Genomic DNA, 54926 nt, shown 5'->3' on the forward strand with positions numbered 1-54926 from the left:
AAGTAATCGTAGCCGTTGCAGGCCCCTCGAGCCCAGTGACGGTCCGGCGAAAAGAACGCAGGCTGGGTATCTGGGTCAACACCGACAGCGTCTTGGTCGACCTTGCGCCCAGTTTTTATGCGGTTGCCACCAGCGCTCCGCTTACAGAAATCCTGTCAGATACAGAAGACCTGCGGTACAGGATCTCGATTGAACGGGCCATTCGATCAGTGGGTGCCGCGATGAATATCCGGGGCGCGCAGAATTTTGCCGAGGCCGTCGTTCGCATCCGTGAGGATGAGGGCCTGTATTCTATCCGCGAAAAAACGGTTGCGGTGGACGAGCAGACATTGTTCCGAACATCAATCGACATGCCAGCCGATTTGACCGAAGGCGCCTATTTCGCGCGCATATACCTGACCCGCGGCCGAGAAGTTGTTTCCCAGTTCGAGACCACAATCGACGTGCGGAAGGTCGGGCTGGAACGGTTCCTCTACAACATGTCCCGTCAGCAGCCGGTCTGGTACGGCCTGATGTCTTTGGTCATCGCCATCGCGGCGGGTTGGGGAGCGTCCACAGCCTTCCGACTATTGCGCGAGAACTAAAGCCCTATCCACGCCCGATATAGGGCATCGTAGTGGCCATGACAGTCATGAACTGGACGTTTGCCTCTGCAGGCAAAGACGCCATGTGCAGTACAGAACGTGCGGCATCGTCAACAGCCATCGTCGGGTCGGGCTGCTGCCCTCCCGCGATGGCGTTTTCAACCAGGTTTTGCACCATCTGTGTTCGCGCGTTGCCAATATCGATTTGACCACATGCGATACCAAAGGCGCGCCCGTCCAGTGATAGGCTGCGTGTCAGGCCTGTTATCGCGTGTTTCGTAGCGGTGTAATGGACCGAATTCGGACGCGGTACATGCGCGGCGATCGAACCGTTATTGATGATCCTTCCCCCTTGCGGGGCCTGATGCCGCATGATGCGAAAGGCTTCGCGCGCGCTCAGGAACATCCCGTTCAGGTTCACGCTGACGCTCTGGTACCAATCCTCCAACTGGATTTCGTCTATCGTGCCGCCGGGGGCAAAGATTCCGGCATTATTGAATAATACGTCAAGACGTCCCGTCTCATTCTGGAATGTCTCGAAAGCACCCGAAACAGCGGTGGGGTCGGTAACATCGGTCACCAAGGGGATCGCATTCTTGTGCCTTTCAGCCAATTTGCTCAGCACATCCGCGCTGCGCGCCAGCAGCCCAACCGCCCAGCCCTCGGCCAAAAACAGCTCGGCAGTTGCCCGTCCGATGCCTGAACTGGCGCCTGTAATGATGATGGATTTCATATCTCTTCGGCCTCCAGGGTCAGCGTCGCCGCCGGAGCCGCGCGCAAATCATCCACGCGCAGCGGATAAGTGGGCTTGGCCAGCCTGTTGCGCACCACCCAAATCAACCTTTCTTGCGCCCGCGTGATCGCAACATAAGCCAGACGTTTCCACAAAGGTTGCCCAGCCTCGGTTCGCCCCATCCGAGCAGCCGCATATACATCCGGAGCAAACACCTGTACCGTGTCCCACTGCGACCCCTGCGCCTTGTGAATGGTCACTGCAGCGCCATGCAAAAAGGTAGCCCCCATTCGCGCAGCAAATGGAATAAACGGTTCTTCCTCATCAGGCATTTCGATTTTGACAATCGACGCTGCGCTGACCTGCGGATCCTCGGCCCCCATCACATGCAGGCGCGAAAACCCCGGTTTTCGTCCTGGCCCCAGATAGATGACCTGAGCACCCTTGATTAGCCCGCGCGCCTCAAGATCCAGCCTTTTCTTGCGGTGCTTCAGCGGCAGTTCGATTCCATCGCAAATCAACGGCTCTCCCGCCAGAAGCTCGGTGTCGGGTGCAGCGTGAACATTGCGGAAGGCTTGAATCAAGCGAATTCGGGTGGCATTTCGCCAGACCAGAACCGGGCTGCGGGCCATCAGGTCAACTTCAACACGCTGCCCCCAAACAACTCGGTCATCCTGTCGGGCGGTCTGTTCGACGAGCCGTTCAAAATCCTCAAACCCCATCTGAGGGTCGGCCAGCGCATGCGCGAGGTCCAGGATCGGGTTGTCTGCCGTCTGCCGGTGGACCCTGTGCAATACCTGCTTTCGCGGCTCGGGCAGCGTCTCGAATACCATGCTGCCGGACTGATTGACCGGGGCGAGCTGCGCCGGATCGCCAAAAAGCAACAGGGTCGGAAAGATCTCTTTCAGGTCTTCGAACTGCCGGTCATCCAGCATTGAGGCCTCATCTACAAAGCCTATGTCCAGCGGCTCCTCCCGACGCTTCCAGCCGGTGATAAAGTCGGACCCACGAAGGCCTGCAGCGGCCAGCGCGCCGGGGATCGACTTGTTGTTCTGATAAAAAGCGGCCGCCCGGTCCAGGGCTTCGTCAGTCAACCCTTCAACCTCGGGGCGTTCATCGTTGCCCGCCAGCCATTCGGCAATGCGTTCATATTCCGGGTCATATACCGGCGTATAGAGGATGCGGTGGATCGTGGTCGCAGGCACACCCCGCAGGCGCAAAACACTGGCGGCCTTGTTCGTTGGCGCAAGAATGGCCAAGCTGCGTTTCTCGCGCGCTTTGCGGCTTTCGAAATCACCGGAAACAATCTGAAGACCCGCGTCAGCCAATGCTTTGTAAAGCTCTGCCAGCAGTAGCGTTTTCCCTGAACCCGCCTTGCCGATCACGGCCATCACCCCGGATTCGCCATTGCCGGGCATTTTCAGCAGGGCATCATCATCCAGGTCTACACCAGCAGATTTCAGCATCTCGGAAATGCTGTCATAGGCGGCGGCTTGATCGTCAGAAAAGGTTACTGTGGGTATAGACATGGCGCGACCCTACAGGGCCACGCCAGCTATCGCCAGATATGGAATTGGCTTTCAGACCCCGTCAGGCGGACAGGGCAAACCGGTGTTGCCGGACAGTGCCAAACGCGGCTTTGAACCACATCCTGGACAGCTCACGTGGGATGCCCGCCCGTTCAGCCACCCGATTGCAATCCTCGGGCGAATAGGGCCAGAGCCCAACCGAAATCTGATCACGCCCTTTCCCTTGTGACCCCAGAACGACTGGAGACGATCCGATCAGACGGTAGATCCGAATCATGCGCGCATCAAAGACGCCAGCAATATGGGTCAGCCCGAACCCTTCCATGATTTCGCCGCCACTCAGCATGATGGCACCGGCAGTATGGGCACTGGCCGTTCGTGACAGGCAGAACCGCGTCACCTCCCAGATCAGCGGGCTGTGGACAGGCTTACCTCCTGTCAGATGCCCAAACACCTCATTCACCATGACAGGTCCTGTCGTCGGCAAAACCCGCATCGACCCCCCATGGCTGCCATCCTCTTCTTCCCAGATGACATAGAGCGGATTCAGGTCATCATACTGATCCCGCTCTTCTCCTTTTTCGTCCACGTGAACATCCCAGCCCAGACGTGTTTTGAACTGATCCGCTCGATCCCGGAACATCCCTTGGGCCAAATTCGGAAACTTATGTAGTTCGTCGGCAAACAAATAGCGCAACATGACTTTCCCCTTGTCGTCCTGTGCAGGAACGAAGGGGGTACAAAGTCGTGGTTAATTTCCCGTTTTTGGCGCGCGCGCTTGTTAAACCACTATTAATCCACGGCTGAGTGCTGTTGCGATGGCATGGGTTGTGTTCTGCGCCCCAAGCTTGGCACGCGCACTTTCAATATAGACACGCAGCGTATGTTCCGAGATTGACAGTGAGTGCGCGACTTGTGCCCGGCTGTATCCAAGCGCCAGCAAGGTCATGGCATCCGTCTCACGAGGCGACAGGCCTCGGGTCGTATCCGGCTGCCTGTCGGTTTCGAACTCCAGAGCCTTTCGGTTAAAGTAATGCGCGATCAAAATCAGCTCGCGGCCATGGGCCTCGATGAAGGACTTCCATTTCTCATCATCACATGAGTGATTCACTGTGAATAAGGCAAACTGGCCGTTCGGCCCCCGGATGGGGATCGAATAACCCTGATTGCCAACCCCATGTTCAAGCGCATCCTGCAAAAAGGCTTTCGCCACTTTTCCAGACCAGTCCAGAAATTTCCAGTCAACCGGGTGGAACCGTTGGAAACACCCCAGGATCACTGGATCTATGCGGTGATAATTCCGCTCCCGGTATCGCTCGGCCCAAGCGTCCGGGTAAGTTGTATAGCCGTATTGATCCCCGGCACCATCAACCCAATGATAGATAAGATGTTCAACCTGCAGCCGGTCGCGCAATCGAACGGCTACATCGCCCAACTCGTCAAGCGTGTTGGTGCTTTCCAAGTCCTCTAGGACCTGACTCATGTCGAGTTGTGTTCCCATTCGCGGGCGCCTGTGCCTTATCTTGCATGGACGCAATCTCGGCCGCTGCGATCAACTTGGTATCATCAAGCTGCTCGGCAAGTGCGGTCAAACCGTTTTCAACAGCGAAGGCGTTGAGGTCCGACAAAACGTCCAGTATCCACTCATTATGCGCCATCTAAAGTCTCTCCGAAACGGTTAACGAAGGGTTAACACAACCATAACATGTGAGATGATTTTAAGCCTATTCACTGGTTTCTACTCCCCAAAACTAGCGGGTCACGATTCTGTAACCCACTGTAATTATTTCCTTATGCCTCGAAATAGATACACCCGCGCTCGCTCGATGCGATTCGCGGGTGCTAATATTCTATTTTTTTGGGGGGGCTCAGCCTTTTGCGTCTAGAACCTCTTCAAGCGTGCGCAAGCCCGTCTGCGGCGCCTGAACCAGAACCGACATGTTGCCTGGTTTATGCTCATTCCGCATCATCTTCATATGCGCGTCGGGCAATTCACCCCAGGCAAACACTTCGGACATGCAGGGATCCAGACGGCGTTCGACCATCAGTTGGTTCGCGGCAGCAGCCTGCTTGAGATGCGCAAAATGCGAACCTTGCAGACGTTTCTGATGCATCCACATATAGCGAACGTCGAAAGTCAGGTTATAGCCGGTGGTACCGGCGCAGATCACAACCATACCACCTTTTTTCACGACAAAGGTCGACACCGGAAATGTGCTTTCGCCGGGATGTTCAAACACCATGTCGACATTCTTGCCTTTGCCGGTGATTTCCCAGATCGCCTTGCCGAATTTGCGCGCCTCTTTGAACCAGTCCGCATATTCCGGTGTGTTTACTGTGGGCAACTGACCCCAGCAGTTAAAGTCTTTGCGATTCAGCACGCCCTTGGCGCCCAGACCCATGACAAAGTCACGCTTGCTTTCGTCCGAGATCACGCCGATTGCGTTGGCGCCTGCGGTATTGATCAGCTGGATCGCATAAGAGCCAAGGCCGCCCGAGGCACCCCAGACCAGAACGTTCTGGCCCGGCTTCAGGTCATGCGGCTCGTGCCCGAACAGCATCCGATACGCGGTCGCCAGCGTCAGAGTATAGCAAGCGCTTTCTTCCCAGGTCAGGTGCTTGGGGCGCGGCATCAACTGCTGGGCTTGAACATTGGTGAACTGTGCAAAAGACCCATCCGGCGTTTCATAACCCCAGATTCGCTGGCTGTCCGAATACATCGGATCGCCACCATTACAATGTTCGTCGTCGCCATCGTCCTGGTTGCAGTGAATGACAACCTCGTCGCCCACTTTCCAGCGCGTTACTTTCGAACCCACGGCCCATACGATCCCCGAAGCGTCAGAACCGGCGATATGATACGGGGCTTTGTGGCCGTCAAAGGGCGAGATCGGCTTGCCCAGGGATGCCCAGACGCCGTTATAGTTAACGCCCGCCGCCATCACCAGAACCAACACCTCGTGGCTGTCCAGTTCTGGTACGTCCACGACTTCCTGGACCATCGCAGTATCCGGTTCCCCGTGGCGTTCCTTACGGATTGCCCATGCATACATTTTCTTAGGCACAAACCCCATCGGAGGGATTTCACCCATTTCATAGAGGTCTTTTTCCGGCGCGTCGTAAGTTGCGATACCGCTGTCGGTGTCCAGAGCCATGTTGGCCTCCTTATTTCTCATTCCTGTTTGCCGCGATGCAGAAGCGCTTGCGTTGGATGATGAGATATTGGCCTGAAGGAAATAATGCAATAGATTTTGCATCATTTTTGTAATTTTATGACCCAGCGCCTGCAGAAACTTCTTTCGCTGCCGCAGCATCAGGCCAGCCGTCGCCAATCGGGGCTGAGGCTGCATAGTAGTCGAGCAGATCAACCCTTTGCCCGGATTGAGATATTTTCCCACCTTCTCGTTTCAGAATTCTGCGTTCGACCAGCTGATCCAAGGCAGCTGAAACCGCGGACTCATCCTGATCACCCAAAGTTCCGTCACGTTGCAAAAACCCGGTGATCAAGCTTTTAAGCTCGTCTTCGGGCATTTCTCCTTTGGTGCGAACCAGCCAGCACGCTGCAGGAACAGGCGCCTGCGGAATCGCTTCTTTGATCCGTTGCATGAGTTCGCGCGCGAGATCAGTCATCACATCGTCATGGGCGGTGCGGAATTCCTTCAATGAGATAGGGTGACCATATCGCACTCCAGCAAATCCAAACCGCTGGTAGCGACCGGTCAGACGCCTGCCTATCTGTTTCAACATCCACCCAGTTATAACCCCGATTCGGGCACGAAATTGCCTTTGATTGCCAAGTGCGGCCTTGGTCAGGATCGTATCTTCAAGAACCCGGTCATAGTTTAGCGCAACGGGAACAAACACCACATCCGCCCCATCCACCCTGGCACCATCGATTATGTATTTCAAAAGCCCCAGCTTGGGGCGTGCCATGGCCCCCGTCAGGCTCAGCCCGCCTTCAGGGAACATGGCCTGTGTAACACCGGCATCGGTGGCATGCCGGACATAGCAGGCCAATACCTGACGATAGAGTTCGCTGCCGGACTTGCGGCGAATAAAATAGGCCCCCATCGCACGAATCAACCGACTGAGCGGCCAAACACGCGCCCATTCGCCAACAGCATAAGACAAAGCCGATTGCTGGGCCGCCAGATAGGTGACCAGCACATAATCCATGTTGCTGCGGTGGTTCATCACAAAAACAACTGTCGCATTTGGATCAATATCTTTCAGGGCATCTTCATCCTGATAACTAAGCCGTACATCATAAAAGGCGTTGCTCAGAATCCGTGCCAACCGGATGGCGATACTGAAATAGGCAACGGCGGAAAAAGAAGGCACGATCTCGCGCGCATACCGCTGGGCCTGCTCAAAGGCGACCGCTTCGGGAATGCCTTCTTCACGTGCGTGCTGCTGCACGGCCTGCCCTACCTGAGGATCATAGATCAGACGTTGAATCATATCGTGGCGTCGGGCCAGCTTGAACGGCTGTATCGGGCGCTGCAGGCGCGTGTTCAGGCGTTTGACCGCGCGCTCCAACCTACGGCGAAAAAACCACCGCACTGACGGAAACAGAAAATGCGAGGCCAGTGTGACCGCGGCGAATACCAGGATCAACAAAAACAGCCAAAGCGGAAGTTCCACGGTCTGTGTCATAAATGCACCCTGCCACCAATCGCTGCATCCCACAATCGGCACAACCGGTAATGCCGCGGCGCAGCGAATTGACATGTCCCGAAAATTGCGCTTTAGAACCCATGAACGTAATTTTCTTGCCCACCCGCAATACGAGGCCCAGTTATGACGCAGACGCAGAAAGATCGCCCCTGGCTCATCCGAACCTATGCCGGTCATTCCACCGCCAAAGCGTCCAACGCGCTGTATCGCGGGAATCTGGCCAAGGGTCAGACGGGTCTGTCAGTGGCCTTCGATCTGCCGACGCAAACCGGCTATGACAGCGATCACACGCTGGCACGCGGCGAGGTTGGTAAAGTGGGTGTGCCGATCAGCCATCTGGGCGACATGCGGGTTTTGTTCGACCAGATCCCGTTGGAACAGATGAACACGTCGATGACGATAAACGCCACGGCTCCTTGGTTGCTGGCGCTCTATATTGCGGTTGCCGAGGAACAGGGCGCTGATGTCTCTAAACTGCAGGGCACGGTTCAGAACGATCTGATTAAGGAATACCTGAGCCGCGGAACGTATGTCTGCCCGCCGAAACCGTCGCTGAAGATGATCGCCGACGTGGCCGAGTATTGCTATACCAACGTGCCAAAATGGAACCCGATGAACGTCTGTTCCTATCACCTGCAAGAGGCTGGCGCGACGCCCGAGCAGGAACTGTCCTACGCCTTGGCAACAGCGATTGCAGTTCTGGATGAGTTGCGCCCACGGGTACCGGCCGAGGATTTTCCGGCGCTGTGTGGCCGGATTTCGTTCTTTGTGAACGCCGGCATACGATTTGTTACCGAAATGTGCAAAATGCGGGCTTTTGTCGACCTTTGGGATGAGATTTTGCAACAACGCTATGGCGTTGAGGATCCCAAATTCCGCCGCTTTCGCTATGGCGTTCAGGTAAACTCGCTGGGTCTGACCGAGCAGCAGCCTGAAAACAATGTCTACCGCATCTTGATTGAGATGCTGGCCGTAACACTGTCGAAAAGGGCCCGCGCCCGTGCGGTGCAATTGCCCGCCTGGAACGAGGCGCTGGGATTGCCGCGGCCCTGGGATCAGCAATGGTCGATGCGGATGCAGCAGATTCTGGCCTATGAGACCGACCTGTTGGAATATGGCGATCTGTTTGATGGCAACCCGGCTGTTGATGCCAAGGTTGAAGAGTTGAAAGAAGGCGCGCGTGCGGAGCTGGCAAACCTGGATTCGATGGGCGGCGCTGTCGCTTCGATCGAATACATGAAGTCACGCCTGGTGGATTCGAACGCAGAGCGCCTCAACCGGATCGAGCGCAACGAGACCATTGTGGTCGGCGTGAACAAATGGACCGAGGGCGAGCCCTCACCCCTGGAAACCGAAGACGGCGGCATCATGGTCGTTGATCCGGCAGTAGAGCAGGAACAGATCAACCGCCTGAACGAATGGCGCACCGAACGGGATGGCGCGGCAGTTGCAGCAGCGCTGGCCGCTTTGCGTGAGGCCGCACAATCCGGTGCGAATGTAATGGAGCCGTCAATCGTCGCCGCCAAGGCTGGCGTCACCACCGGCGAATGGGCCGAAGAGATGCGCAAAGTCTATGGCACATATCGCGGCCCGACCGGCGTTTCCGGCTCGGTCTCAAACAAAACCGAAGGGCTGGAGGACTTGCGCTCGGCCGTTGACGCGGTCAGCGACAAGCTTGGACGTCGCCTGAAATTCCTGGTCGGGAAACCCGGTCTGGACGGCCATTCAAATGGCGCTGAACAGATCGCCTTCCGCGCCCGCGATTGCGGCATGGACATCAGCTATGACGGCATCCGTCTGACACCCGAGGAAATTGTGGCCGCCGCAATCGAGGACAAAGCCCATGTGATCGGCCTGTCAATTCTGTCCGGCAGTCACATTCCGTTGGTTCAGGACGTTCTGAACCGTCTGCGCGAGGCGGGCCTGAACGATGTTCCTGTTGTTGTCGGTGGCATTATCCCAGATGACGATGCTGAAAAACTCAAAGCGATGGGTGTGGCCAAAATCTACACGCCAAAAAACTTCGAGTTGAATGCAATCATGGGCGACATAGTTTCCTTGGTTGATCCGCAAAACCTGGCCGCTGAATAACCGCCGATTTGCCACCCATTTTCCCCGTATCTATCGCCTTCGCAAAAGGGATAGATAATGGATACTTTTAGAACTACGGTGACTCTTCGGGGACATTGTAATTCGGTAACATCAGGGGAATGTAAATGGGAATGAATCTCGAAAAGATGACGCGCAATGAACTGTTGGAATTGCGTGCCAATGTAGATGTGGCGCTGAAAGCAGCCGAAAGACGTGATAGGAAAGAGGCTTTGAAAGCTGCTCAGAAAGCCGCAGCGGAATTTGGGTTTTCCCTTTCCGAACTTTCTGATGGGTCCTCGAAATCCCTTAAGATTTCGAAAACAAAAGCAAAATACCGAAATCCATCCAACCACGATCAAACCTGGTCGGGGCGCGGTCGCAAGCCGCATTGGGTACACGAAGCTTTGAAAGCCGGAGCGGATATTTCGGATATGGAAATCTGAATGGAATTGATAACGAAATGACGATTCATATAGGCGCCGAAAAAGGCGAAATCGCTGAAACAGTTCTTTTACCCGGTGATCCTTACCGGGCAGAATGGGCGGCAGAAACTTTTCTGGATAACGCCAAACTGGTGAATGACGTGCGTGGCATGTTGGGCTTCACCGGAACCTGGAAAGGTAATCCGGTCACGATTCAAGGCAGCGGTATGGGAATGCCCTCGCTGTCAATTTACGTGAATGAATTGATCCGCGATTTTGGCGCCAGAACTTTGATCCGTATTGGGTCATGTGGCGGGATGCAGGACAGTTTGAACATTCGTGATGTCATTTTGGCGATGACTTCGACCACGCTCAGCACGCCGTCTCGGGGGATCATGAAAGAGCTCAACTTTGCACCTTGCGCGGATTGGAGCCTGTTGCAGGCCGCCTTTGAGGCTGCGGCAAACAAAGGAACACCAACTCATGTTGGCGGGATTTATTCCTCGGATGTGTTCTACGATGAACGTCCCGATCTGAACGAACAGATGGTGCGTCACGGCATTCTGGGCGTCGAAATGGAAGCCGCCGAACTTTACATCCTGGCCGCGCGCCACAAGTGCCGGGCCCTTGCCGTGCTGACTGTTTCCGACCACTTGCTGACAGGAGAAGCTCTGCCATCGTCCGAACGTGAAAGCAGCTTTGGCGACATGGTTGAGATCGCACTTCAGGCGGCGTTTCCAAAGGCTTAGCAAACGGGTTGGGGCAGGGTCGACCCTGTCCCGCATCGGCTATCCACCGGTCGATCCCTTTAAACACTGCTTGGGACTTTCCGCCCCATCGGTCTGAGCACCGCAAAACGAGCAGACCCATTGCCCTTCTTTTCGGTGCTGGCGCCAGCGGCATTCACGTGTCAGTGACGAAGTGCGGGCGCGCCACAGAAAATAGGCGAATACGGCGGCAGCAAGAAGCAGAAGAATAACAGGCATTCTCCTGCTTTGCTGATCAGTCGGTTGTTTTCAAGCCCTGCAATCGCAGATCAGGCAGCATTTGCGTATTCGAACAGCTCTGGCATCCGCTCTGAAGTGGGGATTACCGTTTCTGGCGTATAATAGGCCCATGCCTGTTCCAGAAATTCCAGGGCTTCGGCGGCATCAGCGGAATTGGTTTTGGTTCTCATCGGAGTGATCCCATTGTGACATAATCACTCCTCCCTGAGCCGAACATAGGACAGGCTGCAGGCGTTCACACCACATATTCTTGCAAATGGGAATTGCACCTGCCGCAACACAGCAGGCACGTGGATCAAGTCCGCCTCACACCGTGCGTTCGACCATCAACTTTTTGATCTCGGCGATTGCCTTTGCAGGGTTCAGACCCTTCGGGCAGGTTTTGGCGCAGTTCATGATCGTGTGGCAACGATACAGCTTGAACGGATCTTCCAACTCATCCAGGCGCTCACCCGTTGCCTCATCTCGACTGTCAATGATCCAACGATATGCATGCAGCAGAGCCGCCGGGCCAAGATAGCGGTCGCCATTCCACCAATAACTTGGGCACGAGGTCGAGCAGCTGGCACACATCACACATTCATAAAGACCATCCAGCTTTTTGCGGTCTTCAATGGATTGCTTCCACTCTTTCGCAGGCCGGTTGGTCTTGGTTTCTAGCCAGGGCATGATGCTTGCGTGCTGGGCATAGAAATGGGTCAGGTCCGGAATCAGGTCCTTGACCACAGGCATATGGGGCAAAGGATAGATTTTCACATCGCCCTTGATCTCATCCATGCCATAGATGCAGGCCAGCGTGTTGATCCCGTCGATATTCATCGCACAGGACCCACAAATGCCCTCGCGACAAGACCGGCGGAAGGTCAAGGTTGGGTCGATCTCATTCTTGATCTTGATCAGCGCATCCAAAATCATCGGACCGCAGCTGTCCATATCGACGAAATAGGTATCCACCCGGGGATTTTGACCGTCGTCAGGATTCCAGCGATAGATCTGGAACTTGCGCACATTCGTCGCGCCCTCTGGCTTGGGCCATGTCTTTCCGGTGGTAATCCGAGAATTTTTTGGCAGGGTGAGTTGTACCATTTCCGACCTCGCTAAATTCCCGTGTATAGATACACGCTGCAAGTGCGAAAGCCAACCATTTAGCCTTGAAAACAGTCAATAAAGATGGGTGATTTCACCTTTACATTGAGCTTATGTGCGTGGAGTCTGCACCCGAGAAAGCAAAAGCTGAGTGCCGTATGCAGACACGAGTATTGAATATTCCCTACGGCACCAAAAACCCCTACCAAAACATGATGTACAGCGCATGCGAGCCAGAGTTTTCTCTAGCTGCAATGAAACAGCTGAACTTTGCAGAGATTGCGAAACCAGAGTTTCAGACCGAACACGGAATCCTGCATATCCAATGGGATGACAGGCTGTTTCCGATCAAGGATGGTGAAGATCCCGCGAACAACGCTCTGTTTCAAGATGCCGTGTCGGGACTTGAGCTGTATAAATCAAACGGTGGTCGCGTCATCTGGACCATTCACAATCGCGCCGCGCATTCAGCGCGTGAGGGCAACGATGGGTTTCACGCGGCGCGACGCAAGTTGGCAGAGCTGGTCGATATGATCCATGTCCATACCCCAAACGCGCGACAACATATGATCGCCCAATATGACGCGGAACCGAATAAGATTTGCCTGATCCCTCACCCAAGCTATCTAGGCGTTTATGAAAGCGCTGAAATCACGCTTGCGCGCCTGATGCAACCACGCGATCAGACCCATTTTTTGACCTTTGGCGCGATGCGCGGAAACCGCGAGTTGGACCGGCTTCATTTCGCCATCCGGAAGCTAACCAACAGGGGTTTCGACTTTCATATGTCAGTGGTAGGCCGAGTCTTCCGGCCCAGTCGGCGATTGGTACGACGGCTGGACGCCATTTCAAACGTAACCGTGATAGGCGAACGCGTAGAAGATGAGGCTATTCCGAGTGTTTTTTCCCAAGCTCACGCCTATGTTTTGCCATCTACACAAACCTTCACCTCTGGAACCGCAATGCTTGCCATGACCTTCGGCTTGCCAGTTGTCGCTCCGGACATTGAACCCCACCGGCAGACGACCCCGGAATCCTGTCATGATCTACTGTATCCGGCACAAAACCCTCGAGGACTGATCCGCATGATGATGAAGGTGATGGAAATGTCCGATTCAGAACTCGCTGAAAAACGTAGGGCGTGCTTCGAATTCGCTCAGGAACGCGCGCCAGAGCGGATCAGCCGCAAGTTGGCCGAAGCGCTTACGGTTCTAAGAAATGGATAATCTTTTCAGCGCCCGCATTTCTGCTTTGTACGATCTTCTGGATTTGAGCAGTTTTGTACGCATTGCCGATATTGGCGCCAATCCAATGCGCCATGACGCCCCTTACCGTGATTTGCTAAAGAACGACCTCTGCAATGTCGTCGGTTTTGAACCTCAGGAAGACACGATGAAAGAGGTCGTCCGCAATAAAGGTGCAAATGAAGAGTATTTCAACTTTGCAGTCGGAGACGGCAAACCGGCCTTGTTGAATATCTACAAGGGCTCGGGCTTGACATCCTTGCTGAAAATAAGGGAAAAAACACTTCTTTACCTACGTGGCCTACGCAATGCTGCAAGGCAAATTGGCAGTATGGAGATGCAAACCCAGCGGCTGGATGATATCGCAGGTTTGGGTCCAGTGGATTTTCTGAAAATTGACATTCAGGGTGCCGAACTTTCGGTGTTTACCTCGGCGGAAAACACGCTGAAAAATGTCGCCGCCATACAGACCGAAGTATCGTTTTTTCCATTGTACGAGAATCAGCCAGGTTTTGGCGAGGTTGACACATTTCTCAGAAAATTGGGGTTTTTGCCCCATAGTTTTGCGCATATCGAGAACAGGCTGGTCGTATCGAAATGGTCGGGAGTTCTTTCGGACTTTGAATCGACACAAATGCTGGACGGGGACATTATCTATCTCAGGGACTTGTCTGATCCTGCAGAGCTGAACAGCCAGATACTAAAGCGACTGGCAATTCTAACCGAAGGTGTTTTTGGGTTCACAGATGTCAGCCTGAAAATTCTCGACATATTGGCACAGCGTCAGGAAATCTCTGAAGCCGATGTGAATCAGTACATTGAAACATTCATCTCGCCATAGCCGATTGGCTAAGTACAGATATTACTGACCCATAGAATTTGAGCAGTCCGGTGGTTGGTCGCGGACTGCCCAATCACATCAGAAAGTCCGCGCCTTGGGCGCGATTTTCTTCAGACTGATTCCGCCTTCTGCTTCGGTGCTCAGCGGATCGACGATCACCGGGCGATAGCTGAGGTTCACTTTATTACCATCCACGCGGGACACCGTGTGAACGCGCCAGTTTTTGTCGTCGCGTTCGCTGAAATCCTCATGCGCATGGGCACCACGGCTTTCCTTACGCGCTTCGGCACCGACGATGGTGGCCAGCGCACTTGGCATCAGGTTGGTCAGTTCCAGCGTTTCCATCAGATCGCTGTTCCAGACCAACGAGCGGTCGGCGACTTTCAGGTCGTCCATCTTGGCGGCAATCGCCGTCATCTTTTCAACACCTTCGGCCATGGTTTTGGCGGTGCGGAATACGGCCGCGTCAGCCTGCATGGTCTTTTGCATCTCAAGCCGCAGATCGGCGGTCGGGATCGCTCCGCTGGCGTTACGGACGGTGTCAAAGCGATCAAAGGCTTTGTCGACCGACCCCTGGTTCAGAACCGGGTTGGCGCTATCGGCATCCACAACCTTGCCGGCCCGGATCGCCGCCGCGCGGCCAAAGACCACCAGATCGATCAGCGAGTTTGAGCCCAAACGGTTCGCCCCATGGACCGAGGCGCAGCCAGCCTCACCCACAGCCATCAGGCCCGGGACCACGGCGGTTGGGTCCTTGGCGGTAGGGTTCAGAACCTCACCCCAATAGTTGGTCGGGATACCGCCCATGTTGTAGTGCACGGTCGGCAGAACCGGGATCGGCTCTTTGGTCACGTCCACACCGGCAAAGATCTTGGCGCTTTCGGAAATACCCGGCAGACGCTCGGCCAAAGCCTCGGCAGGCAAGTGGCTAAGGTTCAGGTGGATGTGGTCGCCCTCTGCACCCACACCGCGCCCTTCGCGGATTTCCATAGTCATTGAGCGCGAGACATAGTCGCGCGGTGCCAGGTCTTTGTACTGAGGCGCATAGCGCTCCATGAACCGTTCGCCTTCGGAATTGGTCAGGTACCCGCCCTCACCCCGCGCCCCTTCGGTGATCAGACAGCCCGAGCCGTAGATGCCGGTCGGGTGAAATTGAACGAACTCCATATCCTGCAGCGCCAGACCCGCGCGGGCCACCATACCGCCACCGTCACCGGTGCAGGTATGGGCCGAAGTGGCGCTGAAATACGCCCGGCCATAGCCGCCGGTCGCCAGCACCACCATCTTGGCGTTGAAGACATGCATGGTGCCATCGTCCAGCTTCCAGCAGACGACACCCTGACACTGTCCGTCGTCGGACATGATCAGGTCGATGGCGAAATATTCGATGTAGAACTCAGCATTGTTTTTCAACGACTGACCATAGAGCGTGTGCAGGATTGCGTGGCCGGTCCGGTCAGCAGCGGCACAGGTCCGCTGAACCGCGGGGCCTTCACCAAATTCGGTGGTGTGGCCGCCAAAGGGACGCTGATAAATCTTGCCTTCCTCGGTCCGGCTGAAGGGCACACCGTAATGCTCTAGCTCATAGACCGCCTTGGGTGCCTCACGTGCGAGGTATTCCATCGCGTCGGTGTCGCCCAGCCAGTCCGAGCCCTTGACCGTGTCGTACATATGCCACTGCCAGTGGTCAGGACCCATATTCGACAGCGACGCCGCGATGCCGCCCTGCGCGGCAACCGTGTGTGAGCGGGTCGGGAACACCTTGGTCACGCATGCCGTACGCAGACCCTGTTCCGCCATACCCAGCGTTGCGCGAAGACCTGCACCACCTGCGCCTACGACAACGACGTCGTATTCGTGGGTTTCGTATTCATATGCTGCTGTCATTGTTCTTATTCCTTACCGCGCATCATCACAGGGCGAGTTTCACCAGGGCGAACAGCCCCGCAACCATCAGCGTGTAGCCAAACGCCCACATCGCAACCAGCGTCACTTTTTCGGCGACACCATGGATATAGTCTTCGATGGCCTCCTGCGCTTCGTACATCAGCTGCAACAGGGCAACGATCAGTGTCAGCGCGCATACGATCGCCGGGAAGGGGCGACTGAAATAAGCCAGAACCTCTTCGTAGGTTCCGCCCAGACCGGCACCAAATGTGAAGATGAAGAGAGGAATCAGAACAGTCAGGATCATGGCCCGGACCATTGTGTTCCAATGTGTTTGGGTTCCGGATTTGCCCGCTCCCAGACCCTCGGCGCGTTTACGGTCAGTCAGGTATCGCATCGAACGTCTCCTTAAACCACAAGAACGGTGATGATGGTCAGGATCGTGGCACCAACGAACATGCCCCATCCCAGCTTTTCAGATAGATCGACATCCAGGCAGTAGCCGAAATCCCAAAAGACATGACGCAACCGGCCCAATGTGTGGTACCACAAACCCCAGGCCGCTCCGGTCATGACAAGATCACCGAACCAGCTGCGCAGAAACCCGTCTATGCCTGCAAAGGCCGCCTCAGAGGTTGCCGCCGCCAACAGCCACCACACCACAAGTGCTGCGATTGCGAACACGGCCAATCCAGTCATCCGAACCATGATCGACGACAGAGACGTCATCTGTGGGCGGTAGATGCGGATATGCGGTGAGAGCGGGCGGTTGCCCCGATTTACATCGCTCATGGCGGCTCCTTTTCGGTTGGCTTCCGAAGGTTTTACTGGTTTTTGCGACACTGTCACGTGCTGCAGCTGCAAAAAAGCTCAGAATTCGCGCAAAATGACAGATTAAGCGATAAAGTGATCACACAAAATATTCTTGTGATCACAAATCAAATCAGACGAAACAGATGTTAGCGCCTGCAGCTCCGAATCCCTGCCACACTTATTTCAGACCGGCCGTTTGCTGGGTCACTTCCCGCAACAGTTTCTTTCGGATGCGGGCCGGATAATCCTCGAACCCGGCCGCCGAAACGACAAACGCTCCCTCACCTACAATGACGTTCTCAAAGAAATAGGCCGTCAAGTCGGGTTCGCTTTCCTCGATGGCGATGGCATTTACCGTGACACCTTTTCCACGCAACACATCGTGAATCTCGGACGGTTCAACACCTTCGTTGGAAACCCCATCACCCGAAATATCAATCAGGTGCCGTTTGCATTCGGTTACCTCGCTGAAACTGGACATTGTGGTCTCAAGCGCCTCACCGATTGCAGTCGAAAAATTGCGCCAGACTCTGGCATCCGCAGCCACCTGTCTGGCGAAGCTATCTATGGCTTCAAAGCTATCCATATGTGTCCAGGGGATCGTCACCTTCTGACGAGAGGCTCCGGTCCATTGGACCAGCATCAACCGCGCATTCCCGCGCACCAGCGCCTCGGAGACGATGGGGTCACGCAATCCAGCGGCCAGGCCGTCCATTTGTATGCGGTATTCGTTCGAATCCACCGATCCCGAGACATCAACGGCCAGAGCCAAAGCAAGATCACACGCCTCGGCGGTCGGGGCCAGAAAGAAACAGGCGACGAAAGAGCGAAGCAGAGACATGGTTGCAGCCTAGCACGAATATTGCAAGCTGCGTTCAAATGAATGTGGGGTCAGACTGGCATCAAAGCCCAGTAGTCGAGGTCCAACAGAACGTTGGGCAGATATCGGCCATCGTCATTTTTCAACTCGAATGGCTCTCCACCCTTCGTGGCGACCAGCCGCAACCGGACCGCCCCAACGCCGGGGATGCCAGTTTCGGCTTTGTCCAGCACCTCAGACCAGGCCTTAATGGTATCGCCTGAGAAGCAAGGGTTGGCATGGGCGCCACCGTTCAACCCGACGATCATCTGCGCATTTGCCAATCCATTGAACGACAGGGTCCGCGCCATCGAGATCACGTACCCGCCATAGATAAGACGGCCTTCGGGGCGGAAGGTCAGATCGAAATGAACCTTGGCAGTGTTCTGCCAAAGCCGCGTGGCCAGCATATGCTCGGCTTCTTCCACGGTGACGCCGTCCACATGATCAATCTTTTCACCAATCGCGTAATCGCCCCACCGATGCGCCTCACCGGCCTGAACAAATTCATAGGAGGAAAAGTTCAGCCCTTGTGGCACTACCAGATCCTGAGGCTCCAGCGCCTGTTTCAACTCGGGCACCACCGTGTCCGGGGCGGGCGCGTCAGGGTTCGATTTGCGCACCATCACCCAGCGGACATACTCAATAACCACCTCATCGCGCTGGTTCAGGCCACGGGTTCGCACCCACACAACACCGGTTTTTCCGTTCGAGTTCTGCTTGACCCCAATCACTTCGGATTCCGACCGCAGCGTATCGCCGGGATAAACCGGCTTCAACCAACGCCCCTCAGCATAGCCCAGATTGGCCACTGCATTCAGCGATACATCAGGGACAGTCTTGCCAAACACCACGTGAAACGCCGCCAGATCATCGATCGGGCTTTGCGGCAGGCCACAATTCCGGGCGAACTCATCCGAGGAATACAGAGCATGACGCGCCGGATAGAGCGCATGATACAACGCCCGTTCGCCATCGGTCACGGTGCGAGGCACCGCGTGGTGCAGCACTTGCCCTACAGAATAATCCTCGAAGAAACGGCCCGGATTGGTTTTTGCCATTATTGCTGTCCCAGTTTCATTTCAGGGGAATAGTCGGTCGCAACCTCTTTGGTCACGGCCTGCGCACAACGCATCACGTTGTTTGCAGTGTCAAAGGCATAGGACGGGTCGCCATACAGCTCCCACCCTTTTGCCAGCGCGTCCGACACTTTGTGACAGAAGGCTGCGGTGTCTTCCTCGGTCAGCAGACGATAGAGTGTTGCCATGTTGTCAAACCTTTATGAACCAAACGGCGACGGGCCGACCAACCCGTGAATATAGCCGATAATGCCCAGCAGAACGATCGACGCGACAAAGAACATCGCATCCTTGCCGTAAGTGCCCGGCTCGCCCGGTGTCCAGTCCGGCTCGGATTTGTTGATCACGATCACTTCGACCACCGCCCAGGCCAGCAAGCCGCCGAACAGGACGATTGAGGCCAGATCACCATTGACCAGCAAATGCGCAAAGGCCCAGAGCTTCATGCCGCCCAGCATCGGGTGACGCAGCTTGTTCAGCAGACGACCCTTTTGGCCTGCGGGGCTCATCATATAGATAGCGATCAGCACCAGCAGGTTGTTGACGTGGATCAGAAAGGTCGGCGGCGACCATATTGGGATGAAATCGGTCATGCGATAACCGAAGATCATCAACAGGATTGACGCCAGCAGCGCCAGCGCCACCGCGCCCGCACCGCCTTTGCCCATCGCCGCGCGCTGGTCCGGCATCACGCGTTTGAACAGATGTGCGGCCCACCAGAGCGCCACACCAAGAATCAGAAGAACAAAGCCCATGCTGGCTTACCCCGCTTGCAAAGCTGAAATCGCCTCTGCTTTTGCCAGAGTTTCACGGGCGGTTGCAACGTGCAGGTTTTCCACGATCTTGCCATCGACGACCGCGACGCCCTGCCCTTGTGCTTCGGTCTCTTCAAAGGCGGTGATCTGGCGGCGGGCCAGATCGATTTCCTCATCCGATGGGGCGAAGGCGTCGTTGGTGACATCGACCTGTGCGGGATGGATAAGGGTCTTGCCGTCAAAGCCCATATCGCGGCCCTGCGCGCATTCGGCCGCCAGGCCTTCGCTGTCCTTGAAGGCGTTATAGACGCCATCTACGATGATCAGCCCCTCGGCCTTCGCGGCTAACAGGCACAGGCCCAGCGACGTCTGCAACGGCAGGCGGTCTGGGCGGAACCGTGTCTGCAATTCCTTAGCCAGATCGTTGGTGCCCATGACGAAGCCCGCCATCTGCGGATGCGCGGCAATTTCGGCGGCGTTCAGCATCCCGCGCGGCGTCTCCATCATGGCCCATATCGGCAGCTCACCGGTTATTGCGGCCAACGCATCCACATCTGCGGCAGAATTCACTTTGGGCAGCAGAACCACATCCACGTCCATGTCCCGCACGGCTAGGGCATCGGCCCGGCCCCATTCGTTATCTAGGCCATTGATTCGTACGATCTTGACCCGCGCCCCATAACCGCCAGCAGCCAAGGCAGCCCCCAGCGTTTCGCGCGCGTTGTTTTTTTCCTCCGCCGCGACCGCATCTTCGAGGTCAAAAATAACCGCATCAACAGGCAGGTTGCGGGCCTTGTCCAACGCCCGGTCTTTGGAACCGGGAATGTACAATACGGAACGGTAGGGTCGCTGACGGGAGTCCATTGGCTTCGGCCTCTTGAAATAATGTTGCGCAGAATGGGGCATTTTCTGCAGGAAAGTTCAAGCGTAAATTTGCCGCACCGCAGCATTAACGACGCAACGTGCGTTCCTTTAACCGTATTTCGGTCTGCACCGGTCACCGTCTTGGCAGATCGCAATCAAAAGGGTTCACCGATGAGCAAGACGCTGTTCAATATGACAATGGGGCTGGGTATCATGGTTCTGGCCGCCCAGCAGGTGCAGGCTCAAAGCTGCGCCCCCCGCGACGAGGTCATAACTCGACTGGCCGAGACTTATGGCGAAACGCGTAAGAGCATTGGCATCGCCCGACAAGGTGCGGTGATGGAAGTCTTTGCCTCTGATCAAAGCGGAAGCTGGACTATTACGGTGACATTACCGGATGGAATGACCTGCCTTGTGGCTTCGGGCCAGTCCTACGAAGATATGGCCGAAGCACTGCCGCCCAATGTCTAGCTCAGGGCCTCCCAGATCAGTTTTGTTCCGGTCAGCATCAGCAAAACGTAGGCAATACCGAAGAACAGGCGTTCGGATATCATGAAATGCGCGCGCACACCTAGCCATGCACCAAGCACGGCAAATGGAGCCAGCAACAAGTCGGCCAGCGCAGTGTGCCATGTGAACAGACCCAGATAGGCATACGGAATGAATTTAGCGACATTGATGACCCAGAAGACCAGCACTGTGCTCGCCTGAAACTCGGTTTTAGACAGACGCTGCGAGATCAGATAGACGGCGGCGGGTGGGCCGCCCGCATGACTGACAAAGCTAGTGAATCCGGCGACCAACCCCGCAAGAATTCCCGCAAATGGCGGCAGGCGATTGGCAAAGCCGCGGATCCAGCCCTTTCTCTGGGCCACATGCCAGATCACGAACCCCACTGAAATCCCTCCGATCAGCAGGCGCAGAAGGTCGTCATTCGTGGCGCGATACAGCCAGGCGCCCACAGCCACACCCGGCACTGCCCCCACGATCAGCAGGCGTGAATCCGGCCAGCTCCAGCGTTTCCAATAGGGGCCCAGCGTAGCGACGTCGATTACCATCAGAATTGGCAACATCAGTGCAAGCGCCTGTCCCGGTGTCAGGATCAGTGCCAGAATCGATGACGCGGCAAACGCCACCCCCGAGCCGAACCCACCCTTCGAGATGCCGGCGAAGATCACAGCAGGGATCGCCACGGCAAAAAACATCAGGTCCATCTCGAACATGCGGCGTCCCGTAAATATGCATGAGTCACAGGCGGTTTAGCGCAATCGGTAGGAGACATGCAAACGGTATGCGGTGGCATGCCGCGCCGCAGAAGGCTTGCGCAGCGCCGGTTTTAGGACTAGCAAAACCGCGATTTCAATACCGACCGGAGATTTTCCAAATGGCCAGACCCAAGATCGCGCTGATCGGCGCAGGTCAGATCGGCGGCACGCTCGCCCACCTCGCAGCAATGAAGGAACTCGGTGACGTCGTGCTGTTCGACATCGCCGAGGGCACTCCGGAAGGCAAGGCGCTGGATATCGCAGAATCCGGCCCTTCCGAAGGGTTCGACGCCAAGCTAAAAGGCACCCAGTCCTATGAGGACATCGCAGGCGCCGACGTTTGCATCGTCACCGCAGGTGTCCCACGCAAGCCAGGCATGAGCCGTGATGACCTGCTGGGCATCAACCTGAAAGTCATGAAGTCGGTCGGTGAAGGCATCGCCGCCAACGCGCCCGATGCTTTTGTCATCTGCATCACCAACCCGCTGGACGCGATGGTCTGGGCTCTGCGTGAATTCTCGGGCATGCCGCACAACAAAGTCTGCGGCATGGCGGGCGTACTGGACTCGGGCCGTTTTGCCCACTTCTTGTCGGAAGAATTCAACGTGTCCATGCGCGACGTCACTGCCTTTGTTCTGGGTGGCCACGGCGACACCATGGTTCCTTCGGTTCGTTATTCTACCGTTGCGGGCATCCCGCTTCCCGATCTGGTCGAGATGGGCTGGACCACACAAGAGAAACTGGACGCAATCGTGCAGCGTACCCGAGACGGCGGGGCTGAAATCGTTGGCCTGCTGAAAACAGGTTCGGCTTTCTATGCGCCTGCCACATCGGCAATCGAAATGGCCGAAGCCTATCTGAAAGACCAGAAACGCGTCCTGCCCTGCGCCGCTTATTGCGACGGAGAGCTGGGTGTCGAAGGCATGTATGTCGGCGTCCCCACCGTGATCGGCGCAGGCGGTATCGAGCGTATCGTCAACATCAAGCTCAACGAAGAAGAGCAGGCCGGTTTCGACAATTCGGTCAACGCCGTGAAGGGCCTGATCGAAGCATGCAAAGGCATCGACAGCTCTCTGGCCTGATCCGTCTTATACGGTTAAACAGAACCCGGCTCACCCATGGTGGGCCGGGTCATTTTTTGGAAGATTGCCATGTCGTCTCAGGGATTTGTCATTGCCGCAAGCGGTAAGGATTACATCGAAACAGCGGTGGCAGCGGCTCGGTCGTTAAAGGTCGCCATGCCGGATGTACCGGTCGACCTGTTCACCGACCTCGAAAACATCCCGGGAACAGAAGTGTTTGACCAAATCCACATGCTGGACAAAAGCTGGTTCCGACCCAAGTTCGAAAGCCTTGTGCGGTCCCGGTTCGAAAAGACGGTCTATTTGGATGCCGATGTGCGCTGTCTGGCAGATATGTCGGATATCTTCACCGTCCTAGAGCAATTTGATATCGCGATGGTCCATGACCCTTTGCGCAACTCGGCCCATGCGCAACGTGTTTGGAAAACTCCGCTGCCCAACGCATTTCCCCATCTCAATGGCGGGCTGGTTGGAATTCGCACTTCGGACGCAGTGCTGGATTTCCTGCGAGATGTACAAGAGACTATCATCTCGGAAAACCTGACCTCAGATCAGGCGCTGATCCGCGAAAAGCTGTTTGCCAGCGCGTTGCGACTGGCAGTTCTGCCACCCGAGTACAACTTCCTCGATTATCGTCAGGCCGAGATGTTTGGTTTTCTGCACAGCGCCCCGCGCCTGCTGCATCACTACAAATTTCACAGCCGTCATGACAAGCGGCTGGACAGCGCTAGAACTGTCGCCGGTTTGGTAGGGCCCGATCTCGAACGTCATATCAACAGCCTTATCGAAGCCGACGCACAGCTCACGCCCGGCGCGTCGAAAAAGGTCCGACCACTGGCCGACAAAGGCTTGTTGGGCAAACTGCGCAAACTGGTGATGTCTGTGAAAAAGGGTATCGTCCGCCTCAGACGCGGATAGGTTAGCGCTAGCTTGAAAACGTCATATTCTATTGGGTGAATTTCCTGCCGAATCAACGCTCAATACCAGCTCAAGTTTTGTGATCACACCCTGAAAAGCTGTGATCACAAATAATGAAAATCTCCGTGAAAAACCTACTCAACATCAAAAAAGCCTTTAAACTTACCCCTTAGACACGCCTATATCGGTCAATCGTAGTCAGACGGGACAGTTTCGATGAACATTCACGAATATCAGGCCAAAGCGCTTCTTCGCAGCTATGGCGCCCCGGTTTCCGACGGTCGCGCGGTCCTGCGCGCCGAGGAAGCCAAAACCGCAGCCGGTGAACTGGATGGCCCATTGTGGGTTGTCAAAGCACAGATCCACGCGGGTGGCCGTGGCAAGGGCTCTTTCAAAGAGGCCGATGCCGGTGAAAAGGGCGGTGTCCGTCTGACCAAGTCGGTGGAAGAAGCCTCTGAAGAAGCAAAAAAGATGCTAGGCCGCACACTGGTCACGCATCAGACCGGTCCTGCGGGCAAACAGGTCAACCGCATCTATATCGAGGCCGGTTCCGGCATCGAACGCGAACTGTACCTGGCCCTGCTGGTAGACCGCCAGACCAGCCGCATCTCATTCGTCTGCTCGACCGAAGGCGGCATGGATATCGAAGAGGTGGCCGCAGCCACGCCTGAGAAAATCTTGTCCTTCTCGGTTGACCCAGCCACAGGCTATCAGCCCTATCATGGCCGCCGCATCGCCTTCTCGCTGGGCCTGGAGGGCGCGCAGGTCAAACAGTGCGTCAAACTGATGAGCCAGCTCTATGCCGCCTTCGTCGAGAAGGACATGGAAATGCTGGAGATTAACCCGCTGATCGTCTCCGACAGCGGCGACCTGAAAGTGTTGGACGCCAAAGTCAGCTTTGACGGCAACGCGATGTACCGCCACCCTGATATCGCCGAGCTGCGCGACACGACCGAAGAAGATTCCAAGGAACTGGAAGCCTCGAAATACGACCTGAACTACATCGCACTGGATGGTGAGATCGGCTGCATGGTCAACGGTGCCGGTCTGGCGATGGCGACGATGGACATCATCAAGCTCTATGGGGCTGAGCCTGCCAACTTCCTCGACGTCGGCGGCGGTGCGACCAAAGAGAAAGTCACCGAGGCGTTCAAGATCATCACCAGCGACCCGCAGGTCAAAGGCATTCTGGTCAACATCTTCGGCGGCATCATGCGCTGTGACGTCATTGCCGAGGGCGTGGTCGCCGCAGTGAAAGAGGTCGGCCTGCAGGTTCCGCTTGTTGTGCGTCTGGAAGGCACAAATGTTGAGAAAGGCAAAGAGATCATCAACACCTCGGGCCTGGACGTGATCGCGGCAGACAACCTGAAAGACGGTGCCGAGAAGATCGTGAAGGCGGTTAAGGGGTAAATTCGTGGGTCTTTTCAGTAAGCCACTGTTGTTTGCAGGCGCACTGCTTAGCTTGGCCGCCTGTCAAACAACAACTGAGAGCACGTCGCCGTCGAACCCGCCAGAAATCAAGCGGTCATCAAACGCGGGTCCAGGCGCCAATCCGGTCTCGGCCGGACAAGCTACGGCGTATTTCCGCGCGCTGTGTGGTCAGGCAGAATTGGGACGCAGTGCTTTGGAAGACGCAGCGGCGGCAAATGGATTTGTCCAGAACTCGAAAACAACGACATACTTTCATCAGAAACAAGATCTTTCGGTCAAACTGACCGATACTGCCTGCTCAATTGTGTTTGTGTCCAACGAAAATCCATCAACGGTCAATGGGACTTTTAACGCTTTGCAAAGCGACTTGGGTCCGATCAGCATCCGGGACGTGGGTGTACTCGGCGGCGAACACTACTTCAGCGCACGGATCAAAGTTTGAATGGGCGTGAGCCTACAACCAATACCTTAAGGGTCACCTGACCCATCAATGGTAAAAATAGGAGAACGCCAAATGGCAGTCCTCATCGACGAAAATACCAAAGTGATCTGTCAGGGCTTTACCGGCTCGCAGGGCACATTCCACTCTGAACAGGCCATTGCGTATGGCACCAAGATGGTCGGCGGCGTGACCCCCGGCAAAGGCGGGATGACACATCTTGACCTGCCCGTGTTCAACTCGGTCCACGAGGCCAAGCATGTGACCGAAGCCAACGCATCGGTGATCTATGTGCCGCCGCCCTTCGCGGCGGACTCGATCCTTGAGGCGATTGATGCCGAGATGGAAGTGATCGTCTGCATCACCGAAGGCATCCCGGTTCTGGACATGATGAAGGTGAAGCGCGCTCTAGAGGGCAGCAAGTCACGCCTGATCGGCCCGAACTGCCCCGGTGTGATCACGCCCGACGCCTGCAAGATCGGCATCATGCCCGGCCACATCCACAAGCGCGGCTCGGTCGGCGTTGTGTCACGTTCCGGTACGCTGACCTATGAGGCCGTCAAACAGACCACCGATGTGGGTCTGGGCCAATCCACCTGCGTCGGCATCGGCGGCGACCCGATCAAAGGGACCGAGCATATCGACGTGCTGGAATGGTTCCTGGCCGATGACGAGACCCACTCGATCATCATGATCGGTGAGATCGGTGGCTCGGCCGAAGAAGAAGCCGCGCAGTTCCTGGCGGATGAGGCCAAGAAGGGTCGCTCCAAGCCGACCGCCGGTTTCATCGCAGGCCGCACGGCCCCTCCGGGCCGCCGCATGGGCCACGCGGGCGCGATTGTCGCCGGTGGCAAGGGCGGTGCCGAGGACAAGATCGAAGCCATGCGCTCGGCCGGTATCGTCGTGGCCGAAAGCCCGGCGCAGCTGGGTGAGGCTGTGCTGGAAGCGATTGGGTGAGCTGTGACTCCCTGTTGCCCATATGAGCTGAGGGCGGCGCCCAACTGCGGGTGGGTGCGAAGCACCTGCCCGTCAATTCTTTGGTTTGCCTTCGGCAAAACGGGGTGGACGGACGCTGCCCGGCGATGCCGCTGGGCAGGACTCGTTGTAGCGGTCGCCTGCTTAGGTAACCTAGCCAGCGCCGACGCATCTAGTGAAGCACCGATGGATCAATTCATCGTTCGCGCCATTCCTGGCGTCACAGGTGGCTCGACAAAAACATTGGGCGATGACCGCATCTCATTTACTTATTTGAGCATTCGTGTCGACGATGAAGAGTTGCAAGCAGCTGCCGATTTTTGGTGCTCGCAATTTGAAGGATCCGCTAGACTTGTTTCCGATACTTCGGTCGGCAGCTCACTTCTGCTATTTGAACGCCGCCAGTCAGTTTTCGACTGCCCGGTCCAAAATTAGGGGCAAGGCATGAGCCAAACAACAACCATGACCTTCTCTGACGCCATCCGCACCTGTTTCGCCAAGTTCTTCACCTTCTCAGGGAGGGCCTCGAGGCCCGAATACTGGTTCTTTTTCCTGTTCATCCTGATCTGGAGCATTATTGCCGGGATCATAGACGCGCAGTTCTTCACGCAAGTCGCTGTGACTGAGACCGAGACGTCCAGATCCGTGTCCGTCACGTCTTCGCAGCCTGTGCAGGGCATTGTTGGTCTAATCGTGTTCTTCCCGCATCTGGCCGTCGCATGGCGGCGGATGCATGATACCGGGCGCAGCGGGCTGTATGCGCTACTGCCGATCCTGCTGTTCTTTGGCGCCGGGGCCGTGATGGTCTTTGGCATCGGCCTCGCCTCGCATTTTCAGCATGGCGGCAATCTGGACATCCTGTTCACCCGCGCCACTCTGTTGATCGTCATTCCGACGCTTCTGATCCTGTTTGTGTCGCCCCTCCTGGTCCTATGGTGGCTGACCCGCCCCAGCCAGCCAGGCACCAACCAATACGGTCCCAATCCTTCAGAGGTCCCTCAATGAACCTGCTGAGCGTAAACTCTCTACAAGCGGCCCCTGTGGCCAGAAAGGCCATCTGACATGGTTTTGGTTTGCCATGAGCACAAATTCATCTATCTCAAGACGACGAAGACCGCGGGAACCTCTACCGAGATAGCGCTTCAGCCTTTATGCGAAGAACCCGGTCTTCCGCGGCTTGAAAATGGGCAAATCCGCGTATCGAAATACGGTATTGTCGGTGCTCGTGGGAAAACTGCAGGTTTGGTCCGGCCAAAATGGCAGTTCTGGCGCAAATACGCATGGCGCAACCATATGCCTGCGAAACAGGTTCGAGCCAATCTTGGGTCAAAGACCTTTGATTCCTATACAAAGATCGCCAACGTACGAAATCCTTTCGATCGTGCTGTATCCGACTACCACTTTCGGAAACATCAGCAAGGATTGCCCTCGGAAGACCCGCAGACCGAAATTGCTCAGTTCAAAGAGTTCATCCGGTCAAAGGCCTGGGGCAATAACTGGAAGATAGTCTCGATCAACAACAAGCTGATCGTGGACAAGTTCGTCCGCAAGGAAAACCTGCAGTCAGATCTGAAAGAGATTTATCGCTCCTTTGGGCTGCCGGAAGACAGCTTTGAATTGCCGCACGAAAAGTCGATGGCCGAACGACGAAAAGGCATTCCAGTGCCCGATTATTTCGACGCAGATACGATAGACATCGTTCGACGAAGAATGACCTGGGTATTCGAGGCCGGAAACTACCCCGAAGATCCGCAAGACTAAATCCTACCAAATCCGAAATCGCATTTGAGGTCCTACAATGACCGAACATTCGCCCAACTCTGCCTTCCACGCCTCAAGCTTTATGCAGGGGCATAATGCCGAATATCTGGAGCAGCTCTACGCCCAGTATACCAAGAACCCCGGCGCGGTGGATGCCGCCTGGGCCGAGTTCTTCAAGGCCATGGGCGACGCCTCGCCTGATGTCCAGCGCGAGGCCGAGGGACCTTCGTGGGCGCGGTCCGACTGGCCGCCGATGCCGACGGATGATCTGACCGGTGCGTTGACTGGCGAATGGGCCGAGATCGACGCCAAGGCGGCGGGCAAGAAGATCAAGGAAAAAGCCGCCGACAAAGGTGTTGCCGTCAGCGAAGACCAGATTAAACGCGCAGTTTTGGACAGTCTGCGGGCGCTGATGCTGATCCGGGCCTATCGTATTCGGGGTCATCTGGCCGCCGATCTGGACCCGTTGGGCATGCGGGCTGCCAGCACGCATCCGGAATTGGACCCCAAGACTTATGGGTTTACCGATGCCGATATGGATCGCCCGATCTTTATCGACAACGTGCTGGGCCTGCAGATGGCCAGCATGCGCCAGATCGTCGAGATCGTGAAACGCACCTATTGCGGCACCTTCGCGCTGCAATACATGCATATTTCGAACCCGGAAGAGGCTGCCTGGCTGAAGGAACGGATCGAAGGCTATGGCAAGGAAATCGCGTTCACCAAAGAGGGCCGCAAGGCCATCCTGAACAAGATGGTCGAGGCCGAAGGGTTCGAAAAGTTCCTGCACGTGAAATACATGGGCACCAAGCGCTTTGGTCTGGACGGCGGCGAAGCATTGATCCCCGCGATGGAACAGATCATCAAACGCGGCGGGGCCCTAGGCCTAAGCGATATTGTCATCGGCATGCCACACCGCGGACGTCTGAACATTCTAGCGAATGTAATGGCCAAGCCATACCGCGCCATCTTTAACGAATTCCAGGGGGGCAGCTTCAAGCCTGAGGACGTGGATGGCTCGGGCGATGTAAAATACCACCTAGGCGCCTCAAGCGACCGCGAATTTGACGGCAACAGCGTACACCTGTCATTGACCGCTAACCCAAGCCACCTTGAGGCGGTGAACCCTGTTGTTCTGGGCAAGGTCCGCGCCAAGCAGGATCAGTTGAACGACACCGACCGGACCAGAGTCATGGCCATTCTACTGCATGGCGATGCGGCCTTTGCCGGTCAGGGTGTCGTTGCCGAAGGATTCGGCCTGTCCGGCCTGCGCGGTCACAGGACCGGCGGCACCATGCATATCGTGGTGAACAACCAGATCGGCTTTACAACCGCACCGCATTTCTCGCGCTCCAGCCCTTATCCCACGGATATCGCAATGATGGTTGAAGCCCCGATCTTCCACGTGAATGGCGACGACCCCGAGGCGGTGGTACACGCAGCCAAGGTTGCGACCGAGTTTCGCCAGAAGTTCCACAAGGACGTGGTTCTGGATATATTCTGCTATCGCCGGTTCGGGCATAACGAGGGCGACGAGCCCATGTTCACCAACCCGATCATGTACAAGAAGATCAAGACCCATAAGACCACGCTGTCACTATACACGGAACGGCTGGTCAAGGACGGGTTGATCCCCGAAGGCGAGATCGAAGATATGAAAGCCGCCTTCCAGGCCCATCTGAATGATGAGTTCGAAGCCGGCAAAGACTATAAGCCCAACAAGGCCGACTGGCTGGACGGGCGTTGGGCGCATCTGGATAAGAACAAAGACGAATATGTTCGCGGCGATACTGCGATTGCACCAGAAACCCTGGCCGAGGTTGGCGCATCGCTAACCCGGGCCCCCGAGGGATTTGCACTACATAAAACTGTCGGCCGCCTGCTGGACCACAAAAAGCAGATGTTCGAAACCGGCAAAGGCTTTGACTGGGCCACGGGTGAGGCGCTGGCCTTTGGGTCATTGCTGACCGAAGGCTATCCAGTTCGCCTGTCGGGACAGGACGCAACGCGCGGTACGTTCAGCCAGCGCCATTCCGGCTTTATCAATCAGGAAACTGAAGAGCGGTACTATCCACTGAACAACATCCGGGCTGGTCAATCACAATATGAGGTGATCGACTCGATGCTGTCGGAATACGCGGTTCTGGGCTTTGAATACGGCTTTTCCCTGGCTGAACCCAACGCTCTGACCCTGTGGGAGGCGCAATTCGGCGATTTCGCCAACGGTGCGCAGATCATGTTCGATCAGTTCATCAGCTCGGGCGAAAGCAAATGGCTGCGCATGTCCGGTCTGGTGACCCTGCTGCCGCACGGGTTCGAAGGGCAAGGGCCTGAACACTCGTCCTCGCGTCTGGAACGTTTTCTGCAGATGTGTGGTCAGGACAACTGGATCGTAGCCAACTGCACGACGCCTGCGAACTACTTCCACATCCTGCGCCGTCAGCTGCACAGAACCTTCCGCAAGCCGCTGATCCTGGTGACACCGAAATCGCTGTTGCGCCACAAGCTGGCGATCAGCACGGCCGAGGATTTCACCACCGGCTCCAGCTTCCACCGGGTGCTGTGGGACGACGCGCAAAAGGGTAACTCGGACACAACCCTGGTCAATGATGACAAAATCAAACGGGTCGTGATGTGTTCCGGCAAGGTCTATTTCGACCTGCTGGAAGAGCGTGACGCGCGCGGCATCGACGATGTCTATCTGATGCGGATCGAACAGTACTATCCGTTCCCCGCGCATTCGCTGATCAATGAACTGGAACGGTTCAAGGGAGCCGAAATCATCTGGTGTCAGGAAGAGCCCAAGAACCAGGGGGCGTGGTCCTTTATCGAACCCAATATCGAATGGGTCCTGACCCGGATCGGCGCCAAGAATACCCGCCCGGTCTATGTCGGCCGCGCCACCTCGGCCTCGCCTGCAACGGGTCTGGCCAGCCAACATAAAGCCCAACAAGAAGCGCTGGTGAACGAAGCGCTGAGCATTGAAGGAAAGTAATGATGTCCATTGAAGTTCGTGTTCCCACGCTGGGCGAATCCGTTACCGAAGCCACCGTTGCCACCTGGTTCAAGAAACCCGGTGATGCAGTCGCGGTCGATGAAATGCTGTGCGAGCTTGAAACCGACAAGGTCACGGTCGAGGTCCCCTCACCCGCCGCTGGCGTGATGGGTGAGGTTGTCGCCGCCGAAGGCGAAACCGTTGGTGTTGATGCCCTGCTGGCGACAATCGTCGCCGGAGAAGGTGCCGCCCCGGCCCCAGCCGCCGCACCTGCGCCTGCCGCAGCACCGGCAGCCTCGGGCGGCAGCGTTGATGTGATGGTGCCCACGCTGGGCGAATCCGTGACCGAAGCGACGGTCTCGACCTGGTTCAAACAGGTCGGCGACAGCGTCGCTCAGGACGAGATGCTGTGTGAGCTGGAAACCGACAAGGTCTCGGTCGAGGTTCCCGCCCCTGCGGCGGGTGTTCTGGCAGAAATCGTTGCCCCTGAAGGCGCAACTGTAGACGCCGCAGCCAAGCTGGCGGTGATCTCGGGTTCAGCAGCAGGGGCAGTAGCCGCTCCGGCAGCACCTGCGGCGGGCAGCAGCGATGGTGGTGGCAAAGACATAGCCAACGCGCCTTCGGCCGAAAAAGCCATGGCCCAGGCTGGCCTGTCCGCCGATCAGGTCACGGGAACCGGACGCGACGGACGTATCATGAAGGAAGATGTGGCCAAGGCAGTCGCCGCCCCGGCGGCCGCAGCGGCGGCACCTGCACCAGCGGCCCAAGCACCACGCGCACCCGTTGCCGCACAGGATGCCAGCCGCGAGGAACGCGTGCGCATGACCCGTCTGCGCCAGACCATCGCCAAGCGCCTGAAAGACAGCCAGAACACCGCCGCCATGCTGACCACCTATAACGAGGTGGACATGACAGAGGTGATGGCCCTGCGTAACCAGTACAAGGACCAGTTCGAGAAGAAGCACGGCGTCCGTCTGGGCTTTATGTCCTTCTTCACCAAGGCCTGCTGTCATGCACTGAAAGAAGTGCCCGAAGTGAATGCCGAGATTGATGGCACCGACATTGTCTATAAGAACTTTGTGCATATGGGTGTCGCCGCAGGCACGCCGACCGGTCTTGTTGTTCCGGTCATCCGTGATGCAGATTCGATGTCATTTGCCGCGATCGAAAAGGCAATCGCCGAAAAGGGCAGGCGCGCCCGTGACGGCAAGCTGAGCATGGAAGAGATGCAGGGCGGCACCTTCACCATTTCGAACGGCGGCGTCTATGGCTCGCTGATGTCCTCGCCGATTCTGAACCCGCCGCAGTCGGGTATTCTTGGTATGCACAAGATTCAGGACCGTCCGATGGCCATCAACGGTGAGGTCAAGATCCGCCCGATGATGTATCTGGCTCTGTCCTATGACCACCGGATCGTGGACGGCAAAGGTGCTGTGACCTTCCTAGTGCGCGTGAAAGAGGCACTGGAAGATCCACGCCGCTTGCTGATGGATCTATGACCATGGCAACTCATGTTCTCTGGCAGGCTGACGTTGCTGATTTTGATGTCTGGCTGAAAGTGTTTCGCGAAGACAAGCCAATGCGGGAGGCCGCGGGTATCCGCGACCTCCACATCTGGAAAGACCCCGATCAGCGTGATCATGCCGTTGCAATGTTTGAGGTGGTTGATCTTGAAAAGGCCCTGAGTTTCTTTGATTCCGAGGAATTGGCCATGCATCACGAACGTGGCGGGATCGCGCATATTCAGGTGAAGCTTCTGACGCCAGTTTAAACCGATTTATCGCATCCGTTCCTAGTGCGAGGAAACAAACTGAATGACCACGGAATTGACCGTCTTGTCGCTGGCAGCCCTTCTTTGGGTCGCTCAATTTGTCGCCTATTTGATCTCTGGCCACGGTAAGGTCGATGTGCTGCACGCGTTGGGACCTCGTGATACCCCGTTTGACAAACCTGCTGCAATGGGACGTCTGCACCGTGCACTTAGCAACCATTCCGAAGGGTTGGTTTTGTTCTCTATCGCATCTTTGGTCATTACGACCTCGGGGCAATCCAGCGCTTTTACTGCCGCCTGTAGTTGGGTCTACCTGATCGCACGCGCTTCCTATGTTCCGGCCTATGCATTTGGCTGGACACCATGGCGTACGGTGATCTGGATGATCGGGCTGCTGGCGACCACTGCAATGCTGTTGGCAGCTGTGTTTTGATTCGAGCTGCCGCATAGATTATTCAATGGGGGTGCATTGCGCGGACAAGCGCATCCGACCCCACCAAATACAAGGACCGGACAAATGGCAAACTATGACGTCATCGTAATCGGAGCAGGCCCCGGCGGCTATGTCTGCGCCATCCGCTGCGCGCAGCTGGGGTTGAAAACCGCCGTGGTCGAAGGGCGTGAGACGCTGGGCGGCACTTGCCTCAACGTGGGCTGCATTCCGTCCAAGGCGCTGTTGCATGCCAGCCATCAGCTGCACGAGGCCGAACATAACTTTGCCAAGATGGGCCTCAAGGGCAAAAGCCCTTCGGTCGATTGGAAGCAGATGCAGGCCTATAAGGACGAAGTCATTGACGGGAACACCAAGGGCATCGAATTCCTGTTCAAGAAGAACAAGATCGACTGGCTGAAAGGCTGGGGTTCAATCCCGGCCGCTGGGCAGGTCAAGGTGGGTGACGAGGTGCATGAAGCCAAGAACATCATCATCGCGTCCGGGTCCGAGCCATCCGCGCTGCCCGGTGTCGAAGTGGACGAAAAGGTTGTCGTGACCTCGACCGGTGCGTTGGCGCTGGGAAAAATCCCGAAAAAGATGGTCGTCATCGGCGCAGGTGTGATCGGGCTTGAACTAGGCTCGGTCTACAGCCGTCTGGGCGCCGAAGTGACAGTTATCGAATTCCTCAAGGAAATCACCCCGGGCATGGACCCTGAGGTTCAGAAAACCTTCCAGCGCATCCTCAAGAAACAGGGCCTGAACTTTGTCATGGGTGCTGCGGTGCAAAAGACCGAAGCCACCAAGACCAAGGCCAAGGTAACTTATAAGCTGCTGAAGGATGACAGCGAGCATGTGATTGACGCCGATACCGTCCTTGTCGCTACTGGGCGCAAACCGTTCTCGGATGGTTTGGGGCTGGACGCTTTGGGTGTTGAAATGACACCCCGCGGTCAGATCAAGGTAGGCGCCGATTGGCAGACCAACGTCCCCGGCATCTACGCCATCGGCGACGTGACCGAAGGCCCGATGCTGGCGCATAAGGCCGAAGACGAAGGCATGGCCGCTGCCGAACAGATTGCGGGCAAGCATGGGCATGTGAACTATGGCGTCATTCCGGGCGTGATCTACACCTGGCCCGAGGTCGCCAATGTCGGCGAGACCGAGGCGACGCTCAAGGAACAGGGCCGTGCCTATAAGGTCGGAAAGTTCATGTTCATGGGCAATGGCCGCGCCAAGGCGAACTTTGCCTCGGATGGTTTCGTCAAGATTCTGGCAGACAAGGAAACCGACCGCATTCTGGGCGCGCATATCATTGGCCCGGCTGCGGGTGATTTGATTCACGAGGTCTGCGTGGCGATGGAATTCGGCGCCTCGGCCGAAGATCTGGCGCTGACCTGTCACGCGCATCCGACATATTCCGAAGCGGTGCGTGAGGCGGCCCTGGCCTGCGGTGACGGGCCAATTCACAGCTAAAAAAGGACCCCGGTGACTAGGTCGCCGGGGTCAACCATGCATCGAGATAGACCCTCAACCGGTCGGTAAAACCGGTCGAGGCGTGCAAGGCGCAGAACTTAAGGGACATGGCCTGAATGGCAAAGGCCTGAACACCTTCGGCCAACAGCTCGGTCGGAATGTCCTGTCGGACATCCGCAGCGTCAAGCCACATCATCACCACACGAAAGTAGCGCTCAAAGCAATATGCGATCGGTCCGATATCGGCGATAGCCGTCGCCCCCGAATATCTTATCAACAAGTCAAAGACATACCGTTCGGATGTCATGAAGCTGTGAACCGGCTGCAGGGCGGTCATGATATCATTCACCGATTTGGGCGCTGTCCCAGCCTCGGCCTGATCGAGGCAGGCATTCAGCCGATCTGCGATCAGAAGCTCCATCAAGGCATCCTTGTCGCGAAAATGCGCGAAGAACGTCCCTTTGGCGACGCCAGCGCTCTGGACGACCTCTTCTACCCTCAGCGCCTCGTATCCGCTGTTTTCAATGAGCGCCTCGGCAGCCGCCAGAAGCCGGGCCCGAGTTTTGAGAGTTCGTTTCTGGGGTGGTTTTTGCATATGGTTTGCTCGCATGTTTTCTGACCATGGTCAAATTTTTATTGACCGCGGTCATTTTCTGATTCTATAAGTGACCATGGTCATTTTCAGGAGAGCCCCATGCAACCGAAGAAAATACTCGTCCTCGACGGACACCCCGCCGATAGCAGCCTGTCGCGGACCTTTGCTGAAACTTATGCCGACGCCGCCCGAGGCAAGGGACATGACGTACGTCTAGTCCATCTGAGTGAGATGCAGTTCGACTTTGATTTTGGCCAGGGCAATTATCACGATTTCAAACCGCTAGAACCGGTTCTTGAGCAGGTATTGCAAGATTTCGAATGGAGCGAGCATCTGGTCTTGACCACACCAATGTGGTGGGGCGGATTGCCCGCAAAACTCAAAGGTCTGATCGACCGGATGTTCATCCCCGGACGCACCTTTGACACGCGAAACACCACTAAGATTGGATTGCCCGCCCCGATGCTGAGCGGACGCACCGCGCGCGTCATTCTGACATCAGATACGCCGGGTTGGTTCATGCGCCTGATCTATCGCCAGGCCCTGATCCGCCAGGTACGCGATCAGATATTGGGATTTGTTGGCTTCAAGCCGACCCGGTTCACCTATTTTGCCGGGGCAAGTTATCCCAAACCGGGTCACGTGGACCGCTGGGTCAGCAAGATCGCCAAGATCGGAGCCGCCGCGGCTTGAGGGCGTTTGCGTCACTATGCCCAGCCGAAACCACCGCCAAGGCGTTGGCGGACACAGGCGATCAGCGGATCACGTCAGGCCGGCAACCACCTCAGATGCTCGCTATTTGACCGAATGGCGACTGGCGGCATCTGCATCGGGCGCTTGGTAAGACGATGGGCGCCGTTTCTTTTTCAGAATACGCCACGCATCTCTGAACGGCAGGAAATAGAGCTTCATGCAGGTGTCCATCTCGTGACCCTTGTCCTTCTCGGTCACGCCGAATTTCACGTCCCTGTTATCCTCGGGCATGATGTAGGTGCCGAACAACACATCCCAGAACGGAAACATGAAGGCGAAGTTTTTGTCCAGATGGTCCGGGTGGCAACTGTGATGCACGTGGTGATGCGCAGGCGAGGGAAAAACTTTCGACCACACACCCGGCCAACGCAACCAGATATGGGAATGTCGCAGATTATAGCCTCCGACATTGAACAAGAACATCAGCACCGGCACGCCCAGCAATGCCGGCATGTTCGGCTGGTACCCTAACAGTCGAAACGCAAACCCGGTTACTGCGCCGGCACCAAACCCAATCGCAACATTGTAGAGGATATTGTCTATCGGATGTTCGCGAAAATTCGACAACGGGTGCATCACCTCGGCGCTGTGATGAACTTTGTGAAATTGCCACAACAGCGGGACCTTATGCTGCAGGTAATGGGCTGCGTAGCCGATGAAATCCATAATCAGGAATAGAATGAGCATGTAGGTGAAGGTAGCCAAAGCCCCCAACCAGCCAACCAAGGGCTCTGCCCGGGGTGAGTAATTGGGGTCAAGCCCACCGCTTGCCCATTGATAGGACAAGGCGGCTGATCCGGCCAGCAGACCCAATATCAGGAAATGCCCGATCAGTTTGTGGAAAAAGAAATAGCGGATATCGAGCCATGCAGAAGGATGGTTCCAGACCTTGCGGGGAAACAGGAACCCCAGAAAGCTGCTCTCTCCGTCTACATGTGACGCGTTTCTGCGCTTCACGGCATAGATGGCGAAGGCAATCAGCAGAGAACTGCCGACATAGACATAGAAAATCCGGTTCGTGGGATCCAAAGGAGACGTAAACACATAGCGGGCGTGGTTCAGGAAAGAATCCCAAACTGAACTAAGCTGCTCCATTGACGGCTCCTGTATTCTGTATTTGCCTCACGGTTATCTACTTACTTACCCGTGTGACGATTCTTTGACCAAACCTTGATAAGTAAACAGGCTACCACATCGTTTTTGCGGCGCGTTGCCCCCAGGCCTCATCATATTGCGTGCCACCTTCCTCGCCGTCTGACGCTTCGGCCAGGATTTCACCCATTGTCGGCAATATGGCGGCTTCGTCCCCGCTGCTCCAAGTCCGCGCACGCATCAGCGCACGGGCACACTGAGTGTAGACCTCTGTAATGTCGATGACGATCACGGTGGCCGGAAGCCTGCCTTGTTTTTCGAACCGGGTTCGAAGGTCTTGGTCCGCTGTCAGTCGGGCCGACCCGTTGACGCGCACAACATTGTTCGACCCTGGGACCATGAACATCAAGGACACACGCGGATCGCGCACGATATTGCGCAAGCTGTCCAGCCGGTTGTTTCCGCGCCAGTCGGGCATCGCCAATGTCTTTGGATCCAGTTCCAGAATCACCGGACCATCATCGCCACGTGGGCTGCCATCGACCCCTTCGGGCCCAACCGTACTGAGTACGCATAGCCGCGAAGCCATGACCCATTGCCGGTACAGAGGCGTCAACCGGTGCGCTACTTTACGCAATGATGGGGCGCCCGGTGCGCTGTAATGTCCCTGGAGCGTTTCGATATCGTCAATGAACTGCATCAGGATCAAACCCCACTTCTGTCATCAAAGCGTTCGAGCGCGTCTCGATCACATCTTCCAATCGGTCCAGAAAGCGCGCACGTTCGACGCCGGGTTCGATCGGATCAAGGAAGTCGACGATCGCAAGGCCGGGTTTGCGCATCACGCCGCTTCGGGGCCAGAACACTCCGGCATTTGTTGCAACAGGTACGCAAGGGATTCCCAAGCCTTCGTACAGGACGGCAGTTCCAACCTTATACGGTTTGTGAACGCCTGGCGCGACACGGGTGCCCTGCGGATAGATCACCAACTGGCCAGGTTCTGTAAATTCCTTCGCCACATCCTGGACCATCTTGGCCACAGCGGCGCCCTTCTTGCCGCGATTGACCGGGATGCACCCTAGGCGGCTTGCGTAAAGCCCAATGACTGGCGTCCACAGCAATTCGCGCTTCATAATGAACTTGCCATGAGGAATCGCGCTAAAGATCATGATGATATCGAGGAAAGACTGGTGTTTGGCCCCGATGACCACCTCGTCCACTGGCACAGTCCCGCGAATTTCGCATCGAATACCAACCATCCAACGCGCCAGCCACATGGTTGTGCGCGCATAGGTCTTGCATGCATGCAGCGCTCCGCGCTTTGCAAACATGGCGTAAGGAGCAAACACGAGGCCAAGGACCAGCATCCACATGTAGATCACGATCATGAAGACCAGTGAGCGGATCCATTGAATTGGAGTGGCCATTACGAAAGCTCCTTCAATTTGCGGTTTGCCGCAGTCCATGTGGCTAGAAAGGCCACCGCAGCACCCAGTACCGGGATGAGGGCTGGCAACAGCCACCCTGCCCCCTGAAAACCCAGGCCCGTCAGAAAGCCGCCCTCGTCCGACGATGCCTCGGGCAGCAACAACACACCTGTCATTCCGAACAGCACACCAACCATCGCGCCAAAAAATGCGCGGTAGGTGAAGCGGCGAACAAACGCATTGGCAATAAATCGATCCCGGGCCCCGACAAGACGCAGCACCTCGATAATCTGCGCGTTGGCTGCCAGCGACGCATTGGCCGCCAATGTGATCATGGCGGCGGTCGCTCCGCCAATCAGAAGGATTGAGACCCAGCCAAGCCTCCGGAGCGAGCGGGCCGCATCAACCAAAGGTTCGCGCCAGCGCGAGTGGTCGTCCAGAATGGCTCCGGGCACCTCGGCCCCAAGACGCAGGCGCAATCCTGCTGCATCCAGACCTGGCTCACCTTCGACAATTTCGATCAACTGCGGCACGGGCAGCGTGTCCAGTGGCAAATCCGGGCCAAACCAGGGCGACAACAGCGCAATCTGCTCCTCGATGGTCAACGCCCGGGCAGAGGCGACACCGGGTGTTTGCGACAACACCGTCAGCGCGGTTTCAGTCTGGGCGGCCATCTGGTCGGCCGGGGCATTGATCCGCACCGTGGCAGCGCCGGCAAGTTCGCTTGCCCAGCGGTCTGCCACTCGCCCCGACGCCAATGACAGAGCCAGCGCGAACACCGCAAGAAAGCCCATCGCACCGGACACGAACAGTGTGAGATGTGCAGTATAGCCAGTGGGCGGAACAACTCGATCGGCACGACCATCACGTTTCAACAGGTTGCGGAAGGTTTCCATGTTCATAGATCCGCCCCCGCCAGTTGAATTTGGCGCTGCGAGATGCGCAAAACACGCGCCTGCACCTGGCTTTTCGCCGCACGGATCAGGCTAAGATCATGGGTCGCAATCAAGACTGTCTTGCCCATCTTGTTCAATTCGACCAGCAGGCGCAAAAGGCGCTGAGACATTTCCCAATCCACATTGCCCGTCGGCTCATCGGCCAGCACGACATCCGGCGACAGCATCACCGCACGGGCCAGCGCCGCACGCTGGCGTTCACCGCCTGACAGCTCTGGTGGCAGCGCGTCAAGACGCGCACCCAGCCCGACCCAGTTTAACAGATCTGACAGATCTGTTTGCTCGGCAATTTCCGCCTTACCGGATACCATCAACGGCAAAGCGACATTCTCGGCTAAAGTCATGTGATCCAGAAACCGGCAATCCTGATGCACCACACCTATCCGGCGGCGCATCAGGGCCATCTGATCGCGGTTAAGGCGGGCGATATCCTGATCGAACACGCTCAGCCTTCCCGATGTGGGCAGCAATGCGCCATAGCAGAGCTTTAACAGGGTTGTTTTGCCAGCACCGGACGGCCCGGTCAGGAAATGAAACGACCCCGGTTGAAGCTTAAGCGATACGTCGCTCAGCAATTCACCTCCACCATAGGTGTAGCTGACATGGTCCAGCTCGATCACGGGGGCCCCCAATTTTTGTGCCGCTCTTCTTGCCCCAGCGCGGTTCAGGTTTCAATGCCCGTACCGGGTCCAAATGGTGACACTTGGCCCGCGAAACCGAAAACGCGCTTTGCTGTTTGGTTCTAACGGAATATCATTCTTAAAAAAACTATTATCAGGCCAACCCCCGGCCCGGAGGCAGCATGCGTCTTACTTGTCCCAACTGCAGTGCCCAATACGAGGTGCCAGACGAGGTCATTCCAGAGGAAGGCCGCGATGTTCAGTGTTCGAATTGCGAGAAAACGTGGTTCCAAGCCAAACATCCGGCGGATCCAACCGTTGAGCAACCTGCAGATGAAACGACTGCCGAGGATAAGGCTGTTCCACCGGCGGAGCCAGAAACCGCCGACCAGACCGAGCCCGAGCCCGAAACCCCACCAAAGGATGGTGCGCCGGTCAGCAATGTGGATCCTTCGGTCGCCGATATTCTGAAGGAGGAAGCCGCACGCGAAGCCGAATTGCGGGCCCAGGAAGGCAGCAGCCTTGAAAGCCAGCCTGATCTTGCTCTTGATCCACCTTCCGAGCCGGAACCAGACCCCGAACAGGCGGTCAAGGAACTGACAGCTACAGAAACCGCTAAAGATTCCGGGCAAGGTGACACCCTGCCCGATGTCGAGACGATCAATTCCGGATTCCGCGGCGACGCCTCTGCAGATGCGCCCGAGGTATCAGCGCCTGCGCCCCGCAAATCCGGTGGCTTTCTGCGTGGGTTCGCTCTGATCTTGATACTTGGTGTGATCCTGTTCCTGATCTACGGCAATGCTCCGCAAATCAGTGAGGCTGTTCCTCAGGCGGATGCAGTTCTCAAACCTTATGTGTCTTTGGTGGATCAAGCCCGGCTTTGGCTGGATACCCAGGCTGGCGCTTCTCAGAACTGATCAGAACCGTTCAAGCAGGCGCTTGAGATATTCCAATTCAATCTCGGGACGTTCAGATTCACCGGTCCGGCGGCGAATTTCGTCCAGCAACTCGCGGGCACGGCGATAGACGTCCTCACCCTGCAGCAGGCTCTCATCGGTTGACATCGACCCGTTTGCCCCAGGGTTGCGGCCAAGTGGATCGCGGTTGTTGGCCTGCATATCGCCTTCCTGGCTGCCTTGACCTGGTTGATTCTGCTGGTTCTGGGCCAAGGCCTCACCTAACGAGCGCATCCCTTCCCGCAGCGCATCCATCGCTTCGGACTGGTTGTCGATAGCATCAGCCAGCTCGTCATTCCGCAGAGCCTGCTCAGCCTCATTCATGGCGCGGCCAGCGCGCCCAAGCGCATCACGGGCGGCTTCGCCTTCCGGGGTACCGGCACCGGGCAGGTTTTGTTGCTGGCGGCCCAGCTCATCGCGCAGGGCCTGTTGACGATCGGCCAGCGAACCCTGACCCTGCTGACCTTCATCAGCCTGGTCCGCACCCTGCCCCTGTCCGCCCTGGCCTTCGTGGCTCTGACCACGGCCCTGACCGCCATTGCGGCCCTGATTGCCCTGGTTTTCACCAGTCTGCGCACCGGGATTGAACTGCTCTTGCAGATCGCGGAAAGCCTGATCGCTCAGCCCCTGTTGATCGCGCAATGTCTCTGCCAAACCCTCCATCGCCTGTTGGCCTTCGGATTGCTGACCTTGACCCTGACCTTGCGTGACGCGCATGTTCTCCATCATCTGCTGGAATTCCTCCAGCGCCTGCTGCGCCTCGGCCATACGGCCCTGCTCCATCAGATCCTGAATTCGATCCATCATCCGTTGCAGATCATCCTGCGTCATCTGCAAGGATTCTCCGTCTTGCCCCTGCTGACCTTCTTCACCGTTCTGCTCTGCCAACCGCTGTAACTGTTGCAGGTAGTCCTGGGTGGCCTCGCGCAGCTCTTGCATCAGCTCAGCGATCTCTTCGTCGCTTGCCCCGTTCTGCATCGCCTCCGTCAGGCGCTCCTGCGCCCGGCGCATCCGCTCAAGAGCGTCGGCAAGCGTACCGTCCTCGATCAATACGGCCAGCTTCCATAGTGAGGCCGCGATTTCTTCCTGCTGCGTCGGCTTCAACCCGTATTCGGTAAATGTCTCAAGCCGCCGAAGTGTCACCCGCAGGCGTAAATAGGCCGTATCCGAGCGGAACAGGTCCTCGGGCAGATACGATACCGCCCGCAGAATCTGAGATACCCGTTTCGCGTTGTCCCGTGACCACAGCAGATCGCGCCGCTGTTCAACGATTGCAGCCGCCAGCGGATCAAAGAACCGACGCGCCGGAAGCGCTGTTGTATAGGGTTCAGACTGCCCTTGCTGATCGGCAGCATCACGCGCCATCAAAGTGATCTTTACTGGCAGATGCGCCCAGGGATGTTGTGAGAAATCCTCGATCAGATTCTCGGTGAAATCGGCCCGGTCGCCTGTAATGGGCATCGGTAACTCAACCTCGATCACCTCACGCGGTTCTGGAATCGCCATCAGACCATAGCGCCGATCAACTGCATCCAGATCCAGTTCGATCAGGGCAGAGCCTGCTATCACACCGTAATCATCTTTGGCCGCAAAGGGCAATTTCATCTGGCCGCCCGCTTCGGATCTGGCAACGTCCGACACGGTGATCTGCGGAGACGTATCTGCGATCACTTCCAACGCCCAATCGCGCCCGGAAGGCCCGTCTATCGTCATTCGGCCCGAACGTTCGACGACAAATTCCTGTTCAGGGTCGGTGACCGCTTCCGTGCCCAGCGGTGTCGAGGTTTCGGTCAAGCTGTGCGCACCGACCTCGCCGTAGAATCGCAATGTGATGCGGCTGCCTTGCGGGACCGAAAGTGCCGGGTCGGATTGATCTGCCAGATAAAGCGTTGGCAAGCCGGTATAGCGTGGCGGCTCGACCCAGCCTTCCCAACTTGGTCCCTGCCCGGCAACAGCTGCACCCGGTGTCATCTCTGTCACGGATCCTATGCGCCAAAATGAGCCGAAAAGCACAGCAATCACCAGCGCCAGCAAAGCTATGAACCGCAGAGCATAAGGGTCGCGGTCGGCCAGTCGGAGATCGGGCTTTACCGGCGCAGCCTGTGCGGCACGTTCCGCCATACGCGCCTGATGAGCCCGCCACAGGGCCACAGAATCAGCATCCATCGCGCCGATGGCCTGTTCATCCATCAGAGCCTGGATAGGACGCCCTGGCAGGGTCTCATCCATCCGGATCAACGCTTCGTTTCGTGTTGGGATACGGAACCGCCGCACGCCGTGGATCAGTGCAACCAACAGCCCAATCAACGCCGCCGACCCCGCGACCCAAACGGTTTCCACCCCGACATGGTCCTGCAGTCCGAGCATCAGCGCGGCCAACAGCGCCATGGAAATTGAGAAAAACGGCCAGAAAGACCGCCAAACCTGCTCGCTTAGCATCCCCACCTGCGTTAGCAGCAAAGACAATCTGGGGATCGGCAAGGTTTCTCTTGCGGTCAAGTCGGGCCTCCGTTCACCGGCCCGCGCGTCTATTGCGTCAGAGCCACTCGGGTATGGTATCGCGGTTTATGATTTCGTCAAAGCTCGGACGTTCACGAATTACGGCAAATTGATCTCCGTGCACCAGAACTTCGGGTATCAGGGGCCGCGTGTTGTATTCGCTGGACATGACCGCGCCATAGGCCCCTGCGCTGCGAAAGGCGACCAGATCACCAGCACCCAGTAGCGGCATCTGCCGTTGCTTGGCAAATGTATCGCCGCTTTCGCAAACCGGACCGACGATATCATAAGGTTGCTGTTCCGTGCCCGGCACGGGTTCGATCACCGGTACGATATCGTGATAGGCTTCGTACATGGCCGGGCGGATCAGGTCGTTCATGGCACCGTCGAGGATCAGGAAATCCCGGCCCTCGCCGGATTTCACATAGATCACTTTGCTGACCATCAAACCAGCATTACCGGCAATCAGGCGGCCCGGCTCTATTTCGATTTCGCATCCCAGATGACCCAGAGTGTCTTTGATCAGCGCACCGTATTCCAAAGGCAGCGGCGGCGCTTCGTTTGAGCGCGCATAAGGAATGCCCAGCCCCCCGCCCAGATCGAGGCGGCGAATATTGTGGCCCTCACTGCGCAGCGTCTCAGTCAGCTCAGCAACCTTCTGATAGGCCAGTGCAAAAGGCTCCAGCTCGGTCAGTTGCGAGCCGATATGGACGTCGATGCCAATGACCTCCAGCCCGGGCAGGCTGGCAGCCTGGGCATAGACTTCTGACGCACGGGCGATCGGAATGCCGAATTTATTCTCGGATTTTCCGGTGGCAATTTTGGCGTGGGTCTTGGCGTCCACATCCGGATTTACTCTAACGGTGATCGGAGCAACGACGCCCAAATCAAGCGCAACGGCGTTGATCACCTCCATCTCGGGTTCGGATTCCACGTTGAACTGACGAATGCCACCGGTCAGAGCAGTGCGAATTTCTTCGGCTGTTTTGCCAACGCCCGAAAACACGATCTTATCGCCGGGCACTCCGGCAGCTTTGGCCCGCAGGTATTCCCCACCCGAAACAACGTCCATCCCCGCGCCTGCCTCGGCCAGCGTCTTCAGGATCGCCTGATTGCTGGCGGCCTTCATCGCATAACATACGAGGTGGTCGGTCCCGTCCAACGCCTCATCGAACAGCTGGAAATGACGCAGCAGCGTCGCCGTCGAATAGACGTAAAAGGGTGTCCCAACCGCAGCTGCGATTTCGGAGATCGGGACATCCTCGGCGTAAAGCGCGCCGTCGCGGTAAAGAAAGTGATCCATAAAGACGCGCTTAGACCAGAATGCCCCGGCGGATCAATGGATTCTACGCAAACAGGGGTGTCGCGTCATTCAATATGCGAAACGCCGACCCGCCCATAACCGGATATCGAAATTCCAGATCCGCCGGATTGGGGTTCGGGATCGGGTCGCGGTTTATAGGATGGGTCGCAAGCCGCAAGAATGGCGAGGCCAAAGAACAGGCCTAAAATCTTCATATTCATTTCTTTTTCCAAGGTTTACGGCCAAGCGCCATTGATCGGTATGAAATGGGAACTGAGTGCTGAAACTGCAACTCGGGAAACACTACCGCCCGAGAAAAACGCTCAGGGGGCCGCGTTGCAGGCCAACGCCGCCCCCGACATAGGCGCCGCTGGTACCGACGCCGATATTGGCGCTCATCGTTGGTTGGATCGGTTCACCATCCGCACCGCATCCGGCTAGGGTTACCCCGGCCAGAATCAACAGAACCGCAGTCAGAATTCGCATTACACCAACGCCTTCCATCGCTTGACCTGAGCCCGCACCTGATCCGGTGCCGTGCCGCCGTAAGACTGGCGCGAGTTTACCGAATTTTGCACCGTAAGGACAGAAAAGACGTCATCGGTGATCTGCGCATGCACTGTTTGCATATCCGCAAGCGTCAGGTCCGGCAGATCGCAGCCCTTGCTCTCGGCCATCGCAACCAGCGATCCGGTGACGTGATGGGCATCGCGGAACGGCAGGCCCAGAACGCGCACCAGCCAGTCGGCCAGATCAGTCGCGGTCGAAAAACCCGACCCTGCAGCCGCAGCCAGGCTTTCGCGGTTGGCGGTCATATCCTTGACCATGCCTTCCATCGCTGCCAGCGCCAGCATCCAGTTATCGGCAGCGTCAAAAACCTGTTCCTTGTCTTCCTGCATGTCCTTGGAATAGGCCAGCGGCAAGCCCTTCATCACCATCATCAGCGCGGTGTTGGCGCCATAAATGCGCCCGACCTTGGCACGGATCAGTTCTGCCGCATCCGGGTTCTTCTTTTGCGGCATGATAGACGAGCCAGTCGAAAAACGGTCAGACAGGGTGACAAAGCGGAACTGGGCAGAAGACCAGATCACCAGTTCTTCGGCAAAGCGCGACAGGTGCATTGCGCAGATCGAAGCAGTTGACAGGAATTCCAGCGCAAAATCGCGGTCACTGACGGCGTCCAGCGAATTGGCAGCGGGACGGTCAAAGCCCAGCGCCTCGGCGGTCATGACCCGATCAATAGGGAACGAGGTTCCAGCCAGCGCGGCAGCCCCCAGTGGGGATTCGTTCATCCGCGCGCGGGCATCGCGGACGCGCGACAGATCACGCCCGAACATTTCGACATAAGCCATCATGTGATGACCCCAGGTCACAGGCTGGGCGGTTTGCAGATGCGTAAAGCCCGGCATGACCCAGTCCGCCCCGGCCTCTGCCTGCGCCAAAAGCGCGCGGATTAGGGCCAGCAGACCGGCATCGGCGGCATCGAACTGATCACGCACCCACAATTTGAAATCGGTCGCCACCTGATCATTGCGCGACCGGCCTGTGTGCAAACGGCCCGCAGGTTCGCCAATGATCTCTTTCAGGCGCGCCTCGACATTCATGTGGATGTCTTCCAGCGCGGTCGAGAACTGAAACGCGCCGTTCTGGATTTCTGACAATACGGTGAGCAGCCCTTCCCGAATGGCCTCAGCATCACTATCAGTTATAACGCCCGTGGCAGCCAACATGGCGGCATGGGCGCGCGAGCCTGCAATGTCCTGGGCTGCCATCCGCTGATCGAACCCGATCGAGGCATTGATTGCCTCCATGATCGCGTCTGGACCGGCGGCAAAGCGGCCGCCCCACATCTGGTTCGAAGATTGATCGGTCATGTAAGAAAACCCGGAGTTGATATGCGCCTATTTCGTCTGATCCCCCTTTATATGGCCCTTGCGCTAGGTGCAAACGCGGCTTTGGCCACAGATGCGGAAACTCTGGGTCCGCTGCGCGAAGGCACCCTGAAGCGGTTGATCCTGCACAAAGAGCCCAAACCGCACACCTTGGTCGAATTTCAGTTGGAAGATGATGGTGGCACCGCAACGCTTGCGGATTATCAGGGCAAATACGTTCTGCTGAACTTTTGGGCCACATGGTGCGCACCGTGCCGAAAGGAAATGCCTCAGATCGCCGAGTTGCAGGCGGAATTCGGGGGTGAAAAATTCGAAGTCCTGACATTGGCCACCGGGCGCAACTCACCCGCGGGGATCAAGAAGTTTTTCGAGGAAAACAACATCGAGAACCTGCCGCGCCATCAAGATCCGGGCTCGGCCGTGGCACGTGAGTTCGGTGTCATTGCCCTGCCAATCACGGTCATTCTTGACCCCGATGGCAATGAAGTCGCCCGCCTGATCGGGGATGCCGAGTGGAATTCAGACAGTGCCAAGGCGATCATTGCGGCACTGGTCGCGGAAGAAAGCTAAGGTCGTTTTCCTGAAGTCCTGAATTTATGATAGCCTCCCCGTTGTTGTAACGAGGAGGCTTTCTTTATGAAAAACCTATTCACTCTGGCCACTGCTGCCTGTCTGGTTTTGGGCTCGGCATTGATTGCCGAGGCCAAAGACATCAAGAAAAAGCAAGATTTTCAGAATGCTGTCGCTGGTAAAAAACTGGTAGATGGAGGCACTTGGGTGCTTATTTCACCCGACGGGAAGATTTCCGGACAAACCAGCGACAAGGTCAAATTCTCGGGCGCGTGGATCTGGAACAAACGTTTTTGGTGCCGAACGCTTGTTGTTGGCGGAAATCAGATCCCGCAGGATTGCCAGAAAGTAACGATTGAAGGGAACCAGGTGACCTTTACCCGCAACAAGGGCAAGGGTGATTCCGGGGGGACCTATACGATTTCCAACTGACCTCTTTGCACGGGTACCGTGATCCCCAACCGGTGCTTCAGGTCGAATTTCAGCTTACGCGACGCCACCTTTGACAGCCAAGCCTCCGCTTTGCAGTTTGTGGGTCAGGAGGAAGTCATGCCGCTGGAGATATTGTTAGTTCTGGTCATCGGGGGGATAGGCGGAATTACTATTCTGCTGCATCTGGCTGGCCGTTCGCGGCAGTTTGCCCTGACACTTGATCTGGCGCGCGCGCAATGGTCGCGCCATTTCCCAGATGACGTGATCGCAGATGTAACCGTAGCGCATGACCAACGTTCCGCGCTGATCCGAACCACAACCGGTTCGGGCCTTTTGTGGTCGTTCGGCGCGGATACCGTGGCCCGCCACCTGCAGGATTATGACTGGATCGAGCATCCGGACGGATTCGAAGTTCAGTTTCATGATTTCGGAACCCCCTCAACCCGCATCCACCTCGATGACATCGAACGCGCCCACTGGCGACACCTGATGGAGCCCGCATGACCGACCAGATTTCCTTTCCCGATGCCGTGCAATGGGCAGTCCCGTTCTTTATTGCCGCAATTCTGGCCGAGTTCGTCTGGATCGCTTTCAAAGGCCGGGGCGGGCGCTATGAAACGCGGGATGCGGTCACCTCGCTGATCATGGGCGCGGGCAATATTGCCTCGGGGTTTCTGCTCGGTTTCATCGCCTACGGGTTCTTTATGTGGTTGTGGCAGATTACTCCGCTGAACCTGGGCACCTCGATCCCGGTGATTGTCCTGTGCTTTTTGCTGGACGATTTGCGTTACTATTGGGTGCATCGGTTCGGGCATCGCATCCGTTGGGTCTGGGCCAGCCATGTGAACCATCATAGCTCTCAGCATTACAACCTGACCACAGCGTTGCGTCAGACCTGGACTTATACATTCACCTTCATGATGGTCGTGCGCGCGCCGCTGATCCTGCTGGGGTTTCATCCGGCAATGGTTCTGTTTGTCGGCGGTCTGAACCTGATCTATCAGTTCTGGATTCACACCGAGGCCATCGGCAAGATGCCCCGCTGGTTCGAGGCGGTTATGAACACCCCCAGCCACCACCGCGCCCATCATGGCCGCAACGCGCGCTATCTGGATTGCAACTATGCTGGCGTGTTCATCATCTGGGACAAGATGTTCGGCACCTTTGTGCCAGAGCAGGTCGATGACAAGGTCGACTATGGGTTGGTTCACAATATCGGAACCTTCAACCCGTTGCGCGTCGCTTTTCACGAATGGGTCGGAATCTGGCAGGATGCCACGCAATCGGGGCTAACTTTGCGCCAGCGGTTGGCCTATTGCTTTGCCCCACCCGGTTACAGCCATGACGGCAGCCGGGATAGCTCGGAGCAGATCAAAGCCAAGCATATCTCGCGCAACCCCAGGGATCGAGGGACGCCTGGATTTGAGCATTTTGAGACCGAAACGCACAAATCCGAAGCAAAACAAGCTTGAATCCGCCGGTCATGTGCTGATTTTGTTGAAAATTAGCTTAGCCTGCACATATCCAAACGATGTGCATTACGAGTGACCGGAGATTATCATGACCCGTTGGACAACATTTTCCACAGTTTTAGGACTGATAGGCCTGCTTGTCGCAATGCTGACAGCGCTGGCCGCCGGGACCGCAACGCTGATCGCGTTTGGACTGGCCATGATGGTGCTGGGTTTTACGGGTGCAGTTATTGGTGCCGCGAGATCTCTGGGACGTGTTCTGGACGCAGCCCGCTGACATTTTCATTTCCATTAACCGCAGATTCACATCTTTGCCCTGAAATTGGATCCTGACCGACGACGGTAGGGAAGCGATTTCGATCATGCGGGACAGGAAACTGGCAGATTTACCCGAAGGATCAGACAGCCCGTTAAACGCGGCTGTGCTGTCGCGCGACAACTCAACGATCCAGATGGCTACGGATGCTGTCAAACACAAACAGTGCAAACTGGCCTTTCAACCGGTCATGCAGGCTAACGCGCCACATGGTATCGCCTTCTACGAGGGCTTCATCCGGGTGCTGGACGAAACCGGTCGTGTCATCCCGGCACGCGAGTTTATGCCTCAGCTTGAAAACACCCCGATTGGCCGCGAATTGGACTGCATCGCGCTTGAAATGGGCCTGCGCACATTGGCACGCACCCCGGACATCCGCATGTCGATCAATATGTCCGCACGGTCGATCGGATATGGACGTTGGTCGCGTGTTCTTGACCGGTTCATGAAAAAAGATGCCAGTATCGGTGAAAGGCTGATCCTTGAAATTTCCGAAAGTTCGGCCATGACCGTGCCGGAACTCGTGGTCGATTTCATGGACCGGTTGCAACCACGTGGCGTTGCATTTGCGCTGGATGATTTTGGGGCCAGCAATTTCTGCTTCCGCCATTTCCGCGAGTTTCTTTTTGATGCCGCCAAGATTGATGGCCAGTTCATCCGCGGCATCAGTGAAAACCCGGATAATCAGGCGCTGGTTCGTGCCCTGATCGCAGTTGCAAGGGAATTTGAGATTCTGGTCACGGCCGAATCGGTCGAAACCAAGGCGGATGCTGAGTTTTTGGCGGCCAATGGCGTCGATTGTCTGCAAGGATTTCTGTTCGGCGCACCTACGGTTTCTGCGCCCTGGAAAACGGAAAACGAACAGAAATCGGCGGGTTAACCCCAAAAAACTAGGGACCTTGGGTCCTGAGACAAGCTGCCCGTTGCTGCAAATGCAGCATTGCGCTATTGCAGTGATACTTGAGCGGGGGATTACGGGGCGCTCTTGTTGCGGGGGGAACCTCTCGACCTGCGCCGTCAGACATTCCGCCGGACCATGACGGTAAAGGACTGATCATAATGACCAATGTAGTTATCGCATCCGCCGCACGTACAGGCGTCGGCAGCTTTGGTGGTTCGTTTGCGAACACCGCAGCCCATGATTTGGGCACAGCCGTTCTTGAAGCCGTTGTAGAACGCGCCGGAATCGAAAAAGGCGAAGTCAGCGAGACAATTTTGGGTCAGGTTCTGACCGCAGCCCAGGGTCAGAACCCGGCGCGTCAGGCACATATCAACGCCGGTCTGCCGCAAGAAAGCGCGGCCTGGGGCATCAACCAGGTCTGCGGATCCGGCCTGCGCGCCGTGGCACTGGGCGCACAGCATATCCAACTGGGCGATGCTGATATCGTCGCTGCCGGCGGACAAGAGAACATGACCCTGTCGCCCCATGCCGCCGCTCTGCGCGCCGGACAAAAGATGGGCGACATGAAGTATATCGACACAATGATCCGCGATGGACTGTGGGATGCGTTCAACGGGTATCACATGGGTCAAACCGCCGAAAACGTTGCTGAAAAGTGGCAGATCAGCCGCGATATGCAGGATGAATTCGCCGTCGCAAGTCAGAACAAGGCCGAAGCTGCGCAGAAGGCAGGCAAATTCGCCGATGAGATCACCCCCTTTACCATCAAGACCCGCAAGGGTGACATCGTGATGGACAAGGACGAATACATCCGCCACGGCGCAACCATGGAAGCCATGGCCAAACTGCGCCCGGCTTTTGCTAAGGACGGATCGGTCACCGCCGCCAATGCCTCGGGCCTGAACGACGGCGCGGCTGCGACCCTGCTGATGTCGGCGGCAAATGCCGAAAAGCGCGGGATTGAGCCTCTGGCGCGGATTGCATCTTATGCTACAGCTGGTCTGGACCCGTCGATTATGGGCGTCGGCCCGATCTATGCCTCGCGCAAGGCGCTGGAAAAGGCGGGCTGGTCGGTTGACGATCTGGATCTGATCGAAGCCAACGAAGCCTTTGCAGCACAAGCTTGTGCAGTGAACAAAGACATGGGCTGGGACCCGTCCATCGTGAACGTCAATGGCGGCGCCATTGCCATCGGTCACCCGATCGGCGCCTCGGGCTGCCGCGTTCTGAACACTCTGTTGTTCGAAATGAAGCGGCGGGACGCGAAAAAAGGTCTGGCGACTCTGTGCATCGGTGGCGGCATGGGCGTCGCCCTATGTGTCGAGCGCGACTGATCTAACAATGCCTTCTCGGCCCACTCTTATTTCGGCCCTTGTGATTTGCTTTGCAGGGGCCGTAGACGCACAGAACCGTCAACCGCTTTCGACCAGCCTGACGGAGTGCAGCGTCATCTTTACAGAGCTGGCCGAGCTGAGAGCACGCCGGAACAAGGACCAAACAACCACAGACGCCGCGCTTGCCAGCGCGGCGTTATTCGTTGTGGAAGCTCGTGATCAGGCCGCAATGGAAGGCATTAAGAACCCCTACAAACACATCCAGTCCGCGCAGGTTCGATTGTCCGAGACATGGCACGTTCGCTTTGGCAATTTGGCTCTGCTGAAGGAAAATAGGGACTGGATCGACTATTGCCGTGCATTGGGTAAAGATCGTGGCCTCACACTACCCTGAGGCGAAACCAAAAACCCCAGCGCTGCGGCAACTTGCCTGCGCAATATTGTTGCGCTGGCTGGTTCGGAATAGTAACAGCATTACCAAGACGACATAAATTGGAGGATTCCTAAATGGCACGAACAGCACTCGTCACCGGCGGTTCCCGCGGCATTGGCGCAGCAATTTCCAAGGCGCTTAAGGCCGAAGGGTACAATGTTGCAGCCACCTACGCGGGGAACGACGAAGCCGCCGCGAATTTCACCGACGAGACCGGAATCGCCACCTACAAATGGAACGTTGCGGATTATGACGAATCCAAAGCGGGCATCGAAAAGGTCGAAGCCGAGATTGGCCCGATCGACATCGTTGTTGCCAATGCCGGCATCACCAAGGACGCCCCATTCCACAAAATGACACCCGAGCAGTGGCATCAGGTGATCGACACCAACCTGACCGGCGTATTCAACACCGTTCACCCGGTTTGGCCTGGCATGCGTGAGCGCAAGTTTGGCCGTGTCATCGTCATCAGCTCGATCAACGGTCAAAAGGGTCAGTTCGCTCAGGTGAACTATGCCGCCACCAAGGCGGGCGATCTGGGAATCGTGAAGTCGCTGGCGCAGGAAGGCGCGCGCGCGGGCATCACCGCCAACGCTATCTGCCCTGGCTATATCGCAACCGAAATGGTCATGGCTGTCCCCGAGAAGGTTCGTGATTCCATTATCAGCCAGATTCCGGCGGGCCGACTGGGCGAACCGGAAGAGATCGCACGCTGCGTTGCTTTCCTGGCCTCTGAAGACTCGCAATTCATCAACGGATCGACTATCTCGGCCAATGGTGCTCAGTTCTTCGCCTAAGTTGGCTGTCAAAATGCAAGCGGGCCGGTTCTAAGCAGAACCGGCCCTTCTTTTATCCCGTAAGACCGCGCGCGCTGCGATCAGCGGGAACCGAAAATCCACTTCAACACATTCAGAACCGCTTTGCCCCGCGCCTCATGCGCGCGCAGAATCGCCGATTGTGCAGCTGGATTTGTTGTCATCTCAATCATGGCAGCCTCTCAGTTCAAAACAGTTTTCCTTGACTTATGAGCAATATGAACTCTAGTTGGCAAAGCCGCAAACGAGCTTTTTTGAACATTCAGTTAAGAATTTCTATACTATGAGCGACTACCTGCCGCCCTTGACCGCTTTGCGTGCCTTTGATGCCGCCGCCCGGCACATGTCTTTTGCCAAAGCCGCGGCAGAGCTGCATGTAACGCCTGCGGCCCTGTCCTTTCAGATCAAATCCCTTGAGGAGCATTTGGGCCGCCCTCTGTTTCACCGCCTGAACCGCGCGGTGGAGCTGACAGAGGCTGGGCGCACCCTGGCCCCGGGCGCCGCGGATGGATTTGCCACGTTACAAGCCGCATGGCGCGCCGTGAGCAGACAGGGTGACGACACTAGCCTGACCGTCACAGCGGGCCCTGCCCTGACGGCCAAATGGCTGGCGCCCCGCCTGTACGAATTTGCCCGCGCACATCCCGAAATAGATCTGAAATTCTCGGCCACGTTACGCATCATCGACCTTGAACGGGATGATGTGGATGTGGCCATCCGATTTGGCGAAGGTGCGGATAAGGGGCTGTATTCCGTGCCAGTGCGCCGGGAATGGCTGACGCCGGTCATGACGCCCGAGCTCGCCCGCCAGTTCACCACGCCGGAAAGCCTGCGGGATGCACCGTTGATCCATGACGCCTCGATCCGCTTTCTGACCCCACCCAGTGATTGGCCCGCCTGGTTCAGGGCCGTGGGCATCGCACATACCCCGACCCATGGTGCCGAGTTTTCGAACGCCGATCACGCAATTGACGCGGCTGTTGCGGGCGTTGGCGTCGCGCTTGGCCGCCGGGCCATGATCCTGAAAGATCTGACCGAAGGCACGCTGGTCGCACCTTTCAAGACCGCCATCGAAACAAAGGGGCGCTTTCGCTTCCTGTGCCTCTCGGGGGCCGAGAACCGCCCTCAGATTGCGGCGTTTCGGGATTGGTTTCTGGCCGAGATTGAAAAGACCGCACATATATCCGATGAGTTCGACATCATTCCAGTCGAGGACCTGTCAGCCGCATGACCCGAAACCGCGCCACTACTATCGGTTTTGTCGCCGTTTTACTCTGGTCCCTTCTGGCCCTGTTCACCGTCGGCTCAGCCCCCGTTCCTGCGCTTTTGCTGAATACGATCTGTTTCTCGATCGGGGGGACGCTGGGGCTGATCTGGACCTGGGCCAATGGCGGGCTGGGGCAGCTGCGGACTGTGCGTTGGACCACCTATCTGTTTGGCACCATCGGGTTGTTTGGCTATCACGCACTCTACTTCTCGGCCCTGCGCATGGCCCCTGCAGCCGAGGCCGGGCTGATTGCCTATCTCTGGCCCCTGTTGATTGTGC

Annotated in this window: 62 protein-coding genes (2 of these 62 cut by a window edge); 33 read left to right on the forward strand and 29 right to left on the reverse strand. The window is 56.8% G+C overall.

Translation table 11 applies throughout. The annotated features are described in order from the left end of the window. Positions 1 to 584 carry the 3' portion of a TIGR02186 family protein gene (locus AC2FJV_RS01115; RefSeq protein ID WP_496712137.1) on the forward strand. It extends 184 nt beyond the left edge of the window, so 584 of the gene's 768 nt are visible here — the last part of the coding sequence; the start codon falls outside the window, past its left edge; the stop codon is at positions 582 to 584. A 4-nt stretch (positions 585 to 588) separates the two neighbouring features. Here the strand turns inward: AC2FJV_RS01115 and AC2FJV_RS01120 are convergent, their stop codons facing one another. The 6 genes from AC2FJV_RS01120 to AC2FJV_RS01145 all read right to left on the reverse strand — a co-directional run bounded on the left by AC2FJV_RS01120 (position 589) and on the right by AC2FJV_RS01145 (position 7502). Beyond that, on the reverse strand, positions 589 to 1317 hold the full coding sequence (locus tag AC2FJV_RS01120) for an SDR family oxidoreductase (RefSeq protein WP_142635527.1): 729 nt from the start codon (positions 1315 to 1317) through the stop codon (positions 589 to 591). Next, complete coding sequence (locus AC2FJV_RS01125; RefSeq protein WP_496712139.1) at positions 1314 to 2846, reverse strand: ATP-dependent DNA helicase; 1533 nt, start codon at positions 2844 to 2846, stop codon at positions 1314 to 1316. Before AC2FJV_RS01125 ends, AC2FJV_RS01120 begins: the two co-directional genes overlap by 4 nt. A gap of 61 nt (positions 2847 to 2907) precedes the next feature. Further along, positions 2908 to 3546: an acyl-homoserine-lactone synthase gene (locus AC2FJV_RS01130; protein WP_142635523.1), complete on the reverse strand. Its 639-nt coding sequence runs from the start codon at positions 3544 to 3546 to the stop codon at positions 2908 to 2910. A gap of 81 nt (positions 3547 to 3627) precedes the next feature. Beyond that, positions 3628 to 4347 (reverse strand): helix-turn-helix transcriptional regulator, encoded by a 720-nt coding sequence (locus tag AC2FJV_RS01135; RefSeq protein WP_142635521.1) that lies wholly within the window; start codon positions 4345 to 4347, stop codon positions 3628 to 3630. 367 nt (positions 4348 to 4714) lie between these two features. Continuing rightward, positions 4715 to 6001, reverse strand: a complete 1287-nt coding sequence (gene ccrA, locus AC2FJV_RS01140; RefSeq protein ID WP_142635517.1) for a crotonyl-CoA carboxylase/reductase — start codon at positions 5999 to 6001, stop codon at positions 4715 to 4717. Between the two features lie 115 nt (positions 6002 to 6116). After that, entirely contained in the window at positions 6117 to 7502 is a 1386-nt protein-coding gene (locus AC2FJV_RS01145; RefSeq protein ID WP_142635515.1) for a 1-acyl-sn-glycerol-3-phosphate acyltransferase, read from the reverse strand. 129 nt (positions 7503 to 7631) lie between these two features. Between AC2FJV_RS01145 and AC2FJV_RS01150 the strand changes: the two genes are divergently transcribed. From AC2FJV_RS01150 to deoD, 3 genes are all read left to right on the forward strand, one after another. Next, positions 7632 to 9614: a protein meaA gene (locus tag AC2FJV_RS01150; RefSeq protein WP_281995289.1), complete on the forward strand. Its 1983-nt coding sequence runs from the start codon at positions 7632 to 7634 to the stop codon at positions 9612 to 9614. A gap of 125 nt (positions 9615 to 9739) precedes the next feature. After that, a complete protein-coding gene (locus AC2FJV_RS01155; RefSeq protein WP_281995213.1) occupies positions 9740 to 10057 on the forward strand; it encodes an H-NS histone family protein in 318 nt (105 codons plus the stop codon). 17 nt (positions 10058 to 10074) lie between these two features. Then, entirely contained in the window at positions 10075 to 10785 is a 711-nt protein-coding gene (deoD, locus tag AC2FJV_RS01160) for a purine-nucleoside phosphorylase (RefSeq protein WP_496712142.1), read from the forward strand. Between the two features lie 39 nt (positions 10786 to 10824). Here the strand turns inward: deoD and AC2FJV_RS01165 are convergent, their stop codons facing one another. The 3 genes from AC2FJV_RS01165 to AC2FJV_RS01175 form a co-directional block, all read right to left on the reverse strand. Further along, complete coding sequence (locus AC2FJV_RS01165) at positions 10825 to 11022, reverse strand: hypothetical protein (RefSeq protein WP_496693582.1); 198 nt, start codon at positions 11020 to 11022, stop codon at positions 10825 to 10827. Between the two features lie 50 nt (positions 11023 to 11072). Continuing rightward, a complete protein-coding gene (locus tag AC2FJV_RS01170) occupies positions 11073 to 11213 on the reverse strand; it encodes a hypothetical protein (RefSeq protein WP_496693581.1) in 141 nt (46 codons plus the stop codon). A gap of 136 nt (positions 11214 to 11349) precedes the next feature. Continuing rightward, complete coding sequence (locus tag AC2FJV_RS01175; protein WP_496693580.1) at positions 11350 to 12129, reverse strand: succinate dehydrogenase iron-sulfur subunit; 780 nt, start codon at positions 12127 to 12129, stop codon at positions 11350 to 11352. Between the two features lie 254 nt (positions 12130 to 12383). On the opposite strand from AC2FJV_RS01175, the gene AC2FJV_RS01180 reads away from it, so the two are divergent. Together AC2FJV_RS01180 and AC2FJV_RS01185 are read left to right on the forward strand one after the other, a co-directional pair. Beyond that, positions 12384 to 13355 (forward strand): glycosyltransferase family 4 protein, encoded by a 972-nt coding sequence (locus AC2FJV_RS01180; protein WP_496693579.1) that lies wholly within the window; start codon positions 12384 to 12386, stop codon positions 13353 to 13355. Beyond that, on the forward strand, positions 13348 to 14214 hold the full coding sequence (locus AC2FJV_RS01185) for an FkbM family methyltransferase (protein WP_496693578.1): 867 nt from the start codon (positions 13348 to 13350) through the stop codon (positions 14212 to 14214). Before AC2FJV_RS01180 ends, AC2FJV_RS01185 begins: the two co-directional genes overlap by 8 nt. 78 nt (positions 14215 to 14292) lie before the next feature. Here the strand turns inward: AC2FJV_RS01185 and sdhA are convergent, their stop codons facing one another. From sdhA to AC2FJV_RS01225, 8 genes are all read right to left on the reverse strand, one after another. Next, positions 14293 to 16101 carry a succinate dehydrogenase flavoprotein subunit gene (gene sdhA, locus AC2FJV_RS01190; protein ID WP_496712144.1) on the reverse strand — a complete coding sequence of 603 codons (1809 nt, stop codon included), beginning with the start codon at positions 16099 to 16101 and terminating at the stop codon, positions 14293 to 14295. 25 nt (positions 16102 to 16126) lie between these two features. Continuing rightward, complete coding sequence (locus AC2FJV_RS01195) at positions 16127 to 16498, reverse strand: succinate dehydrogenase, hydrophobic membrane anchor protein (RefSeq protein WP_142635498.1); 372 nt, start codon at positions 16496 to 16498, stop codon at positions 16127 to 16129. 11 nt (positions 16499 to 16509) lie between these two features. After that, positions 16510 to 16893, reverse strand: coding sequence for a succinate dehydrogenase, cytochrome b556 subunit (sdhC, locus tag AC2FJV_RS01200; RefSeq protein WP_142635496.1), 384 nt, complete (start codon positions 16891 to 16893; stop codon positions 16510 to 16512). Between the two features lie 199 nt (positions 16894 to 17092). Further along, positions 17093 to 17755, reverse strand: coding sequence for a DUF1194 domain-containing protein (locus AC2FJV_RS01205; protein WP_142635494.1), 663 nt, complete (start codon positions 17753 to 17755; stop codon positions 17093 to 17095). Positions 17756 to 17805: 50 nt separating this feature from the next. After that, entirely contained in the window at positions 17806 to 18834 is a 1029-nt protein-coding gene (locus tag AC2FJV_RS01210; RefSeq protein ID WP_496688975.1) for a MaoC family dehydratase, read from the reverse strand. After that, the gene (locus AC2FJV_RS01215; protein ID WP_142635490.1) at positions 18834 to 19040 is read right to left on the reverse strand and encodes a DUF1737 domain-containing protein; all 207 of its coding nucleotides are present in this window, start codon (positions 19038 to 19040) and stop codon (positions 18834 to 18836) included. The genes AC2FJV_RS01210 and AC2FJV_RS01215 overlap by 1 nt, the downstream gene beginning before the upstream one ends. Positions 19041 to 19052: 12 nt before the next feature. Continuing rightward, the gene (locus AC2FJV_RS01220) at positions 19053 to 19607 is read right to left on the reverse strand and encodes an NnrU family protein (RefSeq protein WP_496688977.1); all 555 of its coding nucleotides are present in this window, start codon (positions 19605 to 19607) and stop codon (positions 19053 to 19055) included. Between the two features lie 6 nt (positions 19608 to 19613). After that, a complete protein-coding gene (locus tag AC2FJV_RS01225; RefSeq protein ID WP_496712146.1) occupies positions 19614 to 20471 on the reverse strand; it encodes an HpcH/HpaI aldolase/citrate lyase family protein in 858 nt (285 codons plus the stop codon). 171 nt (positions 20472 to 20642) lie between these two features. Here AC2FJV_RS01225 and AC2FJV_RS01230 point away from each other — a divergent pair, with 171 nt between their 5' ends. Beyond that, positions 20643 to 20942: a hypothetical protein gene (locus AC2FJV_RS01230; protein WP_271948426.1), complete on the forward strand. Its 300-nt coding sequence runs from the start codon at positions 20643 to 20645 to the stop codon at positions 20940 to 20942. Here AC2FJV_RS01230 and AC2FJV_RS01235 read toward each other — a convergent pair. Then, positions 20939 to 21694, reverse strand: a complete 756-nt coding sequence (locus AC2FJV_RS01235; RefSeq protein WP_271948427.1) for a sulfite exporter TauE/SafE family protein — start codon at positions 21692 to 21694, stop codon at positions 20939 to 20941. The two genes, AC2FJV_RS01230 and AC2FJV_RS01235, sit on opposite strands and share 4 nt — an antisense overlap. Positions 21695 to 21855: 161 nt before the next feature. Here AC2FJV_RS01235 and mdh point away from each other — a divergent pair, with 161 nt between their 5' ends. The 13 genes from mdh to lpdA all read left to right on the forward strand — a co-directional run bounded on the left by mdh (position 21856) and on the right by lpdA (position 35014). Then, on the forward strand, positions 21856 to 22818 hold the full coding sequence (gene mdh / locus AC2FJV_RS01240; RefSeq protein WP_142635480.1) for a malate dehydrogenase: 963 nt from the start codon (positions 21856 to 21858) through the stop codon (positions 22816 to 22818). A 69-nt stretch (positions 22819 to 22887) separates the two neighbouring features. Further along, complete coding sequence (locus AC2FJV_RS01245; RefSeq protein ID WP_496712148.1) at positions 22888 to 23736, forward strand: putative nucleotide-diphospho-sugar transferase; 849 nt, start codon at positions 22888 to 22890, stop codon at positions 23734 to 23736. Positions 23737 to 23952: 216 nt separating this feature from the next. Next, the gene (gene sucC, locus AC2FJV_RS01250; RefSeq protein WP_496712150.1) at positions 23953 to 25146 is read left to right on the forward strand and encodes an ADP-forming succinate--CoA ligase subunit beta; all 1194 of its coding nucleotides are present in this window, start codon (positions 23953 to 23955) and stop codon (positions 25144 to 25146) included. 214 nt (positions 25147 to 25360) lie between these two features. Continuing rightward, positions 25361 to 25609, forward strand: a complete 249-nt coding sequence (locus AC2FJV_RS01255; protein ID WP_281972548.1) for a hypothetical protein — start codon at positions 25361 to 25363, stop codon at positions 25607 to 25609. A gap of 72 nt (positions 25610 to 25681) precedes the next feature. Continuing rightward, positions 25682 to 26563: a succinate--CoA ligase subunit alpha gene (gene sucD, locus AC2FJV_RS01260; RefSeq protein WP_058273535.1), complete on the forward strand. Its 882-nt coding sequence runs from the start codon at positions 25682 to 25684 to the stop codon at positions 26561 to 26563. Between the two features lie 204 nt (positions 26564 to 26767). After that, complete coding sequence (locus AC2FJV_RS01265; protein ID WP_142635470.1) at positions 26768 to 27016, forward strand: hypothetical protein; 249 nt, start codon at positions 26768 to 26770, stop codon at positions 27014 to 27016. A 27-nt stretch (positions 27017 to 27043) separates the two neighbouring features. Further along, positions 27044 to 27586 (forward strand): DUF805 domain-containing protein, encoded by a 543-nt coding sequence (locus AC2FJV_RS01270; RefSeq protein ID WP_425595585.1) that lies wholly within the window; start codon positions 27044 to 27046, stop codon positions 27584 to 27586. Between the two features lie 57 nt (positions 27587 to 27643). Then, the gene (locus tag AC2FJV_RS01275) at positions 27644 to 28342 is read left to right on the forward strand and encodes a sulfotransferase family 2 domain-containing protein (protein WP_496712152.1); all 699 of its coding nucleotides are present in this window, start codon (positions 27644 to 27646) and stop codon (positions 28340 to 28342) included. Between the two features lie 37 nt (positions 28343 to 28379). Next, positions 28380 to 31337, forward strand: a complete 2958-nt coding sequence (locus tag AC2FJV_RS01280; protein WP_496712154.1) for a 2-oxoglutarate dehydrogenase E1 component — start codon at positions 28380 to 28382, stop codon at positions 31335 to 31337. A 2-nt stretch (positions 31338 to 31339) separates the two neighbouring features. Further along, on the forward strand, positions 31340 to 32836 hold the full coding sequence (gene odhB, locus AC2FJV_RS01285; protein ID WP_496712158.1) for a 2-oxoglutarate dehydrogenase complex dihydrolipoyllysine-residue succinyltransferase: 1497 nt from the start codon (positions 31340 to 31342) through the stop codon (positions 32834 to 32836). A gap of 2 nt (positions 32837 to 32838) precedes the next feature. After that, on the forward strand, positions 32839 to 33108 hold the full coding sequence (locus tag AC2FJV_RS01290; protein ID WP_142635953.1) for a hypothetical protein: 270 nt from the start codon (positions 32839 to 32841) through the stop codon (positions 33106 to 33108). A 43-nt stretch (positions 33109 to 33151) separates the two neighbouring features. After that, positions 33152 to 33541, forward strand: coding sequence for an MAPEG family protein (locus AC2FJV_RS01295; protein WP_142635462.1), 390 nt, complete (start codon positions 33152 to 33154; stop codon positions 33539 to 33541). An 84-nt stretch (positions 33542 to 33625) separates the two neighbouring features. Further along, positions 33626 to 35014: a dihydrolipoyl dehydrogenase gene (lpdA, locus tag AC2FJV_RS01300; protein WP_142635460.1), complete on the forward strand. Its 1389-nt coding sequence runs from the start codon at positions 33626 to 33628 to the stop codon at positions 35012 to 35014. Between the two features lie 16 nt (positions 35015 to 35030). Here the strand turns inward: lpdA and AC2FJV_RS01305 are convergent, their stop codons facing one another. Further along, on the reverse strand, positions 35031 to 35609 hold the full coding sequence (locus AC2FJV_RS01305) for a TetR/AcrR family transcriptional regulator (protein ID WP_142635458.1): 579 nt from the start codon (positions 35607 to 35609) through the stop codon (positions 35031 to 35033). Between the two features lie 99 nt (positions 35610 to 35708). Between AC2FJV_RS01305 and AC2FJV_RS01310 the strand changes: the two genes are divergently transcribed. After that, positions 35709 to 36302 (forward strand): NAD(P)H-dependent oxidoreductase, encoded by a 594-nt coding sequence (locus AC2FJV_RS01310; RefSeq protein ID WP_142635456.1) that lies wholly within the window; start codon positions 35709 to 35711, stop codon positions 36300 to 36302. A gap of 102 nt (positions 36303 to 36404) precedes the next feature. On the opposite strand, the gene AC2FJV_RS01315 is transcribed toward AC2FJV_RS01310, so the two are convergent. From AC2FJV_RS01315 to AC2FJV_RS01335, 5 genes are all read right to left on the reverse strand, one after another. Next, on the reverse strand, positions 36405 to 37457 hold the full coding sequence (locus AC2FJV_RS01315) for a sterol desaturase family protein (protein ID WP_496712161.1): 1053 nt from the start codon (positions 37455 to 37457) through the stop codon (positions 36405 to 36407). A 91-nt stretch (positions 37458 to 37548) separates the two neighbouring features. Then, positions 37549 to 38154: a pyridoxamine 5'-phosphate oxidase family protein gene (locus tag AC2FJV_RS01320; protein WP_496693569.1), complete on the reverse strand. Its 606-nt coding sequence runs from the start codon at positions 38152 to 38154 to the stop codon at positions 37549 to 37551. After that, on the reverse strand, positions 38141 to 38881 hold the full coding sequence (locus AC2FJV_RS01325) for a lysophospholipid acyltransferase family protein (RefSeq protein WP_496693568.1): 741 nt from the start codon (positions 38879 to 38881) through the stop codon (positions 38141 to 38143). The genes AC2FJV_RS01320 and AC2FJV_RS01325 overlap by 14 nt, the downstream gene beginning before the upstream one ends. Beyond that, positions 38881 to 39783 carry a cell division protein FtsX gene (locus tag AC2FJV_RS01330; RefSeq protein ID WP_496712163.1) on the reverse strand — a complete coding sequence of 301 codons (903 nt, stop codon included), beginning with the start codon at positions 39781 to 39783 and terminating at the stop codon, positions 38881 to 38883. The genes AC2FJV_RS01325 and AC2FJV_RS01330 overlap by 1 nt, the downstream gene beginning before the upstream one ends. Beyond that, positions 39780 to 40457, reverse strand: coding sequence for a cell division ATP-binding protein FtsE (locus tag AC2FJV_RS01335; protein ID WP_142635446.1), 678 nt, complete (start codon positions 40455 to 40457; stop codon positions 39780 to 39782). Before AC2FJV_RS01335 ends, AC2FJV_RS01330 begins: the two co-directional genes overlap by 4 nt. A 182-nt stretch (positions 40458 to 40639) precedes the next feature. Here AC2FJV_RS01335 and AC2FJV_RS01340 point away from each other — a divergent pair, with 182 nt between their 5' ends. Continuing rightward, positions 40640 to 41374, forward strand: coding sequence for a zinc-ribbon domain-containing protein (locus tag AC2FJV_RS01340; RefSeq protein WP_496676603.1), 735 nt, complete (start codon positions 40640 to 40642; stop codon positions 41372 to 41374). On the opposite strand, the gene AC2FJV_RS01345 is transcribed toward AC2FJV_RS01340, so the two are convergent. From AC2FJV_RS01345 to argH, 5 genes are all read right to left on the reverse strand, one after another. Next, on the reverse strand, positions 41375 to 43912 hold the full coding sequence (locus tag AC2FJV_RS01345) for a TIGR02302 family protein (RefSeq protein WP_496712166.1): 2538 nt from the start codon (positions 43910 to 43912) through the stop codon (positions 41375 to 41377). Between the two features lie 37 nt (positions 43913 to 43949). Further along, a complete protein-coding gene (lysA, locus tag AC2FJV_RS01350; RefSeq protein ID WP_496693565.1) occupies positions 43950 to 45215 on the reverse strand; it encodes a diaminopimelate decarboxylase in 1266 nt (421 codons plus the stop codon). 65 nt (positions 45216 to 45280) lie between these two features. After that, positions 45281 to 45436, reverse strand: a complete 156-nt coding sequence (locus tag AC2FJV_RS01355) for a hypothetical protein (protein ID WP_185956656.1) — start codon at positions 45434 to 45436, stop codon at positions 45281 to 45283. A gap of 82 nt (positions 45437 to 45518) precedes the next feature. Then, positions 45519 to 45701 carry an argininosuccinate lyase gene (locus AC2FJV_RS01360; protein ID WP_281972558.1) on the reverse strand — a complete coding sequence of 61 codons (183 nt, stop codon included), beginning with the start codon at positions 45699 to 45701 and terminating at the stop codon, positions 45519 to 45521. Continuing rightward, positions 45701 to 47089 (reverse strand): argininosuccinate lyase, encoded by a 1389-nt coding sequence (gene argH / locus AC2FJV_RS01365; RefSeq protein WP_496712168.1) that lies wholly within the window; start codon positions 47087 to 47089, stop codon positions 45701 to 45703. The genes AC2FJV_RS01360 and argH overlap by 1 nt, the downstream gene beginning before the upstream one ends. Positions 47090 to 47110: 21 nt before the next feature. Between argH and AC2FJV_RS01370 the strand changes: the two genes are divergently transcribed. From AC2FJV_RS01370 to yddG, 11 genes are all read left to right on the forward strand, one after another. After that, positions 47111 to 47677, forward strand: coding sequence for a TlpA disulfide reductase family protein (locus tag AC2FJV_RS01370; RefSeq protein WP_496712170.1), 567 nt, complete (start codon positions 47111 to 47113; stop codon positions 47675 to 47677). A 66-nt stretch (positions 47678 to 47743) separates the two neighbouring features. Further along, positions 47744 to 48109, forward strand: coding sequence for a dihydrodipicolinate reductase (locus tag AC2FJV_RS01375; protein WP_496712172.1), 366 nt, complete (start codon positions 47744 to 47746; stop codon positions 48107 to 48109). Positions 48110 to 48226: 117 nt separating this feature from the next. Then, positions 48227 to 48613: a hypothetical protein gene (locus tag AC2FJV_RS01380; RefSeq protein WP_496712174.1), complete on the forward strand. Its 387-nt coding sequence runs from the start codon at positions 48227 to 48229 to the stop codon at positions 48611 to 48613. Further along, the gene (locus AC2FJV_RS01385) at positions 48610 to 49581 is read left to right on the forward strand and encodes a sterol desaturase family protein (RefSeq protein WP_142635430.1); all 972 of its coding nucleotides are present in this window, start codon (positions 48610 to 48612) and stop codon (positions 49579 to 49581) included. Before AC2FJV_RS01380 ends, AC2FJV_RS01385 begins: the two co-directional genes overlap by 4 nt. An 88-nt stretch (positions 49582 to 49669) precedes the next feature. Next, a complete protein-coding gene (locus AC2FJV_RS01390; RefSeq protein ID WP_281995235.1) occupies positions 49670 to 49858 on the forward strand; it encodes a hypothetical protein in 189 nt (62 codons plus the stop codon). Between the two features lie 85 nt (positions 49859 to 49943). Further along, on the forward strand, positions 49944 to 50777 hold the full coding sequence (locus AC2FJV_RS01395) for an EAL domain-containing protein (protein WP_281995236.1): 834 nt from the start codon (positions 49944 to 49946) through the stop codon (positions 50775 to 50777). Between the two features lie 179 nt (positions 50778 to 50956). Beyond that, positions 50957 to 52132, forward strand: coding sequence for an acetyl-CoA C-acetyltransferase (locus tag AC2FJV_RS01400; protein ID WP_142635424.1), 1176 nt, complete (start codon positions 50957 to 50959; stop codon positions 52130 to 52132). 7 nt (positions 52133 to 52139) lie between these two features. Next, a complete protein-coding gene (locus AC2FJV_RS01405; RefSeq protein WP_496712176.1) occupies positions 52140 to 52526 on the forward strand; it encodes a hypothetical protein in 387 nt (128 codons plus the stop codon). 113 nt (positions 52527 to 52639) lie between these two features. Beyond that, positions 52640 to 53362 carry an acetoacetyl-CoA reductase gene (gene phbB, locus AC2FJV_RS01410; RefSeq protein ID WP_271948478.1) on the forward strand — a complete coding sequence of 241 codons (723 nt, stop codon included), beginning with the start codon at positions 52640 to 52642 and terminating at the stop codon, positions 53360 to 53362. A gap of 301 nt (positions 53363 to 53663) precedes the next feature. Then, on the forward strand, positions 53664 to 54611 hold the full coding sequence (locus AC2FJV_RS01415) for a transcriptional regulator GcvA (RefSeq protein WP_142635418.1): 948 nt from the start codon (positions 53664 to 53666) through the stop codon (positions 54609 to 54611). After that, positions 54608 to 54926, forward strand: the 5' end (the start) of a protein-coding gene (gene yddG, locus AC2FJV_RS01420) for an aromatic amino acid exporter YddG (protein WP_496712178.1). 548 nt of this gene lie beyond the right edge of the window; the window shows 319 of its 867 coding nt (coding positions 1-319); the start codon lies at positions 54608 to 54610; its stop codon lies beyond the right edge, outside the window. Before AC2FJV_RS01415 ends, yddG begins: the two co-directional genes overlap by 4 nt.

The sequence above is a fragment of the Ruegeria sp. CDSA241 genome (genome assembly GCF_059611265.1).

Coding starts and splice junctions, on each gene's coding strand:
- AC2FJV_RS01310 (WP_142635456.1), top strand. CDS start 35,709: ATGCAACCGAAGAAAATACTCGTCCTCGACGGACACCCCGCCGATAGC.
- ccrA (WP_142635517.1), bottom strand. CDS start 6,001: ATGGCTCTGGACACCGACAGCGGTATCGCAACTTACGACGCGCCGGAA.
- AC2FJV_RS01370 (WP_496712170.1), top strand. CDS start 47,111: ATGCGCCTATTTCGTCTGATCCCCCTTTATATGGCCCTTGCGCTAGGT.
- AC2FJV_RS01360 (WP_281972558.1), bottom strand. CDS start 45,701: ATGCGAATTCTGACTGCGGTTCTGTTGATTCTGGCCGGGGTAACCCTA.
- AC2FJV_RS01215 (WP_142635490.1), bottom strand. CDS start 19,040: ATGGCAACACTCTATCGTCTGCTGACCGAGGAAGACACCGCAGCCTTC.
- AC2FJV_RS01415 (WP_142635418.1), top strand. CDS start 53,664: ATGAGCGACTACCTGCCGCCCTTGACCGCTTTGCGTGCCTTTGATGCC.
- AC2FJV_RS01175 (WP_496693580.1), bottom strand. CDS start 12,129: ATGGTACAACTCACCCTGCCAAAAAATTCTCGGATTACCACCGGAAAG.
- AC2FJV_RS01315 (WP_496712161.1), bottom strand. CDS start 37,457: ATGGAGCAGCTTAGTTCAGTTTGGGATTCTTTCCTGAACCACGCCCGC.
- AC2FJV_RS01135 (WP_142635521.1), bottom strand. CDS start 4,347: ATGGGAACACAACTCGACATGAGTCAGGTCCTAGAGGACTTGGAAAGC.
- AC2FJV_RS01400 (WP_142635424.1), top strand. CDS start 50,957: ATGACCAATGTAGTTATCGCATCCGCCGCACGTACAGGCGTCGGCAGC.
- AC2FJV_RS01340 (WP_496676603.1), top strand. CDS start 40,640: ATGCGTCTTACTTGTCCCAACTGCAGTGCCCAATACGAGGTGCCAGAC.
- lpdA (WP_142635460.1), top strand. CDS start 33,626: ATGGCAAACTATGACGTCATCGTAATCGGAGCAGGCCCCGGCGGCTAT.
- AC2FJV_RS01330 (WP_496712163.1), bottom strand. CDS start 39,783: ATGAACATGGAAACCTTCCGCAACCTGTTGAAACGTGATGGTCGTGCC.
- AC2FJV_RS01390 (WP_281995235.1), top strand. CDS start 49,670: ATGACCCGTTGGACAACATTTTCCACAGTTTTAGGACTGATAGGCCTG.
- AC2FJV_RS01355 (WP_185956656.1), bottom strand. CDS start 45,436: ATGAATATGAAGATTTTAGGCCTGTTCTTTGGCCTCGCCATTCTTGCG.
- AC2FJV_RS01275 (WP_496712152.1), top strand. CDS start 27,644: ATGGTTTTGGTTTGCCATGAGCACAAATTCATCTATCTCAAGACGACG.
- mdh (WP_142635480.1), top strand. CDS start 21,856: ATGGCCAGACCCAAGATCGCGCTGATCGGCGCAGGTCAGATCGGCGGC.
- AC2FJV_RS01155 (WP_281995213.1), top strand. CDS start 9,740: ATGGGAATGAATCTCGAAAAGATGACGCGCAATGAACTGTTGGAATTG.
- AC2FJV_RS01120 (WP_142635527.1), bottom strand. CDS start 1,317: ATGAAATCCATCATCATTACAGGCGCCAGTTCAGGCATCGGACGGGCA.
- sucD (WP_058273535.1), top strand. CDS start 25,682: ATGGCAGTCCTCATCGACGAAAATACCAAAGTGATCTGTCAGGGCTTT.
- sdhA (WP_496712144.1), bottom strand. CDS start 16,101: ATGACAGCAGCATATGAATACGAAACCCACGAATACGACGTCGTTGTC.
- AC2FJV_RS01270 (WP_425595585.1), top strand. CDS start 27,044: ATGACCTTCTCTGACGCCATCCGCACCTGTTTCGCCAAGTTCTTCACC.
- AC2FJV_RS01130 (WP_142635523.1), bottom strand. CDS start 3,546: ATGTTGCGCTATTTGTTTGCCGACGAACTACATAAGTTTCCGAATTTG.
- AC2FJV_RS01395 (WP_281995236.1), top strand. CDS start 49,944: ATGCGGGACAGGAAACTGGCAGATTTACCCGAAGGATCAGACAGCCCG.
- AC2FJV_RS01225 (WP_496712146.1), bottom strand. CDS start 20,471: ATGGACTCCCGTCAGCGACCCTACCGTTCCGTATTGTACATTCCCGGT.
- sucC (WP_496712150.1), top strand. CDS start 23,953: ATGAACATTCACGAATATCAGGCCAAAGCGCTTCTTCGCAGCTATGGC.
- lysA (WP_496693565.1), bottom strand. CDS start 45,215: ATGGATCACTTTCTTTACCGCGACGGCGCGCTTTACGCCGAGGATGTC.
- AC2FJV_RS01295 (WP_142635462.1), top strand. CDS start 33,152: ATGACCACGGAATTGACCGTCTTGTCGCTGGCAGCCCTTCTTTGGGTC.
- AC2FJV_RS01405 (WP_496712176.1), top strand. CDS start 52,140: ATGCCTTCTCGGCCCACTCTTATTTCGGCCCTTGTGATTTGCTTTGCA.
- AC2FJV_RS01245 (WP_496712148.1), top strand. CDS start 22,888: ATGTCGTCTCAGGGATTTGTCATTGCCGCAAGCGGTAAGGATTACATC.
- AC2FJV_RS01325 (WP_496693568.1), bottom strand. CDS start 38,881: ATGGCCACTCCAATTCAATGGATCCGCTCACTGGTCTTCATGATCGTG.
- AC2FJV_RS01210 (WP_496688975.1), bottom strand. CDS start 18,834: ATGGCAAAAACCAATCCGGGCCGTTTCTTCGAGGATTATTCTGTAGGG.
- AC2FJV_RS01280 (WP_496712154.1), top strand. CDS start 28,380: ATGACCGAACATTCGCCCAACTCTGCCTTCCACGCCTCAAGCTTTATG.
- AC2FJV_RS01290 (WP_142635953.1), top strand. CDS start 32,839: ATGGCAACTCATGTTCTCTGGCAGGCTGACGTTGCTGATTTTGATGTC.
- deoD (WP_496712142.1), top strand. CDS start 10,075: ATGACGATTCATATAGGCGCCGAAAAAGGCGAAATCGCTGAAACAGTT.
- AC2FJV_RS01145 (WP_142635515.1), bottom strand. CDS start 7,502: ATGACACAGACCGTGGAACTTCCGCTTTGGCTGTTTTTGTTGATCCTG.
- AC2FJV_RS01380 (WP_496712174.1), top strand. CDS start 48,227: ATGCCGCTGGAGATATTGTTAGTTCTGGTCATCGGGGGGATAGGCGGA.
- argH (WP_496712168.1), bottom strand. CDS start 47,089: ATGACCGATCAATCTTCGAACCAGATGTGGGGCGGCCGCTTTGCCGCC.
- AC2FJV_RS01220 (WP_496688977.1), bottom strand. CDS start 19,607: ATGGGCTTTGTTCTTCTGATTCTTGGTGTGGCGCTCTGGTGGGCCGCA.
- AC2FJV_RS01385 (WP_142635430.1), top strand. CDS start 48,610: ATGACCGACCAGATTTCCTTTCCCGATGCCGTGCAATGGGCAGTCCCG.
- AC2FJV_RS01265 (WP_142635470.1), top strand. CDS start 26,768: ATGGATCAATTCATCGTTCGCGCCATTCCTGGCGTCACAGGTGGCTCG.
- AC2FJV_RS01170 (WP_496693581.1), bottom strand. CDS start 11,213: ATGAGAACCAAAACCAATTCCGCTGATGCCGCCGAAGCCCTGGAATTT.
- AC2FJV_RS01125 (WP_496712139.1), bottom strand. CDS start 2,846: ATGTCTATACCCACAGTAACCTTTTCTGACGATCAAGCCGCCGCCTAT.
- AC2FJV_RS01375 (WP_496712172.1), top strand. CDS start 47,744: ATGAAAAACCTATTCACTCTGGCCACTGCTGCCTGTCTGGTTTTGGGC.
- AC2FJV_RS01165 (WP_496693582.1), bottom strand. CDS start 11,022: ATGCCTGTTATTCTTCTGCTTCTTGCTGCCGCCGTATTCGCCTATTTT.
- AC2FJV_RS01180 (WP_496693579.1), top strand. CDS start 12,384: ATGAAACAGCTGAACTTTGCAGAGATTGCGAAACCAGAGTTTCAGACC.
- odhB (WP_496712158.1), top strand. CDS start 31,340: ATGTCCATTGAAGTTCGTGTTCCCACGCTGGGCGAATCCGTTACCGAA.
- AC2FJV_RS01195 (WP_142635498.1), bottom strand. CDS start 16,498: ATGCGATACCTGACTGACCGTAAACGCGCCGAGGGTCTGGGAGCGGGC.
- AC2FJV_RS01205 (WP_142635494.1), bottom strand. CDS start 17,755: ATGTCTCTGCTTCGCTCTTTCGTCGCCTGTTTCTTTCTGGCCCCGACC.
- AC2FJV_RS01230 (WP_271948426.1), top strand. CDS start 20,643: ATGAGCAAGACGCTGTTCAATATGACAATGGGGCTGGGTATCATGGTT.
- AC2FJV_RS01320 (WP_496693569.1), bottom strand. CDS start 38,154: ATGCAGTTCATTGACGATATCGAAACGCTCCAGGGACATTACAGCGCA.
- AC2FJV_RS01305 (WP_142635458.1), bottom strand. CDS start 35,609: ATGCAAAAACCACCCCAGAAACGAACTCTCAAAACTCGGGCCCGGCTT.
- sdhC (WP_142635496.1), bottom strand. CDS start 16,893: ATGAGCGATGTAAATCGGGGCAACCGCCCGCTCTCACCGCATATCCGC.
- phbB (WP_271948478.1), top strand. CDS start 52,640: ATGGCACGAACAGCACTCGTCACCGGCGGTTCCCGCGGCATTGGCGCA.
- AC2FJV_RS01185 (WP_496693578.1), top strand. CDS start 13,348: ATGGATAATCTTTTCAGCGCCCGCATTTCTGCTTTGTACGATCTTCTG.
- AC2FJV_RS01235 (WP_271948427.1), bottom strand. CDS start 21,694: ATGTTCGAGATGGACCTGATGTTTTTTGCCGTGGCGATCCCTGCTGTG.